Source organism: Litchfieldia alkalitelluris, from assembly GCF_002153425.1.
Classification (GTDB): Bacteria; Bacillota; Bacilli; order Bacillales; family Salisediminibacteriaceae; genus Evansella; species Evansella alkalicola.
On sequence record NZ_KZ119600.1, the window covers coordinates 4,417,384 to 4,474,756 of the forward strand.

Sequence of the window (57,373 nt, forward strand, 5' to 3'; positions counted from 1 at the left end):
CCCAGTTTCCAATGACCCTCCACGGTTGAGCCGTGGGCTTTCACATCAGACTTAAGAGACCGCCTGCGCGCGCTTTACGCCCAATAATTCCGGACAACGCTTGCCCCCTACGTATTACCGCGGCTGCTGGCACGTAGTTAGCCGGGGCTTTCTGGTTAGGTACCGTCAAGGTGCCAACCTATTCGAATGGCACTTGTTCTTCCCTAACAACAGAACTTTACAATCCGAAGACCTTCATCGTTCACGCGGCGTTGCACCGTCAGGCTTTCGCCCATTGCGGATGATTCCCTACTGCTGCCTCCCGTAGGAGTCTGGACCGTGTCTCAGTTCCAGTGTGGCCGATCACCCTCTCAGGTCGGCTACGCATCGTTGCCTTGGTGAGCCGTTACCTCACCAACTAGCTAATGCGCCGCGGGCCCATCTCACAGTGTTAGGATAAATCCCAACTTTTACAATTGAACCATGCGGTTCATTTGATCATCCGGTATTAGCTTCGGTTTCCCGAAGTTATCCCAGTCTGTAAGGCAGGTTGCCCACGTGTTACTCACCCGTCCGCCGCTAACTTCTCTAAAGCAAGCTTTAAAGAAGTCCGCTCGACTTGCATGTATTAGGCACGCCGCCAGCGTTCGTCCTGAGCCAGGATCAAACTCTCCAATAAAGTGTTTGATGTCTAGCTGCAGATTTTCATCTGGCTAATTTTGTAATTCATTGACGGGATATTCTTCATTACTTCATATAATATGAAATAACTTCTTATCCCACTTCGCTTGGCTTTTTGTTTAGTTTTCAAAGGTCAATTTTCTTATAGTGTCGTTTGATGGCGACTTGATTATCATACCATAAACCCACAATCAATGTCAACACTTTTTTAAATTTGTTTTTTCGTCACTCGTTTCAGCGACAAATATTAATTTAACATATCTCCCATCTCAATGCAAGAACTTTTTTTAAATATAATTTTGCTTATTTGAGATGCACCGTTTATTTAGCGGCGAGATCTAATATACCATAATACAATCTAACGATCAAGCAAGTTTTTAAAAAAAGATATATCTTAGTTAATAGTAATAATGAGTTTCTATTAAAATCAATTAATCATTTGAATCGCTACACATATTCTACACATATCCACGATTGCTATTATAGCTGGTAAATTCACCAGGTATAAATTCACTACAGAATTCCATTATGTTTTTAAAAGCCTAAAGAAACTTAAAATCTCTATTCGAGTTGTATATATAATCACAACAATAAAAGTTTCTTCACCGCGAATGCTGCAAGTTGTCTCGACGTACGTGTATTCTCATAGGAAGAGACAGTTACCTCGCTTGCTCCGTTCTTATCAACAAATCTACTCAAATATTAGAGTACTATACTGAGCAACAGGGATAATCATTTACTTAAAAAAGAAATTGAATCACTAAATAAGCAGACAAACTACTCCCTCCTAACACACCACTAATGAAAAACATACTTAACTTCACTCTTCAATTTACATACACACCATAATAGAAAATTCACACCTATTATCCCATTCCACAACAAAACACAACAAAAGGAATGGAGTAGTCCCCATTCCTCAATCATCACTTATAATAACCACAGTGCCAAGATATATATATTTTTCAAACACGCGACCAATATACTATATACTCTATATATGTAGAAACTGTAATTCTGCTAGAGTTTTTTACAGCCAATATCAGTAATAGATGTTTTAACTCAACCTTCTACTCAATATTCTGTCTGTCCATTTCAGTATCAGCGAAAATCAAATCATACACATAGTACCATGTCTCTTTATCTAAAATACTACGAGGATCGCCGTCTCCACCAAGACCAAAGCCTACCATTGCACCAACAACTAAACTACCCGCAAGGAGTGACACAACAACAATCACTTTAAGCCAGACTGGTATCAGGCGTATCCTTCCCCTTGGTTTTCGGCTTCTCTTGCTTCTCTTTTCACTTTTTTGTGTTGCTTCCGCTTCCTGCTCTTTTTCAAGACGAAGTTTCCGCCTACTACGCGTTTCACTCATGTTGTCCGTTTCCTCTTCCTCAGCCACTACTGTTTCCTCCACCAAATCAGACCCGTCAGACCTGTTTGATCGGCTAGGAGTAATTTCCGCTTCCTGTTTATCATCTATAAAAACCATCGAATCCGTATCTATAGAAGCATCTGAATGATCAACTTCAGTTTCATTAGTTTCATTTGGGGTTCTTTCAGTTTGGTTAGATTCACCCATTATAGTCGCCCCATCTTCTTCTGCACCTAGTTCTCCTTCAGTAACTACAGCTTCTTCAACATCTTCACCATTTTCCGGATGACTCACTGACTCATCTATTATAGTTGTATCCTTGTCAGGTTCATGAGCAAAGTCAGATACAGACGCAGAATCAGTTTCAAGTGCAGTATCAGATTTAGAACCTTGAGCATAGTCAGATACAAATGCAGAGCCAGCTCCTGTGGAGGAATCACCCTCAGTTGAGGTAGAATCTGCAACGTTAGCTTGTCCAATGTTTGAATCATGATTCTCTTTTTCATCAAAGGCATGAGCTGTGCCTACCTCATCACTAGCCAAATTTGTTGGCGTATGATCCTCACCTTCTTGAACATCTGCATCAGCAAAGTCCTCAGATTTAGAGGTATTACCTGAATTTTCAAACTCACCAGATACAAACCCGTTGCCCGATGATTCAAACTCACCAGATACAGGGGCGCTGTCAGATGAATTAACCCCCTCACTAGACTCAACACTATTTTTTACAGGATCGTCGTTAGCATGGTTTGGTCGTTGACTCGCTTCACCAGTTTGCTCATCAAGCTGGTCAGTATTCCGCCCCTCACTGCCACGCCCCTTACTATTTTGTTGTTCGTTCAGATCCAATTCATTATCTTTACTCATGATAACCCCTCGTTTATCTGGCTTACCTCACAACATTACATTACATCACATTCATCACAGTACGCACAATTACATCACGGCACATCGACGCACATCGACGCACATCGCATTAAATCCACGGCACATCGCAGCACAAATTTATTTCACGTAATCGCAATAAAATTGAAATACGAATTCATTTCATTAACGTAGATTATTAACAAGTCCCATCATCTGATCTGTTATGGAGATAGCTTGGGAATTAAACTGATAATTCCTTTGAGCTAAGAGCATTTCTGTCATTTCACGGCCCATGTCTACGTTTGACATTTCAAGAGCACGCTGTTGAATGACTTCAGCTCCAGCTGCACCTACACCTTCGACTAGCACATCAGCAAAACCTAGCTCAAGCTCCTCTAGGTTAGGAAAAATAAAGTTATTTTCACCAGAAGCTAGCATTAATTGCGGCTTTGTCACTTGTACAATTTGCAGTTGTGAAACTTGTTCTGTATTTCCGTTTTGGTCAGTCACTAATATCGTACCTGATTCTGTGATTGTAATGTCTTGGTAGCCAGCAGGTAAAGTTATCGGTGTTCCTGCTTGAGATAACACATAGTCACCATTTTGATTGACAAGATGATTCTCGCCCTCTACATCAGGGTTCGGACTCAAGTAAAAAGCCCCGTCCCTTGTAAAACGACGTGTCCCATCTTCAGAGGGAGCGATTTCAAAGAAAAACCCACGTTCTGTTAAGGCAAGGTCAAGTGGACGATCTGTGTTTTGTATAGCACCTTGCTCAAGGCGCATTGCCGTCTGAGCTACTGCCGCACCTGAACCAACACGAATGCCATTTGGCGTCGTTCGGCCAACTTCATGAGCTGCTACTGTTTGATTGTTTACTTGCTGAAAAAGCAGGTCAGCAAACGTTACTTCACGACGTTTGTATCCTGTTGTGTTCATATTCGCAAGGTTGTTACTCGTTACGTCTAATTTATTCTGAAGCTGCCCCATCGTTGTGGCAGAGGTTATCATCGACTGGATCATACTGTCACCTACTTCCATATATATAACCAAAAATCAACTTACTGATAAAACAGGAGCCTTCTGAGGATCACGCTACCTGTTAGTCATACTGTCACGTGAGTTTTCCCAGAGCTATTGTTTATCCTATACGGCCGATATCGTTCACGGTCCGCTCCAGGCTTCGATCATATGCTTGCAGGACCCGTTGGTTTGCTTCGAAGTTCCGCAATGCTGTCATCATCTGGGTCACGGTCTGGGCTGCGTCCACATTAGAGCGCTCCAGGAATCCCTGCTGCAACTGAAATGTCACGCCTCCGTTACCGATCGCTGTCTGGATTTCTCCATCGCCATCATACCGAAGGAACCCATTCCCTACCTTCACAAGCTGGTCTGGATCCATCACAAGGGCCACGTTAATTTGACCTACCGGCTGTTCGGTCAAGGCATTCACAACTTGTCCATCTGCCGTCACAGTAAAGTTCTCGGACCCTACGTTCAAGCGCTCACCCGCTGCATCAAGGACATAATTCCCTTGTGCTGTTGTGAGGAATCCCGCTCCGTCCACTGTGAAATTCCCGTTTCGCGTATAGCGAACTTCCCCGTCGCCGTTTTCAACAGTGTAAAACAGCATGCCTTCCTGGCCGTTATCTCCAGCAGGCACCACACCTTGCAGCAACGCTAAGTCCGTCGTATTGAACGTTTCATAAATATCACCTTGGCGGAAATTAGGCGTACGCTCTTGCATGTATACACCAGTGGACAACTCACCCACGTGAGTCGTCCCATGTCTTTGGAGATGGTCCGTACCCATTGCCCTGATCAACTGATTCGGAAACGCCCTCATCGACGCCTGGTCCGCCTTGTATCCTGGCGTGTTCGCATTAGCCATATTGTCCGTAAGCATTTCCTGTCTGCGCTGCTGAGTAATCATCCCAGCACCCGCCGTGTACAATCCGCGAATCATCGTCTTCACCCCTACAACCCTTTTGGGAAAAATCTCGTAATCTTATAACCAATCACGCCCTGTTTTCGACAGTGAGGTACGTGATGGTTGGAATTAGTCAACTATGCATGTCCTACGAATAAATCGAGTGACATCTGTTAAATAAAACTAGTTCAGTGCTGTAACCATTATGGAAGTTACGTCTACATTTATACGGTTACGGCACTGAATATAAGTTCTAGTTTTAGCTCTCGACCCGCACAAAAGTTGACCCCTTTATTTTATATATCTTCAAATCATTTTCTCTCTATGTAGTGTACCTAAATTTTGCCCTACACTTCTATATTTCGGCACGACAAAACAAACTATTTACACACTATATAAAAAACATATAGGAAACCTTCCATTTTTGCAATATGAAACCTTTGGGAATCTTCTTTATCTGATTTCCAACTATATAATTGTAACTTTTGCTGTAGCGCGTTTGTTATTGATTATTTTGATTACCTTTTCCTCACGGTAACCTTATCTTTAGTTTGGTGCTGTCTTTCATAACGTGTTTTAAAGTTTGATGCTATTTCTCATAGCGTGTTTTAAAGTTTGATGCTATTTCTCATAGCGCGATCCAAGTTTTCCAGCATGATGCCTGTCCCAATCGCTACACAGTTCATCGGCTCTTCCGCCACAAGTACTGGAACTTTGAGTTCTTCTGAAAGGAGGGCTTCAATCCCGTGCAAGTACGCTCCACCACCAGTAATGATAATGCCACGATCAATAATATCGGCAGAAAGCTCTGGAGGAGTTTTCTCTAAAACATTTTTTGCGGCCTGTACTATATGGAAGATTGATTCTTCTAAAGCTTCACGAACTTCTTCAGAATGTACTGTAATTGTGCGAGGCAATCCACTCACCATATCGCGACCACGAATATCCATTTCTTCACTGCGGGAACCAGGAAAAACAGTTCCTACTGACTTTTTAATATCTTCTGCCGTACGTTCACCAATTAACAGCTTGTACTTTTTCTTTATATATTGAAGGATGTCACTATCGAATCGGTCACCAGCAACTTTGATCGAAGAGGCGGTGACAATGTCTCCCATGGAGAGTACGGCTACATCCGTCGTCCCACCGCCTATATCTACGACCATATTACCACTTGGCTGATAAATGTCCATCCCTGCACCTACAGCAGCTACTTTCGGCTCTTCTTCAAGATAAATATTTTTGCCACCACTTTTTTCAGCAGCCTCTTTAATGGCTTTCTGTTCCACAGAGGTGATATTCGTCGGACAACAAATTAATATTCTTGGTTTAGAGAACATGCCTTTCACACGTATTTTTTGCAAAAAGTGTTTGAGCATTGCTTCCGTTGTATCAAAATCTGCAATTACACCATCCCTCAATGGGCGGATGGCCACAATATTCCCAGGAGTTCGACCTACCATACGAAAAGCCTCATCCCCAACTGCAAGAACGCGGTTAGAACTAGTGTCAATCGCAACGACAGAAGGCTCATCTAGTACGATGCCTTTTCCTTTCACGTGTATCAACACATTTGCAGTACCTAAATCAATTCCTATGTCCCTTCCAAACATCCCATTTTCCTCCCTGATCCATTATGATATGTGGCATTTACCATTCACCGATGTTGGCAGTGGTAGTCATCGAATTCCTCATTTTATGGGCGAATTTACGATAACTCATTTATTTTTCCACTACCATAGTCCGTTTCTACTTCTAGTAATGTGTCCATTGTATCATTTTATCATAATTTGTAGGAAAAAGTGGGAGGATTATGCAATATTTTTTAGTCTTAAGTTTTCACTACTGGGGCTTCTTCCTCAGAATCGTTTTTACGATACTTAACTTTTGTCGCTTCCCCTCCTCGCAAATGTCGAATTGACTTATGATAATCAAGTATTTCCTTAACCTCATTTGCCAGTTCCGGATTAATATCCGGCAGTCTTTCGGTCAAATCCTTGTGTACTGTACTTTTGGAAACGCCAAACTCCTTTGCAATTGTTCGAACTGTTTTTCTCGTCTCTACGATGTACCTTCCAATCTTGATTGTTCTCTCCTTGATGTAATCGTGCACATCTCTCGCCTCCCTAGAGTGTTTCTGGAGTTCAAAAAGACGAAGAAAAGCAGTACCCCCTAGCGTGATGATCTTGATGTCTGAGCTGCGTCCCCCGGTGGAAGCAGGTAGTCTGCCAATGATCCTCCATACTTTCTGAACGACCTATCATTTGTGGTAAGGTTTGTTAAATTTTATTAGAGTAGGCCCTGATATATGCATAAAATAACGGAAGAGTGTTTATCCGACGAAAAACAGCAAAAAAAGTGCGGGACCAGGTCCCGCACTTTTTTGTGAACTTTTTGGAAAATGTCGGGGACCAGGTCCCCGACATTTTTAAGAATTGACTTGATTTTCAGGTGGATGTGCGCTTTTCTTCTCACGAATTGATTCTTTTGATTTCAATACTTTACAAAACATTGACTTCGACAATAGTTTTTTCAGAGAATGTTAATCTTGAAGCATCAAGTAGATTCACAGATGAATGTTGAATCCTCTCTGAACTTACAATTCTCACATAGCTTTTTCACAACACTGTTTTCTCAAACCTGTTAGCAAGCTATGCTTCACAATCACCTTCACACCTTAACATATAGAAGAATTTAACTTGTTTTTTCAAATGTAGATTTATTGTTAAATTATGATTCTTCCATTTGTACGTCTTCAGGCGCTTCTTCTGGCCCTCTTGACTCTGGTGCTTCTTCAGGATCCGTTGTTGGTAAAGCAGACATTGGCTGATCCATGTAGTTCATTGGATTTACTGGATGGCCATCTTTTCTAATCTCAAAGTGAACGTGTACACCAGCTTCACTGTTGTAGAGATTTCTTCCTGCTTGTCCAAGTAAGTCTCCTTGTTTTACAGTTTGACCAACTTCAACTTTCAAATCTTCTAACGCTTGATAGATTGTTACTACATCTTCATCGTGCTCAATGTGTACAACGTGTCCAAACAGTGCATCTTCTTCCGCTTTTGTAACTGTACCGCTCATGGCAGCACTTACGTCAAAGCTCTCTCCATCTTCATTTGAGATATCGATACCTGTGTTTTGGTGGTACGAATTGTTATAGCGAATTAACGCATTTGCACGATCTTCTTCAGAAGATTCATAGTCAAAGAATGTCCCTACTACTGCTACTTCATTTTCATCAAGCACTGGCAGTTGGAAAACTTCATTTGTTGACGTTACAGGAACGGCATCTTCATCAGTGTCACCCATTGGTTCTTCAAGATCCCCAGAATATTCTATATCAAACTCTGAGTCTCTTTCTTCCGCAAGGTCCTCACCTGAACCTGCTAGCCAAATAAATGTAGTTATTACAACTGCAGCTAATCCTAGATACAATGCAGGCACTGCCCAACGTTTTTTCATTAGGCGCTTTAATTTAGCTTGCATTGGCTCCCTTTTGGAAGCTTGTTTCTCCTCATGATTACTCATTTGATCATCACCTCAGCAATCATTTTGATCAAATTGTCTAGACTTTATACATTATTAAGAAAATTTTTTGTTAAATGGTAACTTTGCACGAGGGCAACATTCAAAAAACGTTGATTTCAAGGCGTTTACGAGGTTTTGCAAGAGGAGTAGAGTGTGAGTTACCTGGTAACTTAAAAGGTAGCGAAAATGCGTAAAAATAGTGGATTACTAGAAAAAAATGCTATATAATGAGATTAACAACCAGAATATACGTTCTATTTCCGTAGTTAGAGTTTACTAAAGGAGGACTAAACAATTGGGTAAAAGACGGGTTTGGATCCCACTTAACTATCATCATGTTTCCAATCGTGGAAATAGGCGCGAAGCAATTTTTCAATCCGCTGCTGATTACATCTATTTTCTCAATCTCATTGAAAACGCGCACGAAAAGTTTTCCATCAAGCTTTGCTCCTACTGCCTCATGACTAACCACTATCATCTGCAACTTCTATCAACCGACACACCCATTTCCAAAGTTATGTTTTACATCAACAAGAAATACGCGAATTATTACAATAGGAAATACAAGTACACTGGTCATTTGTTTGAAAAGCCGTTTTTCTCGCGGCCTGTTTATGACGATTATGACATCTTGGCCTTAAGCCGCTACATACATTTAAACCCAGTAAAGGCCACCATGGTGCATCTTCCTGAGGAATATCGCTGGAGTAGTTACTCTTATTTTTTGTCTTCTGAGGCTGCACAACCACCTTCCTTCTTCACCTTCGACCCCATTCTTTCTCAGTTTTCAGGTAACACTCAAGATAAGAAAAAGAAGTATTTGAAGTGGATGATGAAAGCTCACAGTTATGAGGAAAGCATGGATTATTTAGAGAAATTTGTGATGATGGATACTGATATGAAGCAGTTAGCTGCGGAAAAAAAGAGTGATTACTGATGTTCGATGAAAGTGGAAGTAAGTAAATGATTTAACGAGTTAGCGTGAAGTTTGTGCATATATGTGCGTTCGTTAAATGAGTCGGTTACCTGGTAACTAGAATGAAAAGAAGCCCAACTTTCAAAAGTTGGGCTTCTTTTCTTGTTCGATATAATGTTATGTTACCAGTTAAAGAGAGGGTTAACCGGAGGCCATCAATGAACGCATCACTTGGTTAGCCTCTGTAATTTCTACACCTTGATAATAATGGTGAATAATATCGCGGAAGTCGTGACCTTCTTGTGCCATACCATTGGCACCAAATTGGCTCATTCCTACACCATGACCCCAGCCTCGTGTTTCGATATGAATCGTGTCACCACGGCGCTCCCACGTAAAGTCACTTGAAGCAATTATATCCCTTCCAAGCTTTTCTTCACGTACTTGACGACCAGTATACTCCACATCACCAAATGCAACCTTAGCCACATTCCCACCTGTTGTCCTTCCAACAATTTCACCTAAACCTGTTTCCGCTACGTTAATTCCGAGTTTTTCCTCAAACTCTGCCACTGACATTGTTACTTCATTGTAATATCGTGGACTCTCCAGATCCCATGGACTTTCTACACTACGTAAGTATGGGAATTCATATGAGTAGTACTCTTCTGAGTTTTCCGTGTACCCATTGCTCGTCGAGAAATAAAGGGCATCTATAGGTGCTCCATCATAGGTAATAATCATTCCCTCTGTAGCCTTTACCGCTTCCTGAATACGTGCAATTCTCCACTCATAATCTGATCCCCACTCTTCTTGTAGTTCCTCTGCACTTGCATATACCTGATGACTCTCTGTATCGGTTATGTCAGCTCCATGTGGAATTTCTAAATTTCCCATAGTCATTAATTGTATTAAATACGTTCGAGCTGTCAAGGCCTGTGCCTTTAATGCTTCTAACTCATAGCTTGCTGGCATTTCCCTTGCCACTACACCCACAATATACTCCTCAAACGGAACGTGCTCTACCGCTTCTGCTTCTGTTCTAAAAACCGCTACCGTCTCTTGATTCTCCACAACAGTCTCATCAATCCACACTTCTTCAACATCTGGATCGGACTCGTTGGGGCTCTCCATATCAATTTGAGACGCTTCCTCCTTGTTGAATCCTAAAACTAGTATAGTAGGTAGTACTAGAATTAATCCCATAAGTACTAATCCAATTATCATTAACTGCTTCATAAACCCCAGTCTCCTCTCCATCATCACTTCTATTTTTCTATATTGCATATCTATGAAATCATATTACTAGTTAGAACAACTTTAATAGAAAATATACTAGATTCCTTTAGGTTACCAGTTAACCGACTCATATATAGAACACCCTATCCGCCTTAGAACCACGCTAAATTTGGGGGATTTCGTTATTTTTACTAGTAAAAAAGCAGTTAGTTAGTAGGCAACAAATGGGTTAGTTTAACTCTATATCGAACGAACTTAAACTAGTACTAGCTCTATCACTATCACCATCACCTTCACGCTGTGTCATTATATGTTAAGCTATTGTAAAAATGCTAATTAACGTTACCTTAACGTTACCAGCTAACCGACCCATATATAGAACGGACTTTTTCACTTTTCACTGCAACATTTTCGCCTTTTTTGCGTTGTAATCAGTGATTATGGTGATTGGAAATAAAAAGAGGTAGATGGTGGGCTGAGTGTTGCTGTTAAAACGAACGAGTTACCAGGTAACTTTGAGAGAGATGTTGAGGATACTTTGAAGTGCCCAGAGCATAGAGAGAGACATAGATGAGCTGAGATTGCACTGGATCGAATGAGGCACTAGAGAAGGAAAAGGTAGTAGATCATTTCGGAGAGGGGTGAGGGGCAGTTGGGACGGGGGCATGATGAGGTGAAGGAACGAATTAATAATTTGTATCACGAGCACAGTGATGATATTTATCAATACATTTTTTTCATGATAAGGGATCATGGGCAGGCAAAGGATCTCATGCAGGATACGTTTCTTAGGGCGTACGATAACTTTCATCGTTTTGATGGGGATAATCCTCGGGGTTGGTTGTTTCGGATTGCAAGGAACATCACGATTGATTATATCCGTCGTAAGAAGCCAATCACTTATTTTTTTGACATCGGCTCCATCAACACACAGCACGAAGTATCTGCTGAGCATGTGGCAACGTTAAATGAATCTGAGAGAGAATTGTATGAAGCTATCGGTAATTTGAAGGTATCGTACCGTGATGTCATCTTACTACGGCGCATTGAAGGGTTTTCCACGGAAGAAACGGCTGACATTCTTGAATGGGATGAAAGTAAGGTGCGCGTCACTTTATCCCGAGCTATGAAGGCTTTGAAGAAACAACTTGGTAAGGAGGACTCAAATCATGAAGCGATTTGATGAAAATGGTCCGTTGGATAATAATTCTACTGAGTATGACCAGTTTGAGAAGGAGCAACCCGAGAAAAATCAGTTTGGCAATGACTCGGTTGAGAACGGGCAACTCGAAAAGGACCAATTTGAAAAAGACTTTCAGGCCTTGAAAAACAAAGTTACCCCTTTGGAAAAAGAGAAGTATGATATTTTTCACCAAATGAACTCGAAAATGGAGGAACGAGTCCATGCTAGAGAGCTTCGTCCATCAGAGGAGTCAGAGAGTCAGCAAACTCCATGGAAATATTATGCCTCACTCGGAATCGCAGCTGTCATCGTGTTGCTATTGTTTATTCCAGGTTTGTTCCCGTTTTCTGATGAAGGGGGCTTCGTGACTTCTGATGATAGGGGTGACGGTACTGAACAAAACTCGGAGGATGACACCACGCAGCTTGGGTCAGATGAAGAGGACAAGGTCGAAGGCGAAACCTATTTATTAAAGGAAATCATCGATCTTGAAGATATATCATGGTTAGAAATGAGAACAAAAAGCGAGGATGAATCACTATATTTTTACACTGATACAACTGACAACGCCACAGATAAATTGCTACAAGATCTGAGCCAATTACAAGTTGAGGAAACATTTACCGGCACTTTTGGTTTGGAGGATGAGTGTGATTTTTGGATCAAAGTATCCAAGGATGGGGGCATATATAATACAACTAATGTATATATCATGAGTGAGGCTGGGATATATATTCAAACTTCAGGTAACGGTTTATATGTGGTTAGCAGTGATGTTTCTGGCGAGTTTTCCAATAGGCTTCAGTCCATGTTTTCTGAAAATGTTGAAGTTAATTCTATGCTCGGTGGAGTTTGCGGGTATGAAGAGAGTTCAAGCAGGTCCTATCGGTTCCGTTTTGATCTGAGGAACGGGGAAGCCATTCATCCAATACCATGCATTCAGCCTATTTTTAATGAAGACACATATATTTATGCAGGAAGTTCACCTATGAATCCGAGTGCACTGAACGCATGGGAAAACCTCGGTTTCTCTTATTGGGAATCTGTCATTGACCACGAGTACCAAGATGTCTCAATTATGTTAATTGATAATGATATAGATACTACAGATGGAACACCTGAGAAATTAATAAAGGCCGGAGATAACTATTCCATTTATGTAGAGAATCGATACAAGGGAGCGCACGGTGAGATTACTACTTATTTGGCAGATGGTGTGTTTAATGATGAAATGACTTTTTATATTACCATTAACGACAAGGGTGAGTGGTTTACAGAAGCAGAAGCTATCGCTTTGATTGAAGAGCAACTTATTCCTGATATACTTGGTGAATAAAAAAATGGAGTCAAATTTTGAAATTGAATGGGAATGGTTTTGGTGGGGGATCGCTCGGTAGCTTTCTCTTTTTTACGAATACCATATTAAACATGTAGGGATCGCTATCGGCTCTTTCCTCATTTCTAGGGTAATGCGTGCGGACTGGATTTCATGCTTCATTGGATTCCTGGCCGCATTTTCGCGTTTTGCGGACTAGATTTCATGTTCCACTGGATTTCTGGCCGCATTTCCTCGATTACAACCATTACCTTCACTATTACTAGTTATCTTTGCACTTCCCTTTCCTTATTAAAAGAATTACCAATTCTCTCTACATTAAAATAACCTTAAAAATATTTCATTCTTGTTAAATCTACATAATCTTGTTATGTAACACATATTTTGTACAGAATTGGATAAAGTAGTGAGATGAAAAGGACAATATTTCTTTTTACATTTTGCTTAGTAAATGTATATACGCTAATCAGAAATGCTGTGCCATAATAGCATCAAAAACCATGTGAAGTATAGTTAATGTTAAGTGCACACTAAACATAGTAAAAACGTGCTATACACCAGGCGGGAGTACAGCACGTTAATGGAATTATCTTGATTTAAATCAACTAAGTGTGAAGCTCAAAAATTTACTTTACTGCGAAGTTGGAGTTTGGTTCCATCTTCAATGGTGCAGGTGCTTCTAAGTTTTCGAGCTCACTTTCGTTCGGTTCGTAAACTCGCTCAATGTCAGCGCCTATCTGCTTTAGTTTTCCAGCAAGGTCTACATAACCACGGTCGATGTGCTTTAATTCCGTGACACGTGTTTGACCTTCTGCTACAAGGCCTGCTAAAACGAGGGCAGCGCCAGCACGTAAGTCCGTTGAGGCAACCTCTGCACCTTGTAGTTTGTTAGGACCAGTAACAATAGCTGAGCGTCCTTCAATCTTAATGTCACCATTCATGCGACGGAATTCTTCCACATGCATGAAGCGGTTCTCAAATACTGTTTCAGTAATTACGCCAGTTCCTTCAGAACAAAGAAGCAGCGTCATCATTTGAGCTTGCATATCTGTTGGAAAACCAGGGTGCGGCATTGTTTTAATATCGACTGCCTGAAGCTTTTCTGGTCCAATTACACGTAGACCATTGCTTTCTTCGATGATAATAACGCCCATTTCATTCATTTTAGCGATGAGTGGACGAAGGTGTTCAGATAAGACGTTCTCAATGAGTACATTTCCACCTGAAATAGCAGCAGCCACCATAAACGTTCCTGCTTCAATTCGATCAGGAATAATAGTATGGTCTGCACCTGTTAATTCATCTACACCTTGAATGCGAATGGTACCTGTTCCAGCACCGCGAACTTTAGCGCCCATGGCGTTTAAATAGTTCGCTAAGCAGACGATTTCAGGCTCTTCTGCAGCGTTCTCGATAATCGTTGTTCCCTTTGCCATTGTTGCTGCCATCATAATATTTTCTGTGGCTCCAACGCTTGGGAAGTCTAAATAAATTTTGTCACCAATAAGTTGATCTTCCACTTTTGCTTCGATAAATCCATTACCAATTTCAACTGTTGCTCCCATTGCTTCAAAACCTTTGAGGTGTTGATCAATTGGTCGTGAACCAATTGCACATCCTCCTGGTAATGCAATGCGTGCATGCCCAACACGAGCTAATAACGGGCCCATTACTAAGAAAGAAGCTCTCATTTTTCGCACATACTCAAATGGTGCTTCCGTCCCTAATGTTCCTTCCGCATTAACTGTGATGTGTCCATCTTCGTAACTGACATCTGCATTTAGGTTCCTTAACACTTCATTAATCGTGTATACATCAGCAAGCGCTGGTACATCATAAATGTTGCTCTTGCCTTTGCTGGCCAAAATGGATGCAGCGATGACCGGCAAAACGGCGTTCTTCGCTCCTTCGACTCGGACAGTGCCGTTTAAGCTCCTGCCACCGCGGACGATAATTTTTTCCAACGTATTCCCCTCCGCGTCCAGATTTCTATATTATTAATATTCAGTAGTTATAAGTGGTGTGCCAATTGTAACGGTTGTTTTTCCGCCCAATCCTTCATTGTAATCTAATTGTCGTACTGCAGCCTGTAAGTTCATTTCCTGGCCGTTAGTGATTAGCTTATTGTTCCAATGAGGCGTGAGTGCTGATAAGGATACGAAATTATCTTCCTGTACTTCTTCAACTACTTGAGCTGAAAAAGTATCCATCAACTTTTGCCCCATCTGTTGAACATTTAATGCATCATTTTCAGAAACTGTTCCTTCTATCCGTAAAAAAATATCTGCTGGATCATAATTGTTGAGCAAGGCATTCTTGCTAAACAGATGAAACGCGGTATCCTTCGTGGATATGGGAAGGAAAGATGCCTCATAAATGGTGTAAACTTCATATTGATCTTTGCTAGAAGTCATAGGTTGAATGAAAATTGATGTCTTCTTAGTATATGACGATTTTTGCTCAGAAAAAGTTCCGTTCCATTTTTTGCTGCTGTTTACTTTGTTTCTGATTGTGTTCATGTCATCATCTGTCAAGTTCCAGTTTTCCAGATATTTCATCATTTCATCATATGATTCAAAACCCGTTTGGTGACTTCGTGCATAAATGTGAGCACGGTTTGTCATTACACCAATATCTGAGAGTTTTTTATCCATTAATGTTATTATATGCTGTGGTGATTGCTGCGATTTAACAGTTGAATGACTTAAACTTCCTTCTGCTTCCTTAAACCCCGACAACAATGTTGTAATCATAAATATAACAGTACAAGCTACTGCTAGACTTTGCCAATTTCTCCCCATGTAAATCCTCTCCCGTAACCCGTTCAATTGAACGATTTCTCCTTACTAGCATTGTTGCCTAGTGAGAGAAAGACATACATGGAATTATCCGCTAAATCCCGACATAACTTGCCTTAGCCACACTTTCGATTTTATACATTTTGTCGATTTCCCTTAGAATAAAAACCGAAGCATCGTTGACCAGTTCAAATAACTCAAAATAAAGCTGCTCACCATCTCGGTTAAACCTAAAGTGATCAGGATCATTAACACCTTCGCTTTGATCCCATCTGGATTTTTCAAAAACAAATCAAATTTAAATGATTGCAATGACCACCAGACGAACACCAGAACTGTTAGATATATTAAAATATTTAATAATGCCTGTTGTCCCAAGGGCTCCGGCATAATATCCCTCCACCTTAAACCTTCTAATTCTAACTAATTATACTCTCGTCCGCCTATAAAAATTTAGCTTAAATTCTTGCAAATAGACGGTCACAATGATAATAATAACTGGTTTCAATGTAAAATGCTATGCTTATTTTTTCCTTTTTGACAAATTTTTCGTTGTAAACGTTTTTAGTAATTAAAAGTGACTTAAGGGGAGTTTTATTTAAGAAGTTAAGTAATTTTAATTTGAAATATCCCTTCACCTCTGAGTGATTGCTATTATTATGAAATATTATTGTCATTGATGAGATCTGCATGAACTTTCTACGAGCGAGCAAATGCCAATAATAAATTTTTCTAAGCAAAGGGGTTTCTATAATTTAATTAATAAGTATTTAATATCCGTTTCTAAAATATATAAACTACATTTCTTACGTCCACTTATACTTTTTTATAGTCATTAAATTTCCTGACAGCCGTTACCTACTTTTTAGAATTTGCAACCCATAATTCCTAAAAAAAATCCCCCTTCGACTGCAGTACTATTTTGTACGTTGAAGGGGGACTCTTTTTGACCGTTGCGCCTGTTTAAAAAACTGTTTTTAAACTGTAAAGCTGCTTTACACATTAGATACAGTGCAAATGAAATTTACCTCTTTGTTATTTTTTATTCAAAATTATGTACGTTTATGCTAATGATTTTTTGATTAGGTATTGGACTGTAACGCTCACCATACATCTACAAAAGGGGGACGCCACAATAAACAATAAATATTGTTCCGTCGGTGCATTTTAAGTAAAATACCACCCGTCTGCAATGTCCACCACAATCAAACTCCCTTTCCAGTGGAAGCCTCATAAAAAAAGTGCCTTAACAGCTATGTTTTAACAGCTGTCAAAGCACTCTTTAAACATTTTCATCATGAGCTGAGACGCGACACTCTTTGAACCTGATCGTATTACAAAGAATACATGATCCAGGTTTTATAAGTGATGAATAAACTTAAAAGAACCAGTTAAAGCTGTTGAAGTAGCTTGTTATGATACCTGGAATGACTCCAAGTATGACCGTAGCCGCTACAGCAACTGTAACTATTGTTGTAATACCAAGTGGCGCTTTAAGTTCTCCATCATTTGGATTAGGCTCAGACATGAACATCTGTCTGATAATCCCAAAATAATAGTAAAAGCTTACGATACTTGTTGCAAACATGATGATAGCAAGCCATAGCATTTCGCCTACGATAGCACCAATGAAGATATATGCCTTTCCGACGAATCCAGCAGTTCCAGGTAAACCTGCTAGACCTAATAGGAACACAGCCATCACAATTGCCATATACGGGTTTCGGTAAAATAAGCCTTTGAAAGAGGTTAGGTCCTCTTTTCCAGAGCTCTCCGTTACCCAAGTGATTATGGCAAAGGCACCTAAAGTCATAAATACATATGCCACACCATAGAAAGCAATTATACTCATTGTAGCATTTTCATGTACCGTTGCGGCAAGTGGAACAAGAAGATAACCTGCTTGCGCGATACCAGAATAAGCCATAAGACGCTTCACATTTTTTTGCGTAAGGGCAATGAAGTTACCGACGATCATCGTCACTGCAGCAAACGCCGCAAGAATAAATGCCCACTCATTGAATGTGCTGTGGAAAGCAACGATGAATACTCGTAACACAAGACCAAACGCAGCGAGCTTTGAAACAACGGATAAGAAGGCTGTAACCGGTGTTGGTGCCCCTTCATAAACATCTGGTGCCCACATATGGAATGGTACGATGGAAATCTTAAATCCGAAACCAACAAGCATGAACAACAAGCTCATCATGATGATGTAAGGATAGTCCACATAAAGCTGTGGAAGTTCTCTACCGATCGTAATAATCCCAGTTGTTCCTGTTAAACCATATAGGAACGACATTCCATAAAGGATAAAGGCAGAAGCTACTCCACCGAGAACAACATACTTGATGGCTGCCTCAGACGACTTTTTACTTTTCCTTTTAAATCCAGCTAAACAGTAAGATGAGATACTCAGTAGCTCAAGACCAACAAACAGTGTAATGAGGTCTACTGATGAAACCATGATCATTGCACCTAAAGTCGCAAAGAGGATGAGTGAATAAAACTCCCCTTGATAGACATCTGGATTTTTCTCCAGATAGTGCATGCTTATGGTTATCACAAGAGCTACACCGACTAATATAATCAGTTTAAAAATCATGGCGAATTTATCTACAACAAATATCTCTCCAATAAATCCGCTCGAATTATTTGTAAAGACAACAAGCACGGCCGTGATTAACAAGGAAACGACGCTCAAACGTCCAAGGAATGGCTTGCTCCCTTTTATCCCAGTCATGAAGTCAATGGTGAAGATCAACAGAGCTAGGACTAATAATACGATTTCCGGAGTCATTAAAGACCAGTTGGCATCAAAAGCTGACAGCATGTCTTTAACCCCCTATCTTCGACAAGATGTCGATTACTGTAATGTTGATTACGTCGCTTAGGATGTTCGGATATACACCGATGAGAATACTAAATCCTAATAGACCAATCATCGGGATATATTCCATTGGACGGGCATCCGGTAACCCGCTATATTTTTCATCCATCGGTCCGAAAGTAGTGCGCTGTAGTGCCCAAAGGAGGTAGGCAGCTGTTAAAATAATTCCAAGACCTGCAATAACACCAATTGTTTTCGCAGCTGGAAGGATCTCTGCTGATGCTCCGAACACACCAATAAAGGCAAGCAATTCACTAACGAAACCTGATAGACCAGGCAGTCCTACAGAAGCCATCGCAGCAGCTATTGTAAAACCGGCTAATATTGGAACTGTCTTGGATAGACCACCAAGCTCGGAAATCGTTCTTGTCTTCGTCCGTTCATAAATGGCTCCAACCATAAAGAACAGAAGGGCTGAGATGAAACCGTGAGACACTAGTTGGAAGATTGCTCCTTGCATACCTGAAGCAGTAAAGGAAGCAATACCAATGAGAACGATACCCATATGACTGATACTTGAATAAGCAACAAGTCGCTTTAAGTCTGTTTGTACGAGTGCCAGTAACGCACCATAAATGATGTTTACAAGGCCAAGAATTGCAATGAGCAGGGCAAATCTCTGTGCTTGGTCAGGGAAAATCCCAATACCTACACGGATTAAACCATAACCACCCATTTTTAACAGAACACCAGCAAGGATCATACTAGCTGCAGTCGGCGCTTCCACGTGTGCGTTAGGAAGCCACGTATGGAATGGAAAAATTGGTAGCTTTACTGCAAATGCAATAAACAGTGCTAAAAATAATCCTGCCCGTAAGCCTGAGGTTAAGATTTCAGGGTTTGCTGGGTTCGCAAAGATTTGAGCAAGTTCTATAATGCTAAAAGTTAGTTGCGTCTGACCTGAAGCAAGGAACCCTTGGTAGAAAATGGTGATGAACGTTAAGAACATGACCGCACTACCTAGTCCTGTATAAATCAGAAACTTAAACGATGCATAAATCTTTTCCTTTCCTCCCCAGATCCCAATGATGAAAAACATTGGAATGAGAGTTAATTCAAAGAAAAGGAAGAACAGGAACATATCTAGTGCTACGAATACACCGAGCATTCCCGTAAGCAATACCATCGTCCATACGTAAAATTCTTTCACACGCGTTTGAATGGTAAAGGATGCGAAGATCGCTAACGTCGTTACTACAGTTGTTAAAACGAGTAACGGCATGGATAAACCATCAATTCCTATTTCATAATTAATTTGTAGAAAGAAAAGCTCGATCCAAGGAACGGTTTGAGCAAACTGTAATCCTGAAGCTCCCCTGTCAAACATTCCCCATATAACAAGAGATATGAGTAATGCTACGATTGCTGTTGCAGTTGCAATCGATCGAATGACGTTCTTGTGCTCCTTTGGAATTGTTAAGATTAACAACGCCCCGGCTAATGGTAAGAAGACGAGTACCGATAGAATATTTGACATCATCCGAAATACCCCCTTACCACGAAGGCTAATGCGATGACGGCAAGTCCTCCGATAATTGTTACGAGACCGTAAGTCTGCAATTGGCCGTCATGGCGTTTCGCAAACGTACGTCCTGATGAGCGCGTTGCACGTCCGATAAAGTTGACGATACCGTCCACAACTCCTTTGTCCACTTCCCAGAAGAATTTCCCAATAGCAACTGTTGGGCGGACAAAAACAGCTTGGTATAACTCATCAATATAATATTTGTTTAACAGGAGTTTATGTACTCCTGATACATTACTTGTATCCGTAGCTGGAACTGTACCTTTTTTACCATACATGAAGTATGCAAGCCCAATCCCACCTAGTGCGATGACGATAGAAAGTCCCGCAAGCCATAATTCACCATGCGCTTGAGCACCAAGAGTTAGGCCTTGTAGCAGGAAATCTTCCAGCCAGAATCCAAATGGTGTGTTCACAAAGCCTGCAGCTATTGCAAACACTGCTAAAACAACAAGAGGTATAGTCATCCACTTTTTGTTTTCACCATGTGGTTCATGGTCTCCCCTAAATTCTCCAGTGAAGGCTGTAAAGAAGAGGCGGAACATATAGAATGCGGTCATGAAAGCCGTAATGACAGCTAGAATGAATAAGAAAATGTCTCCACCTTCCCAAACCGCAGCTAGAATTCCTTCCTTACTCCAGAACCCTGCTAACGGAGGAACCCCTGCAATGGCAAGTGCACCAATCATGAAGGTAATGGAAGTAATTCTCATGCGACTCCATAGACCACCCATCTTGCGGATATCTTGGCGGTGATGTAATGCGAAAATGACACTACCAGCACCTAAGAAGAGTAGGGCTTTGAAGAAAGCATGTGTTGTCAGGTGGAATAAACCTGCAACATAGCCACCAGTCCCTAATGCTAGGATCATAAATCCGAGCTGACTGACAGTGGAATAGGCTAAGATTCGTTTAATATCCGTATTCACAAGGGCTATTGACCCTGCGAAAAATGCAGTGATTGCACCTACATAAGCAACGATAGTCATTGCTGTCGACGATGCTACGAATAATGGATACATCACACCAACTAAGTACACACCTGCTGCAACCATCGTAGCGGCGTGGATTAAAGCTGAAACTGGTGTTGGACCTTCCATCGCATCTGGTAACCACACATGAAGCGGGAATTGAGCGGATTTACCCACTGCTCCAAGGAAGATGGCGATCGCGATAATCGTAATCATCGTATCATTCACAAGTCCTGCTTCAACATGGGCAAATACTTCAGCATATTCAAAGCTGCCTGTAGCGTTGAATAGAAGAATGATACCGATTAAAAGCCCGACGTCCCCAATTCTAGTAGTTAAAAATGCTTTTTTCGCCGCAGCAGCTGCTTCTGGCTTGAAATACCAGAATCCAACTAGCAAGAACGAACAAAGTCCTACTAACTCCCAGAATATAAATAACTGCAACACGTTCGGCGCGAGGACTAAGCCGAGCATGGAAAATGAAAATAGTCCTAAGTATGAGTAGAATACATTAATTCGTTTGTCTTCGTGCATGTATTCTCTGGAGAAAATGTGTACGAGTAAGCTGACGAGTGTAACAACGATAAGCATTATCGCATTTAACGGTGTCACTTCGTAACCCATGGTGATCGTACTGTCTCCAAATGTGATCCAATTTACTGTAAATGAATAGGTTTCTCCACCAATCCGTTCAAATAGTACGATGACTGATAAGATGAACGACAGGGCCATTGCTGTTATTCCTACGTAGGAGGACTTCTCCTTCAGGGTGTTTCCTAAGAATAACAGGATGATGAAGGCGATAAGCGGAAAAACCGGGATTAACCAGGCATTTTGTATCATACCATCACCTTTTCCTCAATTAATCTCTTACTCTTGCGATTTCTTCGCATGTCTTTACGGGTAGTTTCAGTTTCATAGAAAAGGTCTCACTGTATTGAGTCAATTCCCTTTTCATAATCTAACTACCAACGTAGTAAGTCTTGTTTGATAGCGTCAATAGATTCTCGGTTACGGTAAAGAGCGATTAAGATCGCCAGCCCTACAGCAGCTTCAGCTGCAGCGAGAGTAATGACGAATAATGTGAAAACTTGGCCTGTTATATTGGCAAATGGCCCGATACTAGAGAAAGCGACTAAATTGATGTTGACTGAGTTCAACATTAATTCAATACAGACAAGGACGATCACAAGGTGTCTTCTTGTCAAAACTCCGTATAGTCCGATGCAAAACAAAATGGCTCCGAGGGCTAAAACTAACTCAATAGGGACCATATTATTCCGCCTCCTTCCGCGCTAGTACGATAGCTCCAATGAGTGCAGCCAATAGAAGGATACCAGCGGCTTGGAGTGCGATAACATAATTCCCGTACAGTTCTACACCAATCGCTTCTGCGGAACCAATGAATTGTTCATTGTTTGAAGGGAGATTCATTCCCATTATTCCGTAAAGCATGAATCCAAGAAGTGTTCCAACACCAATAAATGCTAGGAACTTATGCACTTTTTTCCGTTCAGGGCCGAAGCCAACATTCTTGTGGTCGGTCATCATCATACCGAAGACGAACAAGATCGATAGTGCTCCAACGTAAACCATGATTTGAATGATCCCTATAAATTCCGCTCGCAGTAGGAAATATAGTCCTGCTACGGCGAAGAAACAGAATGCCATCGATAAAACTCGATGAGAAATTTTTTTCAAGGCGAGTACAAGCACTGCACAAACAATGGCTATCACAGCCAATATGAGAAAAAAGACTATGTGGGTGTTTATGTTCACTTCACTTCACCCCTGCTTCCTGCCTCTGGGCCTGCTTCTGACTCTTCGTAATACCCATATGCATGGTTGTTCGTTAACCATTCCATATCTTTGAAATGCGTTGAGCGATTGTATGAACTCAAGTTTTCAAAGCGGGCCGTCATTACGATTGCGTCTGTGGGACAAACCTCTGTACAAAAGTCACAGAGAATACATCCCTGGAAATCAATATTATAAGTATCTATTATTTTTTTCTTTGGATTTTCTTCACTTTTCTTACCAGTAAGAGTGATAACATCTGTCGGACATACTTTTACACATAGGTCACAGACGATACACTTGTCTGGAAAAAATCGGTGAATACCGCGAAAACGTTCCGGCATTGCTACCTTTTCTTCAGGGTATTGGATGGTGACCTTTCTTTTCCTGAAGTAATTCAGAGTTATACCGAAGCCTTTAAGTAATCGAAACATTTTATCACCCCATCCACACTTTAATGATCGCTGTTATTACAATGTTCAATAATGCTAACGGGATGAGCACTTTCCATCCGAAGCCCATCAAATGGTCCACACGGGCACGCGGTAATGTTGCGCGCAGCCAGAACCAGAAGAACATGAAAAAGCACATCTTAAGCAGGAACCACAAGATTCCAGGTAAGAAGGCTGGTCCTAACCAACCACCGAGGAATAAAGTTGTTGCCAATGCTGAAATGGCGATGGCATACACGTATTCCGCCAGCATGAAGAACGCGAAACGGAAGCCTGAATATTCCGTATGATAACCGGATACGAGCTCCGATTCTGCCTCAGGTAAGTCAAACGGAGAACGGTTCAATTCCGCAATTGCTGAAATCATGTAAACTATGAAAGCTAAGAACTGTGGAATGATTAACCACATGCCAATGCTTTCTTGATAAAGTACAATTTCTCTGAAATTGAGGGAGCCTACAAGAATAACTACCCCAATGATAGAAAGAACAAGTGGAATTTCATAGCTGATAACTTGTGCTACTCCACGAATTGCTCCTAATAATGAATACTTGTTATTTGAACTCCAACCACCCATTAATACACCAAGCGTTGTGATGGAGGAAATCCCAATAAAGTAGAGGACACCGATGTTCAGGTCAGCACCTACAATATTTTCACTCCAGGCAATCGTTGCAAATATAGCAAAGGAAGGAACGAATGCAAGAACTGGCGCAATGATGAAAATCTTTTTGTCTGCTGCTGTTGGAATAATATCCTCTTTCATCAGAAGCTTCATAACGTCGGCAATGGTTTGGAACAATCCCCAAGGTCCGTGTCTATTCGGACCTGGCCGAAGCTGCATGTATCCAATTACTTTTCTTTCAAAAAGTATAGCGTAGGTTACTGCACCTAGGAGTGCACCCAGAATAATGACTGCATATAGTATCATCGTGAGAAGATCCATTATGCATCAACCTCCCCGAGTACAACATCGAGACTACCGAAAATAGCAACCACATTTTGAATAGATTCACCTACGAGCATATCTTGTAAGATAGAAACATTGACAAAAGAAGGCCTTCGAAGTTTTACACGGTAAGGCTTAGTCTTCCCGTTACTTACTACATAAACTCCAATTTCGCCCTTAGATGCTTCTGCACGAGTATACGCCTCTGCTGCTGGCGGTTTAATCATCATGATTCTAGCACCTTTTTTATGGATGATATCCCCTTCAGCTGGTATCTGCTCACATGCTTGCTCAATGATATTTAACGATTGGTGCAATTCAGCGATTCTGACTTTATATCTCGCGTATGCATCCCCTTTTGTTTCTACAGGTACTTCAAAGTCAAAGCGGTCATAAATCGAATACGGTTCTGTTTTACGTATATCAATGTCTACTCCACTACCACGAGCAATTGGGCCACTCAAGCCCCAGTTGATCACTTGCTCTTTTGTAAGCGTTCCCACATTCATGGTTCTCGCTTGGAAAATTTCATTTCCTGTAACAAGTTCATCATATTCTGCTATATTTTCTCGAAGTACTTTTACAGATTCCTTCACTTTTTCAATCCAACCATCTGGTGCATCCCACTTCACGCCACCGATGCGCATGTAGTTAAACGTCATTCGAGCACCACTGATTTCATTTAAACGGTCTAATACCGTTTCACGATCACGCAATGCGTACAAGAACGGACTCAGTGCACCAATATCAAGTAAGTATGTGCCCCACCATAACTGGTGACTGGCGATTCGGTTTAATTCCATCGTAATGATACGAAGGTACTCCGCTCGCTCTGGAATCTCCCAATCTAGCAACTTCTCCACTCCAGCACAATAGATATAGTTATTTGTCATGGCGTTCATATAATCTAGTCTGTCTGTATATGGAATAAATTGCGTATAAATAAATCCTTCTGCTAGTTTTTCAGATCCACGATGTAAGTAACCCATCACTGGTTCAGCCTTTGTGATTGTTTCCCCATTCACATGGAGCTTTAAGCGGAATACCCCGTGAGTACTGGGATGTTGTGGACCCATGTTCAAAATCATTTCTTCCGTATTTATCGACATTCAAGTAGCACCCCCTTCAATCCAAGCCTATTAATCTAAGCCTAGCGCTTTCTTGTCCGTGACGTAATCTTTCCTAAGTGGGTGACCTTCCCATTCATCTTGAAGGAGAATTCTCTTCATATTCCAGTGACCTGGGAAGTCAATTCCTAGCAAATCATACACTTCACGTTCCATGTAATCTGCTGCCTTCCATAGTGGCTCTATTGAGGCAACGGACGGGTTGTCACGAGGTGTTTTGATCTTCACTCCAAGGTAGTAATCCTTTACTGTTGAGTAAAAATTGTAGATTACCTCCATGTGTTCATCATAGTCAACACCAGTCACACAAGAAAGGAAGTCAAATTGTAGCTCTTCATCATCGCGAAGCATTTTTGCAAGCTCCACAGACCATTTATCACTGTCCAGAATAATCATAGGACGCCCAAAGTTAAGATCAGCTGGCCTTTCAATCTTCGGCTCAGGCTTCTTTCTTCGCTTAGGTTTCTCATCCTCTTTCGGTTCTTCTTCTGGTTCTGGTTCAGGCTCTTCAAATGCTAATACCTCTTCTCCCAGAAAACCATGAACCTTCTCAACTACTAAGTCTAGTACCTCTTGGCTCATGCATCCGTCACCTTCTCTCCTTTTGCTTCTGCTCGAATCTTTTTACGAAGCAAATCTACACCATCAAGTAATGCCGGAGGAGTTGGCGGGCATCCTGGGACATACACGTCAACTGGTACGATTTTATCCACACCATTTAACACGCTGTATGCTTCTTTATAAGGTCCGCCACATGTTGCACAAGATCCCATGGAAATTACCCATTTTGGCTCAGGCATTTGGTCATAAAGCGTGCGTAATACAGGCGCCATCTTAGCCGTAACTGTACCTGCAACAATCATGACATCTGAATGACGCGGTGAAGCCCGGAAAATAACTCCAAAACGGTCAAAGTCATAACGTGCAGCACCAGTACCCATCATTTCAATTGCACAGCAAGCGAGACCAAAAGTAAGTGGCCACAGTGACCTTGTACGGGACCAAGCTTTTAATTGTTCTACTTTTGTAAAAAATACACTTCTGTTGATGTCCTGCATAACGCGAGGATCATACTGTTCAGATTCTTGAAAACCTTTTAGTTCCATTCTAGCACCTTCTTTTTCCAAGAATATGCAAGTCCTAACGCTAAGATCGCGATAAAGATCAATCCGCCATTAAGACCTACCCACCCCAGCTCACCTAGAGCCATGGCCCAAGGGTATAAGAAAACGGTTTCAACGTCAAAAATGACAAACTCGAGCGCAACAATGTAATACGCCGCATGAAACCTAACTTGAGCATCTCCCGTTGGTTCAATACCACTTTCATATGTAGAAAGCTTCTTGTCGTACGGGTTTTTTGGCCTAAGTAACCGACCAAATGTGAGAGCTCCAACTGGAAGTGCAACCCCTAACAAAATAAAGACGATAACGAAAATATAACTGTCAAAATACCCCAGCTCCATATGTTCACTCCCCTCCATAATAGTTAAACTATGAAACTTGTATAACATAACTTCAGTTCAAATTATAACAAAGTGGTGACAATTTTGCTATATTATTCTAAATTCTCAGATTAGTATGTTACACACTATACAAATAGTGTTTAACTAGTTTGTAACCTGTGTTTATCGCTTAGAACGTTGTTGTGAAAGCGTTTTATTGGTTGGTCTGTTGGTTGGTTAGATTATAATAATTATTATTTGATAAAAAATAAATTAAAACTAGCTAAAAATGTGTTATTGTTAAAAAAGTTTTCTGTTTTGATCGTCTGGAAGAAAAAAACATTTGTGTCTGATGAGTGGAATTAAATGTGATACAAGTAGATTCCCTCGAATTATTCATTTTCTGTTTTATTGTGTATTGCTGAATCTTCGTTCGATTGACTACAACAGTTTTTAATGCCGGACAATAACAGAGTGACTTTTTAAACAAAGTTGTTTAGTATGTTGCGGTTGTGCGGGGGTTGTGCGGGGCCTGGTCCCCGAACTATTTGTCGGGGACCAGGCCCCGCACAAATTTGTGAACCTCCTTTCTGCATTGCAAAGCACTGAAATGCACTGCAATAGCGTGCTTCGGATAGCTATCCATAGCTATCTTTGCTATCCATAGCCAACTTTTGCTTTCCTTCACACACGCTTGCTTTGCTAGGATTCGTTGCTACTTAAACGATTTTGATTAACTTGATTATCCCCTCACTATTAGTCCATTCATCGTGTCACGAAATTATTCTTGTTTTATATGATTTTATAAGAAAAGCGCAAACGACTATGATCACAAGCGTAGGGCAGTGGAGGAATGACAACAACTAGAGGACGAAAATCACTGCCTCTTCCTTTAATAGCTTAGCTCTGTTGGTTATATGTCGAGGCAACTTATAGCAGATTCATGAAGAACAGCTCGTTGTTGTCATTTCGAAGTGCCTTGTAGGAAGTAGGCGCTGAAGCTAGACATGAATTCGAAGAGACGTAAAAATTCTTATCTTTAATCAAAAAGTCCCGATTACAATTAATCGGAACTCTCCTTTATCATTAGTAACTATTAAACTAAAACTTTACTATTTTCAAACTATCACTATATTCTTCTCCCAGTCACTCAACCTCATATAATTACAACCGACTACCCAGCTATCTACTTTGCTTCCTAACCTTTCCCTGATTGATTTTGATAGTTTCGAATCATCATCCCAGTGGCTTTAATCATGCTTTGTTTTTCATAATAAGGTTGTAACTCCTCGTCACACAATAAGTCCACCATATACAATCCATCTAATTTCTGAAGCATCTGTTTTACTAGTTCATTACCAATCCCCTGACCTTGGAATTCTGGCACCACTTCCAACAATGGAATATAGGCCGACAACACCCCGTCACTAATGGCAGTAATAAATCCAACCACTTGCCCTGACTCTTCCTCCACTGCCAAAACAATATGACTGCTATTTTCCAACAGCTTCATATGTGTCTCTGGAGAAGGTGGGTTTGGCCACCCCACAAAAAATCCAGTAAGCTTATCTTTAGTTACACTATCTAATTTGTCTGTGTATCTCATGTCATTCTCCCCCTTTCAGTGTTTGTTCGATATAACAGTCGGTTACCTGGTAACGTTAATCACATCCACAATTTCCTCCATTAATTCATCGTCCAATTCTCCAGATATCATAATTTCTTCTGTTTGAATTGACATATTTACCTTAGGAGCGGTGATCATTTCCCCTTTAAAATAAAACGGTACTGTTTCCCCGATGTGGTTACTCGTAAAGGCATAAACAAAACCATTTTGCACAAAACGAAACGTGACTACCGCCCCAGTTTCCTGCTCCCTTATCTGTGCAGATCCCGGTTCAATGTCCGACAAATCTGCGATCAATCTGCCATCTTCACTGCGAATCTCCAGCACCTCCGCTCCATCAACCGTTTCCGCCTCGTCTTTGTACTCAAACGCAACCTCATCAATTGCAGAATCATCATTGTGCCAACTAGTTTCCTTATCCCTTTCCTCCAAAACGATTCCTTTCATCTTCTCGAAAAAATCAACCTTCCCCTCACTCCGATAAATATCCGCGGGTCCATCCATTGTGGCGTGCTCAAAAATATGCACGGTGCCTTCCTCATTAACAGTAACTGCTGTTGAAATATTCATCGCTTCATCGTGAACCATATTCACTAAATAACTGTCTGGCCTAGCAAAGTCTGGCTCATATTCTTCCGTTTTCATCTGCTCAACATCCATAGTCCGGATCTCACTCACTAATTCCTTCAGCCTTTCATCATCAGGTGCTAGCTGAGAACTGCCACTAGAAACATTCGGCTCATCATACCAGTTAAAAAAAGCAAACTCGAAATCTTCCAGATCATTTATATCACCAAACAGAAGCGTATCTCCAGTTTGTTCGCCACCTATCCCAGATCCCGAACCACTCTGTCCGAAATCGGTCAATACTGGCACCAACAACAGTAGCATTATAACCGCTGCTCCCGCTACCGCCGCGTAATATTTCCACGGACTCTTCCCCTTCATTAAACTCACATCCTTTTCATTGTTCTCCAACTTTCGTGCCTCTAGTTTATCCGAAAACTGACGGTCCACATCTGCCTGCTCTCCGTCTGTTAACTCTAGCTTTATTTCAAGACCTGCAAAATCCTGGTCCAACACACGCTTCTCCTCAAATCGTTTCATGCTGGTATCCCTCCTTTTCCAGCTGCAACTTTAGTGCCTTCATTCCTCTAAACAATGTACTTTTCACTTTACCCTCCGACCAGTCAAGAACTTCAGACACTTCCTTTATGGAAAAACCCTTTAGTTTTCTCAGCACAATAACATCACGATATGTTCTCTTCAATTTGCCTAGTGCATGATACAATTCCCTTTCAGTCTCATTTAGCGTAACAATTTTTTCTGGCGATCCAACATTGTCCACTGCCTTTGGTAATCGATCGAACAAATAGGCCACTGGTTTTTCCTTCCGAATCGTATCAATCGTGATATTACGAGCAATACGAAATAACCACCCTTTCACAGTACCCCCATCAAAAGACGAAAAATTATCATAGGCACGAAGGAACGTTTCCTGCATCAAATCCTTTGCTTTTTCATGATCCCCACACAAAAAGAGTACATATTGATAAATATCTCTATTATATTCGTTGTACCATTTCTTCACTTTCTGTTTGTTTTCATTCTCCAAAGTCCCCGGTCCCTTCTCCTCTAGAGTTATCTTCTCTCATCAACAAATCATTTTACTAAAATGATCTCTATCAAGCTCTTACACTATCAACGGATTTTTATCTATAAAGTTTCGAAAATGATTCATTTTCTTGGTGCATTATTTTTATAAACTGCTGCGTTCTCTATATAAGTCGATTACCAGCTAACATAATAGCTCTTTATATAAGTCGGTTACCAGCTAACATAATATTGCTCCTCGCCTACTATACATGTGGAGACAACTTATATTAGAGGTGAGTAAATGATAAATACAACTAGTGGTCGGAATGACCGATATACTAGCACTAACAATACGTACAATTCTAAAGCAACTGCTACTCTCGTACTTGGCGTTTTGTCGCTCCTGTTATCGATCTTCGCATTTCTTGGATTCCCACTTGCTGTCATCGGCCTTGTCGTTGGGGTGGTCAGCCTTTTAGAAATAAAAAAAGAACCGCAGCCCGGAAAAGGTTTTGCTCTATTAGGTATTCTACTTTGCTGCCTTGCATTCCTTTACCCTATTATTCTGCTTATCCTAACCTATCCACTTTTTACAACATTAAGCATTGCATGAGACTGCCACTGTCTTTTTCGTTAAAATCCTGAATGGTAGCTAGAACTAGAGCAAGCGTCCATAGGGAAGGGAATCGCCCGATGTGAAAATCAACTTCAAACGAAAACAGTCCCAACAAAAAACACCTCCATAACCTAAGTTTTAGGCCATAGAGGTGTTTTCACTTCTTATTGCTGCTCTTGTAAACTGTCTATAGACACGCTCTGCTTACTATTCGGCTCGTCTACTGGATGAATCGTCGCCATCCCGTTTGACTGATCTACATGTTCAATGTAAACCTGCTGCCCATTATACATGACATTCGCCATCGTTTGCGAGTTTGAAATTTCTTGTGCTCGTTGTGCATCCATTATGTAGCACCTCCTCTTGAAAAGTAAGCCGCATATGCTGAAAGGGAGCATGATAGCGACTTACAATATCCTTCATGCAATGAAAGTTAAATCATTGCGCCAGTTATACTATTTGTAAAATAATCCATTACTATACATTTTTAATCAATTTTTTACAAAAGAGAACTACTATAACGGAAGAAGAGATAGGCGCTACAGAGCTTCTATTCCTGTGGAAAATGAATAGCCTGCAGCTAACACCAGCACAATATTTGAATTTTGCCTACTTGGATATTTTAATTTAATGCCGAATCTACCAAAGCTTTTTTATACATACGCCGAAGTAACAAGTAAATGAGTAGATATACCACTAAATAACCAAACAAATACAGCGTGGAAAAAGTAGATATACCACTAAATCGAATGATATGAAGAATGTATGACCCAAGGGGGAGTACAAGCAGAATTAACATAAAAACCTTTGTATAACGTAGAACCTTATATCTTAATGGATCAAACTTGAACCAAAAAAAACCGACAATGACAGCGCCCGCAATAAGGAATTTTACTAGATTTGAAATCATTAGGGTTGCTATGTTTTCCGCAACCTCACCATAATAAATCGGTAAACTCATCAGGGAAAGAGCTCCAAGTAAAAACCCCAGTGCAAGCTGAAAACCAACGTTTCCCCCTTTATAGTTCAAGTCAAATTCTCTGTTATATTGGTCAACGATCTGCTTCCCAAGCTCCTGCGATGGTAGAAAGGACGCCACAGCCTGCCGCTCCGCCTCTTCCTTACTACAACTTTCCTGCTCCATCAATTCTTCTGCCGTCGAAACGAGATCATCTTTTACTTCATTTATATGTCCTATCCTTTGTTTTTCGGGCAAAAACCTGAGTTTTACCTCAAGCTGAGCAAGATAATCCTTCAGCGGTTCACTCATCCGTATCACCTTCCTTTAGGGACACAAGAAAACCGTTCAGTCTTTGAAAATAATCGTAACGCTCCTTCAAAACCTGGTCGCCCTCCTTCGTTGAATGATAATACTTCCTACTCCTTCCTTCATGTTCTTCCTGGTAAAACTTGATCCAGCCGTTGTTCGTTAGCCGTCTTAAAATGGGGTAAATGGATCCGCTCGCTAGATTAACAACGCCACCCTGTTGTAGCTCCTTCGTAATTTCATACCCATACATTGGCTTCTTACTAACTAAAAGTAAAATTGCCAATTCAAACATTCCCTTTGACAACTGATTATTCCAATCTAAATTTTTACTATTCATACTACACAATATATCTTACACAACTATATGTGTCAATCAACTATATAGTTGTTATACACCTATTCTATATAAGAAAAAGAGGCTGGTTGTCCTCATCAAGGTGGAATGAACACTGCACTGTATTAACTCCCAGAAATTTGGTTGCGTGTGTTATTATTAGAATATTACATAATTTTGGAGGCTACATTCATGAATGATCCTATGTTAGTAACACTGATTATTATTTTAGTCGTCTATTTATTTACAGATCTTTTACTGCGTAAAAAGAAAGGTCATAAGCTCAGCAAATCGTTTATCAAGAATGTTTTTCATAATCGAAACAAACTCTTCATTGCAATTGATATCTTATTAGTTATTGCATTTTTAGGTGTTGCAGCTTATGCCTCTACCAGATTTCCTCCAACATATTCTCCCCTTTTACTATTTACTTTTCTAGCATTTATCAATTTTTTGCGTGGCTTAGAGGAGTGGTTATACAAGCGAGAGGAAAAGGAGTATCAGCATAGCTGGTTAGCAGTGGGGTTTCTTTTAGTCTTTCTCACAGTTGGTTTTGTGTACATTCCTTAGACATTTTTAGTGCTCCTCCTTTGAGATAAACAAAAACGGAAAGAACCTGCTGTGGGACAAAGTCACCACGAACAGGTTCTAGCTCCGTTCAATAATATTAGCTATGTTTTCCCAAAAGGGAAGTAAATGTTTAAGCTTTGTTCCAGTCGAAACCCACTGTTTTCAAGAATGCGCGTGTAATTGTCATATGGCCAGCAGCGCTTGGGTGTACGCGATCCCACGCCAATGTTGCTGGATAGAGCTCTTTCAGCTGCTCGTTGAATGCGGCTTGGGTATCGACAATCTGGCAATTGTATTTTTCTGCGATTTCCTTCACAGCTCGTCCGTACTCGTCCATCGTCTTCCGCATAGCATCTGCCTCATTCGTTTCAAGATAGAATGGTGTCATAAGGACAAGGCCACCGTTAAGTTTCGGTTTCGTCACTGTCACGAGCTCCTCTAATGTCTCCTTGTATTCTTTCAGTTGGACGTGCTTCTCTGGTTGAGTCGGCAGGTCGTACTGGCGCCAAACATCGTTAATTCCAATCATGATCACTAGCCAATCTGGACTTGGTTTTATGACGTCCGTCTCCCATCTTGCCTTTAGATTGCGCACGGTATGGCCGTTAATTCCTTTGTTCACCACACGAATGCCAAGCTCTGGATAGACTGATTGGAGGAGTGCATCCACTTGGGAAACATATCCTGTTCCAAGTGCTCCAAAATTCCCTTCTCCTTCTGGCTTTGCGCGATCACAATCTGTAATGGAGTCTCCGATAAAAAGTAGTTTTTGTCCTTTTTCAAGCTTCATCGTTGGTTCCGCCTTTCCATTATGTAAAGTGTTTAGGTCGTTGTGGTTGCCAATTTAAGTAGTTCACTGACAGTTACGAGTTCGTACCCTTCTTCGGTAAGCTCCTTGACTAGCATTTTAACGGCCTCAATCGTTTGTGATCTGTCGTTATAGCCGTCGTGAAAAAGGAGGACGCTTCCGTTAACTAAGCTTTCTTTCGTTTTCGTATAAATGTGATCCACGCCAGGCATCTCCCAGTCGAGTGCTTCCGGGTTCCCTGCACCAATCATTTTGTAGTTAAATTCTTGGGTGATTGCAACCGTTTCTTCATTAAAATCAAAGTATGGTGCCCTGAATGTAGTCGGTGCCTGACCAGTTATCTCTGTTATTGTTTCATGTGCTTTATCAATTTCTTGGCGATGGTCTGCTGTGGAGTTTGATTTTGTCAACATCGGATGGGTGTAGGTATGATTCCCAATTTCGTGTCCCTCTTCTACCACTTTTTTTGCTAGCTCAGGATATTGCGTCATATGTTCTCCTATCATGTAGAACGTTGCTTTGCCTCCAGCTTGGCGAAATATATCCAGCACTTGTGGTGTATAGATTGGATTCGGCCCATCGTCGAAAGTGAATGCAACCGCTTTCCGATCTCCTTTTATATGTACTGCATGAATGTTTGGGTCATTTGCATTTGCTGCTGTCATGAGAATTTACCTCTCCTTTTATTTGAAGTATATGATAAATTATCTCATTACTTTTTGAATTGCGCTATATTTTTACTTGCATTAATTTTGATAGTCAAGGCGTGGTTGTGGGCGTGGATTTTGGCGTTTCTCGCAGTTTCATCTTAACGGTGCTGTTCTATTATTTTTCATGTGAAAAATCCCGACTGTGGCGATGACATATTTCTAACCTCATTTTTATGCAATTTAGTTTTAGATATCATCAATAACATAGCTTGATTGAATATTGTCGACACTAAATCTATTAATCTGCATAACAAGTGAGGTTCCCCTTACAGAGCTTTATTACAATCTTTGTATTTTCAATCTGTTACTGTTACCTCTGTTTTGAAGGCGATTTCCTTACCTTCTAGTGTGAAAACTTCGTGGTTATGACCATTTAATGAGATTTTAATTTCGTATGTACCAGGTGCTAGACTTGGTAAAGTTATTTTCTGTTCAAAAATCGATCCTATTTTTTCCCCATTAATGTATAAGTGAGCATGTCCTTCATCTAGCCTTTGCTCAACTCCAGTTAAACCTGCCTTCTCAGGAGTGAATGTGAAATTTGATGTTTTTAAGGTAACTTGCCACACTCCATCACGTCGTTCATGAATCACTCCTTCAATGGTTGGCGCGTCTTCAGCTTGCTCCTCAGGGATATCAATAGATCCAAGGCCATGTGCCATGACATCTTGAGTATGAGGGTGATCGTGTGGGTTCGGGTTTGGGTGCGAATGATGATGACGGCTTTCCTGATAAAAATAAAGAGTGGTTGCAACAAAGGAAAATATAACAAAGAAGCTGATTATCCTATACATTATGCTCTACCTCCTTTTTCCAATTATCCCGTGATTGTAGTAGGTGTCGTTCTTCTACCTCGTTTTATCAGCAAACCTACAACAATCAAAATAACCCCTGAAGCCAAAAATGCTAAGTCATACATTAATGGATTAGCAGCGTCAGGCCTCACTCTATGTATCTCTAAAATGTGATGGTTGATGATGCCTTCAATGAGGTTAAAAGTTCCACCACCAATCATGAAATATCCTACAAGCAATCGCACACCTTTGGACAAGTCAGTCGGATTTCCTGCGAGCCACAAAATCACACCTCCAGCTACAAGTGTTATCGTTGTGGCAAAATGAAAGATTCCATCGCTCATAATTTGTCCCGTTCGATCCGTATCCATGACTACACTATGCCATTGTAAAATCTGATGAAACATGATTCCGTCCATGGCGCCTAAAAAACCAAACCCTAATATAAAGCTACCAATTACAATTAGTTTCCTTTTCGTTTTTACGCTCAATTTTTTCCCTCCTAAATGGATTATCAGTTATTGGACTATTCTTTGTTTAACGCGAACTTTGTGTGTTGCACGACACTTTGTAAATCTCGTGGAGTTTTTATTGGATATGGATCTTTTTATTTACCACGAAATTTTGTCTATTTTGCGAACTTATTACTGCTTTGTCGAGTCTTCGGCTACGAGATTGTCAATTTATTGACTCTAGCATCGGCAAAATTTAATAGATTTATACAATAATGGATTGATAGATAGGGAAATTAGAGTGTTATTGTTCAGCTCTCCGATTCTCATGTCGAAAGTATTCAAATTTCCAGGGAAATATTTGTTTTTTTTTGACAACCGTTGTATATTTAAGATGCTCCTCAAAAAAAATAGAATGGAAGTGTGCTATGGCTACTATTCTCAAACCTCGAAGCCCCTCTCTAGAACTTCTCATCATGAATTCCTTGAGTTTAAGAATGAAATTCACAAAGGAACTTGAACAACGATTGTATGCAATTAATAGTGGATATGAAGGTGAGGTGAAATTTGATACGTTTTACGAAAATTGTCCTGATAATTGGGTAATTTTGAATGACATTTGGCTCAAGATTGATAACTTTACATTCCAGATAGACAGTTTGTTAATCACTACTGGAACTAACTATTTGTTTGATGTAAAAAACTTTTTGAATGAATATGAATATAGGAATGGTCGTTTTTATAGGAAGGACCAGGAAACAAGAAGTAATCCTCTAAAACAATTAGAACGTTGCGACACCTCATATCGCTACCTCTTGAAGCAACTAGGTCTAAATTTCCCAGTCGTATCTAACTTAGCATTTGTTAATGAAAAATTTACATTGTTTGGTGCAACCCGTGATTTGCCTATCATTTTGCCAACTCAAATGGAACAATTTTTTCAACAGCTTAAAACAACCGAAGCAAAGACGAGTAAACGCTCCGAACAGCCTTCTCAACATCAAATGCACTTAGCAAATCAAATCTTATCTTTACATGTTAACCAATCACCATACAAAGACTTGCCAGACTATTCATTTGAGATTCTTGAAAAGGGGCTAGTTTGTGGGAAGTGTGGTACTTTTTTTGCACCGCCTGGGAAGTTGCAAAGGACATTGCTTTGTCATAAATGCGGGTGTGAAGAATCAGTTGAAAATGCTATTTTAAGGTGTATTGAGGAGTACAGACTGCTCTTTCCAAATGACAGAATAACCACTAAAAGGATTCAGGAATGGTGTAGGGTTATTACGTGTGAAAGAAGGATTAGAAGATCTCTAAACAAATATTTCCAAAGAATCGGACACAGTACTTCTTCTTATTTTGTCGAACGGAGTGCCCAAAGTATTTAGTTATTCTTGGACGCTTACCTTCCATGTAGTACTACTAAATCAACGCTTTTGTTGGTATCTGTTGGCTCAGAGCTCAGTCTCAGGCTCGGAATCTTAATCGTAATCGGGATCAGGATCGAGCTACTTAATTAATCACTATATGAATTCGTTATTTATGTCGTTAGAGCCTACTAATATAGGCGATGGCGACATATTTTTTATCCTTTTGCGGACATTTTTTTCTTGTTTCTTGATGGTTTTGTCCGCTGACCCTTCGTCTGCGGACATTTCATACCTTCTTCTTGTTTATTTTGTCCGCTGCGTCATCAGCTGCGGACATTTCACACCTGCTTCTTGTTTGTTTTGTCCGCTGCGTCTTCGTCTGCGGACATTTCACACCTTCTTCTTGTTTGTTTTGTCCGCTGCGTCTTCGTCTGCGGACATTTCACACCTTCTTCTTGTTTGTTTTGTCCGCTGCGTCTTCGTCTGCGGACATTTCACACCTTCTTCTTGTTTGTTTTGTCCGCTGCGTCTTCGTCTGCGGACATTTCACACCTTCTTCTTGTTTGTTTTGTCCGCTGCGTCTTCGTCTGCGGACATTTCACACCTTCTTCTTGTTTGTTTTGTCCGCTGCGTCTTCGTCTGCGGACATTTCACACCTTCTTCTTGTTTGTTTTGTCCGCTGCGTCTTCGTCTGCGGACATTTCACACCTTCTTCTTGTTTGTTTTGTCCGCTGCGTCTTCGTCTGCGGACATTTCACACCTTCTTCTTGTTTGTTTTGTCCGCTGCGTCTTCGTCTGCGGACATTTCACACCTTCTTCTTGTTTGTTTTGTCCGCTGCGTCTTCGTCTGCGGACATTTCACACCTTCTTCTTGTTTGTTTTGTCCGCTGCGTCTTCGTCTGCGGACATTTCACACCTTCTTCTTGTTTGTTTTGTCCGCTGCGTCTTCGTCTGCGGACATTTCACACCTTCTTCTTGTTTGTTTTGTCCGCTGCGTCTTCGTCTGCGGACATTTCACACCTTCTTCTTGTTTGTTTTGTCCGCTGCGTCTTCGTCTGCGGACATTTCACACCTTCTTCTTGTTTGTTTTGTCCGCTGCGTCTTCGTCTGCGGACATTTCACACCTTCTTCTTGTTTGTTTTGTCCGCTGCGTCTTCGTCTGCGGACATTTCACACCTTCTTCTTGTTTGTTTTGTCCGCTGCGTCTTCGTCTGCGGACATTTCACACCTTCTTCTTGTTTGTTTTGTCCGCTGCGTCTTCGTCTGCGGACATTTCACACCTTCTTCTTGTTTGTTTTGTCCGCTGCGTCTTCGTCTGCGGACATTTCACACCTTCTTCTTGTTTGTTTTGTCCGCTGCGTCTTCGTCTGCGGACATTTCACACCTTCTTCTTGTTTGTTTTGTCCGCTGCGTCTTCGTCTGCGGACATTTCACACCTTCTTCTTGTTTGTTTTGTCCGCTGCGTCTTCGTCTGCGGACATTTCACACCTTCTTCTTGTTTGTTTTGTCCGCTGCGTCTTCGTCTGCGGACATTTCACACCTTCTTCTTGTTTGTTTTGTCCGCTGCGTCTTCGTCTGCGGACATTTCACACCTTCTTCTTGTTTGTTTTGTCCGCTGCGTCTTCGTCTGCGGACATTTCACACCTTCTTCTTGTTTGTTTTGTCCGCTGCGCCTTCGTCTGCGGACATTTCATCCTTTCTTCTTGTTTGTTTTGTCCGCTGACCCTTCAGCTGCGGACATTTCATCCTTTCTTCTTGTTTGTTTTGTCCGCTGCGCCTTCTTCTGCGGACATTTCACACCTGCTTCTTGTTTGTTTTGTCCGCTGCGTCTTCGTCTGCGGACATTTCATACCTTCTTCCTGTGTGTTTTGTCCGCTGACCCTTCAGCTGCGGACATTTCTTACCTTCTTCTTGGGGATTTTGTCCACTGCGTCTTCGTCTGCGAACATTTCACACCTTATTATTGTTTGTTTTGTCCGCCGACCCTTCTTCTGCGGACATTTCAACCTTTCTTCACGTCAGTTTTGTCCGCAGCACTTTATTTTGCTTCTATCACAATAAAATAAAAAAAACGCCCAGGTTCCCTCACCTCGCATCTTCCCCCAACCAAGGGAGAAGAAATCAAAGTGATTCACCTGAACGTTCACGTTCCCATTCCTCATAAATAAATGAAACATTTTTCAAACTTATTAACTGCCAGCTACTTCAAGACGGTTTATAGCTCGTTTTAAAGCAAGCTCGGCACGTTTGAAATCAATATGTTCTTTTTTCGCTCGCTCAAGACGGCGTTCAGCACGTTCCTTCGCTGCCCGTGCCCTCGCTACGTCAATGTCTGACGGTAACTCAGCTGATTCAGCTAAAATACTTACTTCGTCTGGGCGAACTTCCATAAAACCGCCACTGACAGCGACGAGCTGAATATTTGAATCATTTTTAAGGCGAACGATACCGATAGTTAGTGGTGCAACTAGCGGTAAGTGCCCCGCCATGATACCTAGGGAGCCTTCCGTTGTTTTCACCGTAACCATTTCGATCTGTCCTTCAAATACGCTGCCATCAGGAGTGACGACATTGGCCTGCATCGTCTTCACGGTTCACCCTCCTTTTCGAAGCCATCCCATTTTCTTCAAAAACCTTAATTAGTTTTTTATAGAAAAACCATCTGATTACCTTAAAACCTTAATTAGTTTTTTTCAGAAAAACCATCTGTTTATCTCAAATACATCAAGTAGATTTGAGAAAATCCGTGTCACTATCTTAAAAACCCTAATAAGTTTTTTCAGAAAAACCTCAGTGAGTACGTCCTAAGTTTCATTTAGAAACAAACTTGAACTCAAATGAGATTTTTCCACAGAAAATGGGCTAGTGCTTCTTATTGCATTTGCTTCGCTTTCTCCATAACTTCTTCAATACGACCTACGAGACGGAAAGCATCCTCTGGAACATCATCATGTTTACCATCAAGAATCTCACGGAAACCACGGATCGTCTCCTTAACTGGCACATAAGAACCAGGTTGTCCCGTAAACTGCTCCGCCACGTGGAAGTTTTGAGAAAGGAAGAACTGAATGCGACGGGCGCGGTGTACAGTAAGCTTATCCTCTTCCGATAACTCATCCATACCAAGGATGGCGATGATATCTTGTAACTCTTTGTATTTCTGTAATGTTTGCTGAACTTGACGAGCCACTTCATAGTGTTCGTCACCAACGATTTCTGGAGATAAGGCGCGTGATGTGGATGCAAGTGGATCCACCGCAGGGTAAATACCCATCTCAGAAAGCTTACGCTCAAGGTTTGTTGTTGCATCTAAGTGAGCGAAAGTTGTTGCTGGTGCAGGGTCAGTATAGTCATCGGCAGGTACATAGATAGCCTGGATCGATGTAACAGAACCCTTTTTCGTTGAAGTGATACGCTCTTGTAATTGACCCATTTCCGTTGCAAGTGTTGGTTGGTAACCTACGGCAGAAGGCATACGACCTAATAGTGCAGATACCTCACCACCTGCTTGCGTGAAACGGAAGATGTTGTCGATGAAAAGAAGTACGTCTGCACCTTTTTCATCACGGAAATGTTCAGCCATTGTTAAACCAGTTAGGGCAACGCGCATACGTGCTCCAGGTGGTTCGTTCATCTGACCGAATACCATTGCTGTTTTATTAATAACCCCAGAGTCCTTCATCTCGAAGTAAAGGTCGTTCCCTTCACGAGTACGCTCCCCTACCCCTGCGAATACGGAAATACCACCGTGCTCTTGGGCGATGTTGTTAATTAGCTCTTGAATTAATACCGTTTTACCTACACCGGCACCTCCGAAGAGACCGATTTTACCACCTTTTATGTACGGTGCTAATAAGTCAACGACCTTAATTCCAGTTTCTAAGATTTCTGTTTTTGTAGAAAGCTCTTCGTAAACAGGTGCTTGACGGTGAATTGGATCTCGGCGAACAGAAGCATCGATTGGCTCATCCAAGTCAATGTTTTCACCTAGCACGTTAAATACTCGACCTAACGTATCATCACCAACAGGAACAGTGATAGCTTTACCTGTGTCTAAAACGTCCATTCCACGGACAAGTCCATCTGTGGAAGACATGGCAACAGTACGAACTGTATCATCACCTAGATGAAGTGCCACTTCCAACGTAAGATCTACGTCTACTTCCCCAGAAGACTGGGCTTGGCGTTCCACTTTTAATGCGTTATATATCTCAGGTAACTGGCCACGGTCAAACTGAACGTCAACTACTGGACCCATTACCTTTGTGACGCGTCCTTTATTCATCTGCTTTCCTCCTTACTTCCATACTACTTCCATACTTCGTGCCAGCATTACTACTTCCTTACTTCATGCCAGCATTACTACTTCCTTACTACTTCTTACTTGCCACACTACTTGATTTTTCAAAAAAACTGTTGGATTTACTGTGCCTGTTGAGGCTGTAAAATCCATCAACCACTAGCCTTCGGATTAATCTAGGGCAGAAGCTCCCCCTACAATCTCGTTAATCTCCTGCGTGATCGCCGCTTGACGGGCACGGTTATATACTAACGTCAGCTCATCAATTCGATCCGTTGCATTATTTGTTGCAGATTGCATTGCCGTCATACGAGCTCCGAACTCACTTGCTTTCGCATCGAGAAGGGCGCCATAGATAAGGCTTTCCGCATAGTGCGGTAGAAGCTGCTCCAAAATAATTTCAGGATTTGGCTCATAAATATATTCAAGGTTTGTGCTACTGCTGTCTTCCGTTACTTCTTCCCCGTCAGCGTCACCGCCAAATTCATTGAGTGGAAGAAGCTTTGATTCCGTAACTTTTTGACTAATTACACTCACGAAATGGTTGTAGTGGATGTAAATCTCATCAAAGATTCCATCTGTAAACATCTGCACCGTAGTGGAGGCGATATTTTTGATCTCCTGATACTCAGGCTGATCTTGAAGTCCCACGATTTCTTGATAAATCGGTAAACCTCTCTTTTTGAAAAAATCACGTCCCACTCGCCCAACTACGATAAGACCATACTCTTCAGGAGAGGCATGTCTTTCGTTCAAGATTCTAAGGGTATTTCTTAACAAGCTACTGTTATACGCTCCACATAGTCCTCGGTCCGATGTAATGACAATATAAGCTGTCTTTTTCACTTCTTCACGAGCCTCTAGCATTGGGTGAGAGATGCCTTTCTCTTCTTCATTTCCAGATGCGATGCTGGAAACCACTTCTCTAATTTTTTCCGTATATGGTAAAAAGGAAGTTGATTTAGATTGGGCACGGTTTAACTTTGCTGCAGAAACCATTTCCATTGCTTTCGTAATCTGCTTCGTTTTTTTCGTCGAGGTAATCCTCGATTTTATATCTCTTAATGAAGCCAACGTTCTTCACCACCTTTACTTACGAACTAGTTCATCGTTTCATTAAGATGCGCTAAAAGTGTTTTTGAAGTCTTCAATCGCTTTCTTCAGATCCGTTTCTTCTGGTAGCGTTCCAGTTGTTTTAATATGATCCAAAAGATCTTTATTGTTATGTTCTAAGAACGTAAACAACTCAGCTTCAAAGCGTTGAATATCTTCTACTTCCACATCATCTAAATGACCTTTCGTTAAGGCGAATAGAATCACAACTTGTTTTTCAACCGCAAGAGGTTGGTGAAGTCCTTGCTTCAATACTTCTACTGTACGGGCACCACGGTTAAGCTTCGCCTGTGTAGACTTATCAAGGTCAGAACCGAACTGTGCGAACGCCTCTAACTCACGATAAGAAGCCAAGTCAAGACGCAGTGTACCTGCTACCTTCTTCATCGCTTTGATTTGGGCAGAACCACCTACACGTGATACGGAAAGACCTGCATCAACCGCTGGACGGATACCAGAGAAGAACAAGTTAGATTGTAGGAAAATTTGTCCATCTGTAATGGAAATAACGTTAGTTGGAATATATGCTGAAATATCACCAGCTTGTGTTTCGATAAATGGAAGAGCCGTTAAAGAACCTGCACCCTTCGCATCACTTAACTTCGCTGCACGCTCCAATAAACGGGAGTGAAGATAGAATACGTCCCCTGGATACGCTTCACGGCCTGGAGGACGACGAAGTAACAAGGAAAGCTCACGATAAGCGGACGCTTGCTTCGTTAAGTCATCATAGATCACAAGAACGTGTTTTCCGTTATACATAAATTCCTCACCCATTGTTACCCCTGCGTATGGTGCTAAGAACAATAATGGGGCTGGCTGAGAAGCACTTGCAGTTACGACAATTGTATAATCTAACGCTCCGTGTTCACGAAGGGTATCAACAACGCCAGCAACTGTAGATTCTTTTTGACCAATAGCTACATAAATACAGATCATATCTTGATCTTTTTGGTTAATAATTGTATCCATTGCGATTGCAGTTTTACCAGTTTGACGGTCACCAATGATTAACTCACGTTGACCACGACCAATTGGAATTAATGCATCGATAGATTTAATCCCTGTTTGTAATGGCTCATGTACAGACTTACGATCCATTACTCCAGGTGCTGGACTTTCGATTGGACGTGTTTTCGTTGTTTCAATAGGACCTTGACCATCTACAGGTTGACCTAATGGATTAACAACACGACCTAGAAGCTCCTCACCAACTGGAACCTCCATGATTCGTCCAGTACGACGCACTTCGTCACCTTCACGAATTTCAGTATATGGCCCTAGGATAATGATACCTACTGTATCTTCCTCAAGGTTCTGAGCCATACCCATTACGCCATTAGAAAACTCTAAAAGCTCACCGGCCATTGCGCTTTCAAGACCGTGAGCAACGGCAATCCCGTCCCCTACGCGGATAACGGTACCAACATCATTCACTTCTATTTCAGATTGATAGCCTTCAATCTGCTTTTTAATAATAGAGCTGATCTCATCGGCTCTGATGCTCATTACGTTCACCCCTATCTACTAACGTTACCGTGCATCATGCTCTGTTGAATGCGTGCAAGCTTCGTTGCTACACTTCCATCATATACACGATCGCCGACTCTTACTTTTAAACCACCGATTAATTCTTTATCCACGATGTTATCTATTAATAGCTTTTGTTTACCTGCTTTCGCTGCGAAAACCGAAGCTACTGCTTCTTTTTCCTCATCTGTTAAGGCCTTTGCAGAATATACTTGCGCTTCCGCAACTCCTTCTGCCTCGTTAAACAAACTATTATAGTCATCCACGATTGCTAGGAAAACATCTTCCCGTTTTTTATCAATCAAGATAAACAGTAAATTTACTACTGCTTCACTCACTTTTCCTGAAAAACTAGAAGAAACGATCTTCTTCTTTTCTTCTGGAGTCATTTTTGCGTGTCTAAACACTTCGTCAAGAAGGTTCGTTTCCCGCATAACTTGTGACACGAGCTCTAGTTCCTGTTTGACCTCTGAGAGTAAGTTTTTTTCTTGTGCATATTCAAACATCGCACTTGCATAGCGAAATCCTACTGGATGTTTTTTCATAGTTCTTCGCCAACTTCTTTAAGAGTTTCTTGAATGAGCTTTTCTTGTTCTTGCTCATCTAATTCTCTCTCAATTACTTTTGAGGCCACAAGAATGGACAAGGTAGAAACTTGCTCACGAAGCGCGGAGATCGCTTGTTCTTTTTCTTGATTAATTTGGGCAATGGCAGCTTCGATTCTACGGTCTGCCTCACGTTTAGCTTCGGCTTTTAATTCTTCCGCTTGCTGCTCGCTCATTCTTCTCGTGTTTTCCACGATTTCTTTTGCTTCTAAACGGGCCTGTTGGATCGCTTCCCGTTGTTCTTCTAAATATTTTTCAGCATCTTGACGATTTTTCTCAGCTGAGGAAATTTGCTCGGCAATGTGGTTTTCCCGTTTTTCCATCATATCCATTACAGGACCAAGGGCATAGCGCTTTAATAGCCACATTAGCACTAGGAATCCTAAGATCTGAAATATAGCATCACCGAAAGTAAATGTTTCACCAAACAGTGCTTCCAACTTATTCGCCTCCTTCACTTCCAAGTCCTATCATAAGGAATGGCGAAGACTAGCATTCTCCGCCATTTAGATTGTTGTTACAAGAAGATGTGGATGCAATTTTAGGATATTAGATCACGAAGTGACTGACGTTCTAAAATTTATGTAACATCCTTTTCTTGTGTAAGACTTAAAAACTATTCTTACAGTGATCCGTATAGCATGAAGGCAATAACGATAGCAAGGATTGGAATCGCCTCTACTAGTGGTGCACCAATGAATAGAAGTAATTGAATTGGTCCACGCATTTCTGGCTGACGGCTAATCCCTTGAACTACACTTCGTACTACGATTGCTACACCAAACGCACCTGCTAGTGCAGCGATACTTGCAACTAATGCTACTGAAAAGAATTCCATGATAAATATCCTCCTTTAAATTATAAGACAATAATTTTATTTTTATTTTGTAACGCCCTAAAAAGAAAGAGCATAATTACTACTTTTAGTGATCTTCACTAACTTTGTGAGACATATACACCATTGTTAACATACAGAAAATAAATGCTTGTAGTGCCCCGATAAATGTACCGAAAACTTGCCATACTACCATCGGTACGAACGCTCCTATCCCCCATAAAACAGAAGTTGTCCCTAAACCAACTAACATAACCATCAACACTTCTTTCGCATAAACGTTACCGTAAAGACGCATTCCAAGTGTGATTGTATTAGAGAAGTCCTCAATTATTTTAAATGGGAATAAGAAAAACACAGGTCTGAAATAATCCTTACCATATTCTTTCGGGCCCTTTAGTTTTAGACCATAGTAATGTGTCATAAGAATGACCATCGCAGCTAAAGAAAGGGTTAACATTGGGTCAGCTGTCGGTGATTTCCACCAAACAATTTTCCCTTCATCTGTCCATTGCGCAAACTCAAATGGAATCCCTGCCATATTCGATACAAACACATATAATATAATAGTTACACCGAGTACAACAAAGTGTTGTCCCTGTTTCCAATCCATCGCACTACTGATAATGTTTTTAATAAATTGGATTAAATACTCTAACGCGTTTTGTGCTCCACTAGGATACATCTTGATCGTTCTTGACATGAAAAACAATACGAAGAAAACGATGGTTAATGAAACAGTTACCATAAAAATATTGGCTAAATTAAATGCTAACCATTCAATTCCAAACAGGTATACGACGGGGTCTGTATAATAATCACCCAAAAGCTCTCACCTCTTTTCTGTAATCTGGTGTTGACATCATTTGGTTTTCAAATGATGTCTCATGTAAATGATAGGTTCTATTAATATTAAAACATAGGTAACCATTAAACCTATGATAACCCCCATTAAGTCAAAGTACTCAGGGAACCTCATTGCAATAATCACAGCTAACACTGCGTAAATCACCCGCGCTAAACTTCCAAAAGACCACTTAGCAGTGCCCCCATCAAGTATATTTCCAATAGCCTTAACTTGTTTATACATACTTAATAAGTTAAATAAACTAAATACTGCTCCAAGTGTTAAGCCGAGGAAAAATTGGGTGTTAGTGAAAAATAGAGCAATGACCATAAAAATTATTATAAGTATTACCGTATACATTATGTATCGTTTCGCAACAACATGAAAATCATTCACGGGAACTGCCTCCTAAAAAGCGCCTTATTGCAATAATTATCCCCGTCACTGCTACTCCGAGACCAAGCAGTAAGCCTGTTACGAGAAATGCTACTTCCGTATGAAACTGCTTGTCTAACCATCGTCCAATAAAGATCCCCAGCAAAACAGACCCTACAAAGTATGAGCTGATCGTTGTCATCAAAGCGAAAGCCTTCAAGAATCCTTGGAATTTCGATGGTTCTGCTGACATTTGCCCCACCCTAATCTTCATATATGTACTTTAGAAAACGCTTAAGGTAACAGGTGTTCTATCTAACTACAAATCAGCATTTTAGCGATGTTTAAATACCCCTTGTAATCGTACAATAGAGGGATTCTTACTGTCAAACATATGTAGTGAGAATTGAAAAACACAAAAAAAATTTCAAAAAATCTGAAGCGCTTCCAATGTGGCTGATATGCTTTTTCACTAAATTGTCACAATTACTATTATACATAAAATATTCACAACTGTCTTTGATATTATTTAAGAAAAATAATGTTTGAATTTTCAATTTATTCTACGGGAAATGATATTGTTTATTCCTTATATTTGTGGAGAGCGAATTAACTTGTTATTCGTTCTAGTCAGTTTTAACAAGCACTAATAATAATAACATCATTATTACCTTATTTATACTATTTTCTTCAAGTTATTTTAAAGAAATTTTCAATCTATATTGGGGTGGCGAAGAGAGCACACCATTTATAGAAAAACTACAGTGTTGTTGTTTTTTTGGGGGAAGGGCCTCGCCTCGGAGCGAGTAGGTAGTCGGTGATTGGTGGGTACTGGTGGTGGTAAGTCGTGAGGCTAGTCTACTATTAAAAAAATTATCTTACAGCTTTGCTTGATAAGAAAAAGAGAAGAGGAAGAAAGCAATTTAGCTTCCTTCCTCCCAAGTACCAATAAATAATTCTCTTTCTATGACATCTTCGTGACCTTGTTTTTTCGCAAAAATGATCGCTTTATAAACACCTGGCTCAAGGCCTTGAATTTCAATGTCCTGTTCAAACATCCCGCGCTCTAAATTTGATTGTACATCAATATAGTCTATAAAACGGAAGGTGTCAGGATCATATAAGGCAATCCCGAATTTATCGGCACCACCAGGTAAGTAAACTTCATAGTGATATTCTTCTGGATTCGATTTTTGTTCAAACATAAAAGCCATCAGTCGAGGATACTCAGGTTCTTCCACGAAAAACAGGAATGGAACTGTAATCGTCTCACTACCACTTCTCACTACTATCTCATCATGGAATATACCTTCTTGGAAAACAGCAGGAAAGACGTCCATAGTAACTGGGACCGTTTTCTTTTCACCAGGAGATAAGTACATTGAAAAAGGCACTTTCCATTGTATACCGTCCGGAACACTAAACGGTGGCTCTACCGTATATCGCTTTCTTTCATCAGATAAATTTTCGATAGTCAGCTCTACTGTTTTTTCTAAGCGACTGTCCGTACGAAGCCACTTCCCGAAGGAAACAGATCCTGGATAAACAAGCGTTTCCGTATTAAGGGCTTCATTTAATTGAATTCTACCTGTCCCTTGTACGTGAGGAGGATAAATCTCTCCTTCCTTATCTACAATTGGTTTAGCAGTATTCATTAATGCGGCTTTTATCTGGTCAGGTGTCCAGTCTGGATGCTTTTGCTTTATTAAAGCTGCAGCACCTGCAACGTGTGGAGCTGCCATGCTAGTTCCATTCAGGTCTAAATACCCTCTTGGAACAGTACTATCAATTGCTACACCAGGAGCCACTAAATCAGGTTTAATATCCCAAGTGTGTGTCACAGGGCCTCTTGAACTAAAAGGTGCCATGAGATCTTCTTCGTGTCTATAAACCGTTCGAATATATACTGACTCTTTCATGATTTGCTCCTTTAAAGCTTCACCTGCCTCTTTTGATATTCCAATTACTGGTATATCGACAGGTTGTTCGAGCATTCCAGTAAATTCACCATCTGTATGATTATAGACGATGAGTCCTTCTGCTCCTGCTTGCTGTGCAAGATTAGCTTTTATTGTAAAACTAATTTGTCCCCTTTCAGCTAAAACAATTTTCCCACGAACATCTTGTTGGTAATAATTCTCTTCACTTCCCAAGCCTACATATTGGAGAGGATATTCCTTTTTCAAATCCCATTCCAAGGAGTTTTTCATAGGCTGGATTGAAATTTCCTCATCTTCATCTCCATATATATCTGCTGTAATGTAAGGTATTTTCATCGGAGGCGTAGAAGCACCAACAGATATTGCTCTTGACGAAGTACCCGGAGATCCAACTGTCCACAAGTTAGGCCCACTATTTCCATTTGAAGTAACTGCAACAACACCTTGTTCTACAGCTTTATCCAGCGCAACGCTAGTAGGCCAGTCTGGTCCATTTACTGTATTACCAAGGGATAGGTTAATGATATCAACCTCATCTTCCACGGCTTTTTCAATCGCCTCAATCACTTGCTCTGTTGTCCCCATGCCAGTTGGGCCAAGTGTCCTATAGCCATATATTTCAGCTTCTGGCGCTACCCCTTGCAATCGACCGTTTGCTGCAATAATTCCAGCAACATGGGTTCCATGAAGGGTCGGCATTCCTTCTTCTTTACGGGTTTCCATCGGATCGTCATCGTTATCTACTACATCGTATCCACCTTTGAAATTATCTTTTAGATCAGGGTGGTTATAATCTATCCCCGTATCAATCACTGCAACTTTTACACCTTTTCCAGTGAGTTTTTCTCCATTTGCATCTAATACATTTCGTATTTCGTCCCCTCCAATGAAGGGTACACTCACATCTAAGGAAGGTTCGTAGTATGCAATTTCGTCAACACGCTTTATGCCGTCTACCTCATGCAGCTTTGTTATACTTTTTCTAACTGTTTCTATTGAAAAACCATTATAAAGCTTTGTAAAAACTTTTCTAATTTCCACAGACGGGATTATTTCCTTGACTCGCTTTACTGTTTCTTCAGGGTGATCATTCGATTCAATTATAAAAATCGCTGATTCATCACCATTGTTCGGGAATTCTGGACGTTCCGGGTAAAAAACATCTTTGATTGAAATAGCTATTTCATCATCTTGTTTTTTCGAATTGTTTTGCATAATGGATATTCCGTCACTGCTATTATCGCTGTTATTACTGCTATTGCTGCTATTATCCACGGCATGCCCCACTGTTGTTGGGACCATAAAGCAGAGTAGAATGATCCATATGACGACTTTTTGTAGCCTAAACATTTTCGTCATCCTGTTCAACCCGACTCCCTCCAGTATAGACTTAAAAAACATGGACTGATTTTCCTTTATCATTCCAAGGAGGTAGCTATTTCATGCAAAGGGATTGAAGAGAATGAAGAAAAACTATCTAGTTGGTTTTTGATGGAGAGCGTTGGGTGGGTTGGTGATGCGGGATTTGTGCGAGGTTTGTGGAAAAAGCTAATTGTGAGTTTTTATGCGGGTTGTGGAAGAACTAATACCGAGATTTTCTTGCGGGTGTGGAGTTGTTCTTTATTCGGGTTGCGGATTATTCGGGTTGCTGAAGTGCAAGAACTAATAGTGGCTTTTTATGGTGAGTATGTAGTGGGTTGGTGGAATTACGTCTTGTCTTGTGGGTTTGTGGATTTACGGTTAGTGGGTTTTTGAAATAATCTATAGTGGACATGGACATCTGTATCAACCTCTATTAGGCTTAGTGATTTCTAATTTTTCTGTTTTTTATTAGAGGGTTGGCGCAGGATCACTATAGGGGTAAAAAACTTGGTTTATTTGACTGAAGCAATGGGACAGTTTCTGTAAAAGGTAATTAAACCTGATTTGTTTTACCGAAGACTTGGTGTTACCTCCCTTTCGGGGAATTAAAACTGATTTATTTTACCGAAGGCTTGGCGCTGAATTCCTTTCGGGGAATTAAACTTGATTTATTTTACCGAAGGCTTGGTGCTACCTCCCTTTCGGGGAATTAAAACTGATTTATTTTACCGAAGGCTTGGTGCCTTGCTTCGGGCACTATCAACGACTCTTAGTGCCCCAAACACGATTCCACCCCTCGCTTCGGGCACTATCCACTCTTCTTAGTGCCCCAAACACGATTCCAACCCTCGCTTCGGGCACTATCCACTCTTCTTAGTGCCCCAAACACGATTCCAACCCTCGCTCCGGGCACTATCAACGACTCTTAGTGCCCCAAACACGAGTGCAACCCTTGCTTCGAGCACTATCCACTCTTCTTAGTGCCCCAAACACGATTCCAACCCTCGCTCCGGGCACTATCTACTCTTCTTAGTGCCCCAAACACAAATCCAAGCCTTGCTTCAGGCACTATCAACGACTCTTAGTGCCCCAAACACGATTCCAACCCTCGCTTCGGGCACTATCAACGACTCTTAGTGCCCCAAACACGATTCCAACTCGTGCTTCGGGCACTATCCACGACTCTTAGTGCCCCAAACACAAATCCAACTCTCGCTTCGGGCACTATCAACGACTCTTAGTGCCCCAAACACGATTCCAACCCTCGCTTCGGGCACTATCCACGACTCTTAGTGCCCCAAACACAAATCCAACTCTCGCTTCGGGCACTATCAACGACTCTTAGTGCCCCAAACACGATTCCAACCCTCGCTCCGGGCACTATCAACGACTCTTAGTGCCCCAAACACGATTCCAACCCTCGCTTCGGGCACTATCCACGACTCTTAGTGCCCCAAACACGTGTGCAGCCCTTGCTTCGGGCACTATCTACTCTTCTTAGTGCCCCAAACACGAGTCCAACTCTTGCTTCGGGCACTATCTACTCTTCTTAGTGCCCCAAACACGAGTCCAACTCTTGCTTCGGGCACTATCCACGACTCTTAGTGCCCTGAACACAAATCCAACTCTTGCTTCGGGCACTATCAACGACTCTTAGTGCCCCAAACACGATTCCACCCCTCGCTTCGGGCACTATCCACGACTCTTAGTGCCCCAAACACAAATCCAAGCCTTGCTTCGGGCACTATCAACGACTCTTAGTGCCCCAAACACGATTCCACCCCTCGCTTCGGGCACTATCCACGACTCTTAGTGCCCCAAACACAAATCCAAGCCTTGCTTCGGGCACTATCAACGACTCTTAGTGCCCCAAACACGATTCCACCCCTCGCTTCGGGCACTATCCACGACTCTTAGTGCCCCAAACACAATAGCAACTCGTGCTTCGGGCACTATCCATATCCACTCTTCTCTGAATGTCCCACGGCTACGGCTATTAACACAACCTCTATAATAGGATTAATAAAGGAGCAGCGCGCATCCCAAGGAACTTAAAAAGAGTGCACCCCAAAAGTTATTACTTTTGAGACGCACTCCATAACACTCCATAAATGATGTTTTTGCTAAAAAAGAAATTTAGTAAGCCCGCTAAATAAATGCTTAAATTTACTTTGTTCCGTACAAGCGGTCACCAGCGTCTCCAAGACCCGGAACAATGTAGCCTTTAGAATTAAGCTTTTCATCCATTGCCGCTAAGTAGATATCCACTTCTGGGTGATACTTTTGAACTTCTTCTACGCCTTCAGGAGCAGCAACTAAACACATTAGCTTGATGTTCTTTGCCCCACGTTTTTTTACAGAGTTAATTGCTTCTACAGCAGATCCACCTGTTGCTAACATTGGGTCAATGACAATGAATTCGCGTACTTCCACATCAGAAGGTAACTTGATGTAGTACTCGACTGGCTTTAGTGTTTCTGGATCACGATATAAACCAACATGTCCAACTTTAGCCGCTGGAATTAACTTTAGAATTCCATCAACCATGCCTAATCCTGCACGGAGAATAGGGACTAAACCTAATTTTTTACCAGCAATTACTTTACTATTGGCTGTAGCAACAGGAGTTTCCACTTGTACATCTTGAAGTGGTAAATCTCGTGTAATTTCAAAAGCCATCAAACTCGCTACTTCGTCAATCAACTCTCTGAATTCTTTTGTTCCAGTATTTTTATCGCGAATGTACGTTAACTTATGTTGAATGAGGGGGTGATCAAATACATAAACTTTACCCATGGTTCCGCTCCTTTATAGTAAGTATCTACTTAATTTAATTGAACTCCTTTGAAAATTCTACATAAAAAGACACGCCGATTCAAGAACTATTAAAACTTTTCATTAAAATTACATGAAGTTGTCGTAAATAGCACCCATTAAGAGACTCATGATATACTCAGGACAATTATCCTAGAAGCAGGTGTCATAATGTCTGTATTATTATATTTTCTGGTGTATATATTACCTATTTCCCTTTCGACTGCAATTGGGTACTATTCGAGTGACAATCGCCAGGAAGAGCTTATTATCCCTAAATTAATCGGTTTTTATTTTCTCGGTACACTCATTTTTTGGTATGGCATAATTCCACTTCCCTTTGGTTTTGGTGTAGGGTACGGACTGATACATTATTGGTCAAAAGAAAAGAAATTCGTTAATGCCCCTGGAAAAAAACGTGTGTTAATTGCTGGACTGATCGTTAGTTTCATTAGTCATATACTTTTTTAAAGGCTACCGTCGAAATGATTTGTTGGAAAAAACTGCGGTTTACTCCCTTTCCGTGGAGAAGCCGGCAAGCCGCTTCATGAGCAGCTTAGCTCTGCAGGGGCTTGTCCTGCCTTCCTTTTCCGCGGGTGTCTGGGTCGGCTACTCACTTTCATATAAAAAGAAAGAGGTTCTCCCTTCCGTATTCACTATGAAGTGACATTCTGGGACAACCTCTTATGACTATTTATCCTAAGTCTTCGTACAACGGAACCTTAGATGTTAGTGTTTCTACCTCTTTTTTCGCCTCAGCTAATACGCTCTCGTCATCTACTGCTTTCAATACTTTCGCAATGATCTTTCCAGTTTCCTTCATGTCCTCTTCTCCAAAACCACGGCTAGTAACTGCAGCAGTACCAATACGAAGACCACTTGTTACAAATGGGCTTTCTGGATCATAAGGAATCGTGTTTTTATTTGTTGTTATTCCAACACTATCCAATGCCTCTTCCGCTACTTTCCCAGTTATGCCAAGACCTCGCAAGTCAAGTAAAACGAGGTGATTATCCGTTCCACCAGAAACAAGATCAATTCCTTCGTCCAACAATGTAGCGGCTAAAACTACAGCGTTTTTCTTCACCTGTTCAGAATAAGCTTTGAATTCTTCCCCTAATGCCTCACCAAGAGCAACTGCTTTTGCGGAGATGACATGCATTAATGGACCACCTTGTAATCCTGGAAAAATTGCTTTATCAATTTTTTTCGCAAATTCTTCTTTACAAAGAATCATTCCCCCACGTGGACCACGTAGAGTCTTATGCGTTGTTGTCGTTACAAAGTCTGCAAAAGGAACTGGAGACGGATGGTGACCTGTCGCAACAAGTCCTGCGATGTGAGCCATATCCACCATTAAGTAAGCTCCCACTTCATCAGCTATCTCACGAAATACTTTGAAATCAATTTCCCTTGGGTATGCACTGGCACCTGCTACAATTAGCTTAGGTTTATGCTCTTGTGCCTTCGCACGGACATCTTCATAATCTAGAATTCCAGTTTTTTCATCAACACCGTATTCAACGAAGTTATATTGTTTTCCACTAAAATTAACTGGGCTACCATGTGTTAAGTGGCCACCATGTGATAAATTCATACCGAGAACTGTATCGCCATGCTCAAGGATCGTGAAGTAAACAGCCATATTAGCCTGAGCACCGGAGTGTGGCTGAACATTAACGTGCTCTGCACCAAATAGTTCTTTTGCACGGTTTCTCGCAATGTCTTCTACTACGTCTACATGCTCACAACCGCCATAATACCGTTTATTCGGGTAACCCTCTGCGTATTTATTCGTTAGAACTGAGCCTTGCGCTTCCATTACAGCATTTGAAACAAAGTTTTCTGAAGCAATTAATTCAATGTTTGAACGTTGTCTCCCAAGCTCTGCTTCCATTGCCTTAAAAACTTCCTCGTCTTGAATCCTTACGTTTGCTAATGTGTCTGTCCCCATTGTCGTCATCTCCATAAACCTCCTAATAATAACCCAGTTATTTTATTTTTTTGCTAATCACATGTCTCATCCCTATGTACAACTTTGTAGACCGCTCGTTCTCCACCAATTAGCTTTGGTCGAGTTCTAGCCATCGTTACATGTGCTTCCCCTACTGATTTCACCGTGCTACGGACTGGTACTGCTACTTTTTTTAAATGCATTCCTATCAGTGTATCTCCAATATCAATACCTGCATCAGCTTTCACTTCTTCTACCATCACAGCACCCTTCATTTTTTTAAAAGCCAGTGCTGCCATTGCTCCCCCAGCACTCCCCACTGGTACAACAGATACTTGCTCTAGCTGTTGAACAAAACTGTAGTCACTTTCTACAACTAGGGCTCTATTTAAATGTTCACAGCACTGGAATGCATAGGAAATATCTGTTTTTTGTTGAAAGTTGTAAAGTACCTCCCAAAGTGCTTCTGCTACCTCTTTCGTTCCTGCACTCCCAATATGCTTCCCTGCCACTTCACTAGTGCTAGCCCCTACCACAACAAGTTGCTTCGGTTTTAAGTCAGCAGCTTGATTCAAGTCGTCCAATGCTGTTGCCAACGCTTGCTGTATAGCCTTTAAGTCTAACGCCATACTAGAATCACCCTTAATTAAATTAATTAAGACCCCTCATACTCCGTAATTTTTCCTACTCTTGTCGCATGACGACCACCCTCGAATTCCGTTGATAACCAAACTCGAGCTATTTCTGTTGCCAATCCAGGCCCAATAACTCTTTCACCCATCGCTAAAATATTTGTGTCATTATGTTCCCTTGTTACTTTTGCTGTAAAAAGGTCATGGACTAGGGCACAACGAATTCCCTTCACTTTGTTTGCTGCAATAGACATACCAATGCCAGTGCCACAAATTAGGATTCCCCTATCTACTTCACCGTTAGCTACCTTTTCTGCAACAGGAATCCCATAATCTGGGTAGTCAACAGAGTCTGTACAGTCACAACCAACATCCTCATATTCAATTCCCATTTCTTGTAATAAGTTAGTGATTTCACGCTTTAAATTTAAACCACCATGATCTGAACCAATTGCTACTTTCATTTCAAACTGCCGCCTTTCTCATTTCCTTTAATATATGGCTAGTTAATCATCTACCAGCTGAAAGGGAGTACCTGTAACAAAAATTTAGCCTCAAGGTTTAACATAGCCAATTATAAAAATCGAAGTCCCTGTTCGTATTTTAACAAGGTAATGCCATTTCAAACAGTAGCTTTTGACAAAAAACTCAAATTATTTTTTAAAATGTCAAATGAAAAGGTTTACATTGTCCATAACCTAACCTTTTACTGTTCTTCAAACTTTTTTAAAAGTTTTTTCACTGATTCCTCGAGCTCTTTAAACGTTTGATCATACACTTCCACACTAGCCATGTATGGATCTGCTATGTCGAAGGATGGCAGTTCGGCCATTAACTTTGCGATTGCTTCCTGCTCCGGTTGAAGCTCTTTAAGCAGTGCTTGCTCAAGCTCCTGTTGTTTAGAAATATCTTTCGTTTTATTATATCTTTCCACTTGATCTTGATTGTTTGCTAAAAAGCTAGCTCGTTTTAATTCCAACTGAGCCATATGGTGCTTCAGTTTATCGATCTTTTCTATCGTTTCAGGGTCGTCCAGAATATATTCTTTCAATGTATATATTTTCTCATGGTTTTCAGGATATAGTTCTATCACTGAGCGTCTATGATTTTCTGTCATCGTTAACACTACATCAGCCCAATCAATGAGATCTCTACTCAGAACTGATGACTTATGATTATCTATCATATTCCTATTTGATAAAACGGTTTGTGCTCCTTCAGACATGGGCATACCTTCTATCGCATGAATCCCAGCAGATTTCACTTCGAATTTACCACTTTGTTCTTTCAAAAAGATAGCTTCTGCCATGGGGCTTCTACATGTATTTCCTGTACATACAAATAATATATTTTTCATTAAGCCACATCCCTTCTACCTTCCAATTTCCCTTGTTCCTATTATTTTATGCTTCAATTATTTTCCAAAAGTTGCTTTCGTTATGTCGGAGTTCATTATTATATTTTATCACATAAGCACCACTCAAGTGTTGCTTGGGGATTTTATGGGAGGGGGGGAGGGTGTGGGATAGGGGGTGGTTTGAGTTTGGGGGCGGGGGTTGGATGGTGGGTTGGGGTCCGAGATGCTTTATTTAATCATTCTCATACCTGGTAACATTGCTATATTGACAGATTTAGGTTCGATTACATCAAATCTGCCTTTATTACCTTGTTTTATCGACAGATTTGATGCTGATATATTCAAATCTGTCGGTATTACCTTGTTTTATCGGCAGTTTTGCTTCTAAAAGATTCAAATCTGCCGGTATTACCTTCTCTTATCGACAGTTTTGCTGCTAATAAATTCAAATCTGTCGGTATTACCTTGTCTTATCGACAGTTTTGATGCTAATAAATTCAAATCTGTCGGTATTACCTTCTCTTATCGACAATTTTGCTGCTAATAAATTCAAATCTGTCGGTATTACCTT

56 protein-coding genes and 1 other annotated feature are annotated in these 57,373 nt (G+C 41.0%); of the genes, 9 read left to right on the forward strand and 47 right to left on the reverse strand.

Features of this window, described 5'->3' with window-relative positions; all coding sequences use genetic code 11:
• Positions 1 to 91: 91 nt before the first annotated feature.
• Positions 92 to 650, reverse strand: a sequence feature (16S ribosomal RNA rRNA prediction is too short).
• 1,080 nt (positions 651 to 1,730) lie between these two features.
• The 6 genes from BW724_RS20930 to BW724_RS20955 all read right to left on the reverse strand — a co-directional run bounded on the left by BW724_RS20930 (position 1,731) and on the right by BW724_RS20955 (position 8,364).
• Positions 1,731 to 2,906 carry a DNA-directed RNA polymerase subunit beta gene (locus BW724_RS20930; RefSeq protein WP_088077022.1) on the reverse strand — a complete coding sequence of 392 codons (1,176 nt, stop codon included), beginning with the start codon at positions 2,904 to 2,906 and terminating at the stop codon, positions 1,731 to 1,733.
• A gap of 183 nt (positions 2,907 to 3,089) precedes the next feature.
• A complete protein-coding gene (locus BW724_RS20935; protein ID WP_088077023.1) occupies positions 3,090 to 3,929 on the reverse strand; it encodes a flagellar hook-basal body protein in 840 nt (279 codons plus the stop codon).
• A 118-nt stretch (positions 3,930 to 4,047) separates the two neighbouring features.
• On the reverse strand, positions 4,048 to 4,872 hold the full coding sequence (locus BW724_RS20940; protein ID WP_088077024.1) for a flagellar hook-basal body protein: 825 nt from the start codon (positions 4,870 to 4,872) through the stop codon (positions 4,048 to 4,050).
• Between the two features lie 572 nt (positions 4,873 to 5,444).
• Positions 5,445 to 6,449, reverse strand: a complete 1,005-nt coding sequence (locus BW724_RS20945; protein ID WP_088077025.1) for a rod shape-determining protein — start codon at positions 6,447 to 6,449, stop codon at positions 5,445 to 5,447.
• Positions 6,450 to 6,667: 218 nt separating this feature from the next.
• Positions 6,668 to 6,949, reverse strand: coding sequence for a sporulation transcriptional regulator SpoIIID (spoIIID, locus tag BW724_RS20950; protein WP_088077026.1), 282 nt, complete (start codon positions 6,947 to 6,949; stop codon positions 6,668 to 6,670).
• A 617-nt stretch (positions 6,950 to 7,566) separates the two neighbouring features.
• Entirely contained in the window at positions 7,567 to 8,364 is a 798-nt protein-coding gene (locus BW724_RS20955; protein ID WP_088077027.1) for a stage II sporulation protein SpoIIQ, read from the reverse strand.
• Positions 8,365 to 8,659: 295 nt separating this feature from the next.
• Between BW724_RS20955 and BW724_RS20960 the strand changes: the two genes are divergently transcribed.
• Positions 8,660 to 9,301: a transposase gene (locus tag BW724_RS20960; RefSeq protein WP_235849036.1), complete on the forward strand. Its 642-nt coding sequence runs from the start codon at positions 8,660 to 8,662 to the stop codon at positions 9,299 to 9,301.
• Between the two features lie 180 nt (positions 9,302 to 9,481).
• Here the strand turns inward: BW724_RS20960 and spoIID are convergent, their stop codons facing one another.
• On the reverse strand, positions 9,482 to 10,519 hold the full coding sequence (gene spoIID / locus BW724_RS20965; protein WP_176371513.1) for a stage II sporulation protein D: 1,038 nt from the start codon (positions 10,517 to 10,519) through the stop codon (positions 9,482 to 9,484).
• Positions 10,520 to 11,171: 652 nt separating this feature from the next.
• On the opposite strand from spoIID, the gene BW724_RS20970 reads away from it, so the two are divergent.
• Positions 11,172 to 11,702, forward strand: a complete 531-nt coding sequence (locus BW724_RS20970) for an RNA polymerase sigma factor (RefSeq protein ID WP_235849037.1) — start codon at positions 11,172 to 11,174, stop codon at positions 11,700 to 11,702.
• The gene (locus BW724_RS20975; protein ID WP_088077028.1) at positions 11,689 to 13,038 is read left to right on the forward strand and encodes a hypothetical protein; all 1,350 of its coding nucleotides are present in this window, start codon (positions 11,689 to 11,691) and stop codon (positions 13,036 to 13,038) included. Before BW724_RS20970 ends, BW724_RS20975 begins: the two co-directional genes overlap by 14 nt.
• A 626-nt stretch (positions 13,039 to 13,664) precedes the next feature.
• On the opposite strand, the gene murA is transcribed toward BW724_RS20975, so the two are convergent.
• The 17 genes from murA to BW724_RS21060 all read right to left on the reverse strand — a co-directional run bounded on the left by murA (position 13,665) and on the right by BW724_RS21060 (position 30,233).
• On the reverse strand, positions 13,665 to 15,002 hold the full coding sequence (gene murA, locus BW724_RS20980; RefSeq protein ID WP_088077029.1) for a UDP-N-acetylglucosamine 1-carboxyvinyltransferase: 1,338 nt from the start codon (positions 15,000 to 15,002) through the stop codon (positions 13,665 to 13,667).
• Between the two features lie 33 nt (positions 15,003 to 15,035).
• Positions 15,036 to 15,839, reverse strand: a complete 804-nt coding sequence (locus BW724_RS20985) for a YwmB family TATA-box binding protein (protein WP_088077030.1) — start codon at positions 15,837 to 15,839, stop codon at positions 15,036 to 15,038.
• A gap of 153 nt (positions 15,840 to 15,992) precedes the next feature.
• A complete protein-coding gene (locus tag BW724_RS20990) occupies positions 15,993 to 16,226 on the reverse strand; it encodes a DUF1146 domain-containing protein (RefSeq protein ID WP_088077031.1) in 234 nt (77 codons plus the stop codon).
• A gap of 988 nt (positions 16,227 to 17,214) precedes the next feature.
• Positions 17,215 to 18,669 (reverse strand): NADH-quinone oxidoreductase subunit N, encoded by a 1,455-nt coding sequence (locus tag BW724_RS20995; protein WP_235849038.1) that lies wholly within the window; start codon positions 18,667 to 18,669, stop codon positions 17,215 to 17,217.
• 4 nt (positions 18,670 to 18,673) lie between these two features.
• Positions 18,674 to 20,203, reverse strand: coding sequence for a complex I subunit 4 family protein (locus BW724_RS21000; RefSeq protein WP_088078115.1), 1,530 nt, complete (start codon positions 20,201 to 20,203; stop codon positions 18,674 to 18,676).
• Complete coding sequence (gene nuoL, locus BW724_RS21005; RefSeq protein WP_088077032.1) at positions 20,203 to 22,065, reverse strand: NADH-quinone oxidoreductase subunit L; 1,863 nt, start codon at positions 22,063 to 22,065, stop codon at positions 20,203 to 20,205. Before nuoL ends, BW724_RS21000 begins: the two co-directional genes overlap by 1 nt.
• Positions 22,066 to 22,187: 122 nt before the next feature.
• Positions 22,188 to 22,496, reverse strand: coding sequence for an NADH-quinone oxidoreductase subunit NuoK (nuoK, locus tag BW724_RS21010; RefSeq protein WP_088077033.1), 309 nt, complete (start codon positions 22,494 to 22,496; stop codon positions 22,188 to 22,190).
• Position 22,497: 1 nt separating this feature from the next.
• Positions 22,498 to 23,001, reverse strand: coding sequence for an NADH-quinone oxidoreductase subunit J family protein (locus tag BW724_RS21015; RefSeq protein ID WP_235849039.1), 504 nt, complete (start codon positions 22,999 to 23,001; stop codon positions 22,498 to 22,500).
• A complete protein-coding gene (locus tag BW724_RS21020; protein ID WP_088077034.1) occupies positions 22,998 to 23,453 on the reverse strand; it encodes a NuoI/complex I 23 kDa subunit family protein in 456 nt (151 codons plus the stop codon). Before BW724_RS21020 ends, BW724_RS21015 begins: the two co-directional genes overlap by 4 nt.
• A gap of 4 nt (positions 23,454 to 23,457) precedes the next feature.
• Positions 23,458 to 24,417: an NADH-quinone oxidoreductase subunit NuoH gene (gene nuoH, locus BW724_RS21025; protein WP_088077035.1), complete on the reverse strand. Its 960-nt coding sequence runs from the start codon at positions 24,415 to 24,417 to the stop codon at positions 23,458 to 23,460.
• Positions 24,417 to 25,529 (reverse strand): NADH-quinone oxidoreductase subunit D, encoded by a 1,113-nt coding sequence (locus tag BW724_RS21030; protein WP_088077036.1) that lies wholly within the window; start codon positions 25,527 to 25,529, stop codon positions 24,417 to 24,419. Before BW724_RS21030 ends, nuoH begins: the two co-directional genes overlap by 1 nt.
• A 30-nt stretch (positions 25,530 to 25,559) precedes the next feature.
• Positions 25,560 to 26,129: an NADH-quinone oxidoreductase subunit C gene (locus tag BW724_RS21035; protein WP_088077037.1), complete on the reverse strand. Its 570-nt coding sequence runs from the start codon at positions 26,127 to 26,129 to the stop codon at positions 25,560 to 25,562.
• Positions 26,126 to 26,605: a NuoB/complex I 20 kDa subunit family protein gene (locus BW724_RS21040; RefSeq protein WP_417891462.1), complete on the reverse strand. Its 480-nt coding sequence runs from the start codon at positions 26,603 to 26,605 to the stop codon at positions 26,126 to 26,128. Before BW724_RS21040 ends, BW724_RS21035 begins: the two co-directional genes overlap by 4 nt.
• Before the next feature lie 38 nt (positions 26,606 to 26,643).
• Positions 26,644 to 27,012: an NADH-quinone oxidoreductase subunit A gene (locus tag BW724_RS21045; RefSeq protein WP_088077039.1), complete on the reverse strand. Its 369-nt coding sequence runs from the start codon at positions 27,010 to 27,012 to the stop codon at positions 26,644 to 26,646.
• Positions 27,013 to 28,189: 1,177 nt separating this feature from the next.
• Entirely contained in the window at positions 28,190 to 28,597 is a 408-nt protein-coding gene (locus BW724_RS21050; RefSeq protein WP_088077040.1) for a GNAT family N-acetyltransferase, read from the reverse strand.
• Positions 28,598 to 28,639: 42 nt separating this feature from the next.
• Positions 28,640 to 29,725 (reverse strand): hypothetical protein, encoded by a 1,086-nt coding sequence (locus BW724_RS21055; RefSeq protein WP_088077041.1) that lies wholly within the window; start codon positions 29,723 to 29,725, stop codon positions 28,640 to 28,642.
• Positions 29,712 to 30,233: an RNA polymerase sigma factor gene (locus BW724_RS21060; RefSeq protein WP_235849040.1), complete on the reverse strand. Its 522-nt coding sequence runs from the start codon at positions 30,231 to 30,233 to the stop codon at positions 29,712 to 29,714. The genes BW724_RS21055 and BW724_RS21060 overlap by 14 nt, the downstream gene beginning before the upstream one ends.
• A gap of 282 nt (positions 30,234 to 30,515) precedes the next feature.
• Here BW724_RS21060 and BW724_RS21065 point away from each other — a divergent pair, with 282 nt between their 5' ends.
• Positions 30,516 to 30,827 carry a DUF4190 domain-containing protein gene (locus BW724_RS21065; RefSeq protein ID WP_088077042.1) on the forward strand — a complete coding sequence of 104 codons (312 nt, stop codon included), beginning with the start codon at positions 30,516 to 30,518 and terminating at the stop codon, positions 30,825 to 30,827.
• Between the two features lie 167 nt (positions 30,828 to 30,994).
• Here the strand turns inward: BW724_RS21065 and BW724_RS21070 are convergent, their stop codons facing one another.
• The 3 genes from BW724_RS21070 to BW724_RS21080 form a co-directional block, all read right to left on the reverse strand.
• Positions 30,995 to 31,177, reverse strand: coding sequence for a small acid-soluble spore protein H (locus BW724_RS21070; RefSeq protein WP_088077043.1), 183 nt, complete (start codon positions 31,175 to 31,177; stop codon positions 30,995 to 30,997).
• Between the two features lie 275 nt (positions 31,178 to 31,452).
• Positions 31,453 to 32,100, reverse strand: a complete 648-nt coding sequence (locus BW724_RS21075; protein WP_088077044.1) for a hypothetical protein — start codon at positions 32,098 to 32,100, stop codon at positions 31,453 to 31,455.
• Complete coding sequence (locus BW724_RS21080; RefSeq protein ID WP_088077045.1) at positions 32,093 to 32,437, reverse strand: PadR family transcriptional regulator; 345 nt, start codon at positions 32,435 to 32,437, stop codon at positions 32,093 to 32,095. The genes BW724_RS21075 and BW724_RS21080 overlap by 8 nt, the downstream gene beginning before the upstream one ends.
• A 189-nt stretch (positions 32,438 to 32,626) precedes the next feature.
• Between BW724_RS21080 and BW724_RS21085 the strand changes: the two genes are divergently transcribed.
• The gene (locus tag BW724_RS21085; protein ID WP_088077046.1) at positions 32,627 to 33,004 is read left to right on the forward strand and encodes a DUF4181 domain-containing protein; all 378 of its coding nucleotides are present in this window, start codon (positions 32,627 to 32,629) and stop codon (positions 33,002 to 33,004) included.
• A 130-nt stretch (positions 33,005 to 33,134) separates the two neighbouring features.
• Here the strand turns inward: BW724_RS21085 and BW724_RS21090 are convergent, their stop codons facing one another.
• From BW724_RS21090 to BW724_RS21105, 4 genes are all read right to left on the reverse strand, one after another.
• Positions 33,135 to 33,794: an SGNH/GDSL hydrolase family protein gene (locus BW724_RS21090; protein WP_088077047.1), complete on the reverse strand. Its 660-nt coding sequence runs from the start codon at positions 33,792 to 33,794 to the stop codon at positions 33,135 to 33,137.
• Between the two features lie 32 nt (positions 33,795 to 33,826).
• Positions 33,827 to 34,477 (reverse strand): polysaccharide deacetylase family protein, encoded by a 651-nt coding sequence (locus BW724_RS21095; RefSeq protein ID WP_088077048.1) that lies wholly within the window; start codon positions 34,475 to 34,477, stop codon positions 33,827 to 33,829.
• 341 nt (positions 34,478 to 34,818) lie between these two features.
• Positions 34,819 to 35,316, reverse strand: coding sequence for a hypothetical protein (locus BW724_RS21100; RefSeq protein ID WP_088077049.1), 498 nt, complete (start codon positions 35,314 to 35,316; stop codon positions 34,819 to 34,821).
• 23 nt (positions 35,317 to 35,339) lie between these two features.
• Positions 35,340 to 35,807 carry a DUF2243 domain-containing protein gene (locus tag BW724_RS21105; protein ID WP_088077050.1) on the reverse strand — a complete coding sequence of 156 codons (468 nt, stop codon included), beginning with the start codon at positions 35,805 to 35,807 and terminating at the stop codon, positions 35,340 to 35,342.
• Positions 35,808 to 36,265: 458 nt separating this feature from the next.
• Between BW724_RS21105 and BW724_RS21110 the strand changes: the two genes are divergently transcribed.
• Positions 36,266 to 37,156 carry a nuclease-related domain-containing protein gene (locus tag BW724_RS21110; RefSeq protein WP_176371515.1) on the forward strand — a complete coding sequence of 297 codons (891 nt, stop codon included), beginning with the start codon at positions 36,266 to 36,268 and terminating at the stop codon, positions 37,154 to 37,156.
• Between the two features lie 290 nt (positions 37,157 to 37,446).
• Positions 37,447 to 39,204 carry a hypothetical protein gene (locus tag BW724_RS23365; protein WP_140355043.1) on the forward strand — a complete coding sequence of 586 codons (1,758 nt, stop codon included), beginning with the start codon at positions 37,447 to 37,449 and terminating at the stop codon, positions 39,202 to 39,204.
• Positions 39,205 to 39,327: 123 nt separating this feature from the next.
• On the opposite strand, the gene BW724_RS21115 is transcribed toward BW724_RS23365, so the two are convergent.
• The 12 genes from BW724_RS21115 to upp all read right to left on the reverse strand — a co-directional run bounded on the left by BW724_RS21115 (position 39,328) and on the right by upp (position 52,841).
• Positions 39,328 to 39,729 carry a F0F1 ATP synthase subunit epsilon gene (locus BW724_RS21115; RefSeq protein ID WP_088077052.1) on the reverse strand — a complete coding sequence of 134 codons (402 nt, stop codon included), beginning with the start codon at positions 39,727 to 39,729 and terminating at the stop codon, positions 39,328 to 39,330.
• Positions 39,730 to 40,010: 281 nt separating this feature from the next.
• Positions 40,011 to 41,423, reverse strand: coding sequence for a F0F1 ATP synthase subunit beta (atpD, locus tag BW724_RS21120; protein WP_088077053.1), 1,413 nt, complete (start codon positions 41,421 to 41,423; stop codon positions 40,011 to 40,013).
• A gap of 186 nt (positions 41,424 to 41,609) precedes the next feature.
• Positions 41,610 to 42,512, reverse strand: a complete 903-nt coding sequence (gene atpG, locus BW724_RS21125; RefSeq protein WP_088077054.1) for an ATP synthase F1 subunit gamma — start codon at positions 42,510 to 42,512, stop codon at positions 41,610 to 41,612.
• 42 nt (positions 42,513 to 42,554) lie between these two features.
• Positions 42,555 to 44,060, reverse strand: coding sequence for a F0F1 ATP synthase subunit alpha (gene atpA, locus BW724_RS21130; protein WP_088077055.1), 1,506 nt, complete (start codon positions 44,058 to 44,060; stop codon positions 42,555 to 42,557).
• An 11-nt stretch (positions 44,061 to 44,071) separates the two neighbouring features.
• Entirely contained in the window at positions 44,072 to 44,626 is a 555-nt protein-coding gene (locus BW724_RS21135; protein ID WP_088077056.1) for a F0F1 ATP synthase subunit delta, read from the reverse strand.
• On the reverse strand, positions 44,623 to 45,126 hold the full coding sequence (atpF, locus tag BW724_RS21140; RefSeq protein ID WP_268876164.1) for a F0F1 ATP synthase subunit B: 504 nt from the start codon (positions 45,124 to 45,126) through the stop codon (positions 44,623 to 44,625). Before atpF ends, BW724_RS21135 begins: the two co-directional genes overlap by 4 nt.
• A 182-nt stretch (positions 45,127 to 45,308) precedes the next feature.
• Positions 45,309 to 45,524 carry an ATP synthase F0 subunit C gene (gene atpE, locus BW724_RS21145; RefSeq protein ID WP_088077057.1) on the reverse strand — a complete coding sequence of 72 codons (216 nt, stop codon included), beginning with the start codon at positions 45,522 to 45,524 and terminating at the stop codon, positions 45,309 to 45,311.
• 85 nt (positions 45,525 to 45,609) lie between these two features.
• Positions 45,610 to 46,347, reverse strand: coding sequence for a F0F1 ATP synthase subunit A (atpB, locus tag BW724_RS21150; protein ID WP_088077058.1), 738 nt, complete (start codon positions 46,345 to 46,347; stop codon positions 45,610 to 45,612).
• A gap of 36 nt (positions 46,348 to 46,383) precedes the next feature.
• Positions 46,384 to 46,764, reverse strand: a complete 381-nt coding sequence (locus tag BW724_RS21155) for an ATP synthase subunit I (RefSeq protein ID WP_088077059.1) — start codon at positions 46,762 to 46,764, stop codon at positions 46,384 to 46,386.
• Entirely contained in the window at positions 46,757 to 46,996 is a 240-nt protein-coding gene (locus BW724_RS21160) for an AtpZ/AtpI family protein (RefSeq protein ID WP_088077060.1), read from the reverse strand. Before BW724_RS21160 ends, BW724_RS21155 begins: the two co-directional genes overlap by 8 nt.
• Positions 46,997 to 47,666: 670 nt before the next feature.
• Positions 47,667 to 50,033 carry a S8 family serine peptidase gene (locus BW724_RS24185; protein WP_088078123.1) on the reverse strand — a complete coding sequence of 789 codons (2,367 nt, stop codon included), beginning with the start codon at positions 50,031 to 50,033 and terminating at the stop codon, positions 47,667 to 47,669.
• A 2,178-nt stretch (positions 50,034 to 52,211) separates the two neighbouring features.
• Positions 52,212 to 52,841, reverse strand: a complete 630-nt coding sequence (upp, locus tag BW724_RS21175; RefSeq protein WP_088077062.1) for a uracil phosphoribosyltransferase — start codon at positions 52,839 to 52,841, stop codon at positions 52,212 to 52,214.
• A 189-nt stretch (positions 52,842 to 53,030) separates the two neighbouring features.
• Between upp and BW724_RS21180 the strand changes: the two genes are divergently transcribed.
• Positions 53,031 to 53,330 carry a hypothetical protein gene (locus BW724_RS21180; RefSeq protein WP_088077063.1) on the forward strand — a complete coding sequence of 100 codons (300 nt, stop codon included), beginning with the start codon at positions 53,031 to 53,033 and terminating at the stop codon, positions 53,328 to 53,330.
• A 223-nt stretch (positions 53,331 to 53,553) separates the two neighbouring features.
• Here the strand turns inward: BW724_RS21180 and glyA are convergent, their stop codons facing one another.
• From glyA to BW724_RS21200, 4 genes are all read right to left on the reverse strand, one after another.
• Positions 53,554 to 54,813, reverse strand: coding sequence for a serine hydroxymethyltransferase (gene glyA / locus BW724_RS21185; protein ID WP_088078124.1), 1,260 nt, complete (start codon positions 54,811 to 54,813; stop codon positions 53,554 to 53,556).
• Positions 54,814 to 54,866: 53 nt separating this feature from the next.
• The gene (locus tag BW724_RS21190) at positions 54,867 to 55,442 is read right to left on the reverse strand and encodes a TIGR01440 family protein (RefSeq protein WP_088077064.1); all 576 of its coding nucleotides are present in this window, start codon (positions 55,440 to 55,442) and stop codon (positions 54,867 to 54,869) included.
• A gap of 26 nt (positions 55,443 to 55,468) precedes the next feature.
• Positions 55,469 to 55,909, reverse strand: a complete 441-nt coding sequence (gene rpiB / locus BW724_RS21195) for a ribose 5-phosphate isomerase B (RefSeq protein WP_088077065.1) — start codon at positions 55,907 to 55,909, stop codon at positions 55,469 to 55,471.
• Positions 55,910 to 56,151: 242 nt separating this feature from the next.
• Positions 56,152 to 56,802: a low molecular weight protein arginine phosphatase gene (locus tag BW724_RS21200; protein ID WP_088077066.1), complete on the reverse strand. Its 651-nt coding sequence runs from the start codon at positions 56,800 to 56,802 to the stop codon at positions 56,152 to 56,154.
• Positions 56,803 to 57,001: 199 nt separating this feature from the next.
• On the opposite strand from BW724_RS21200, the gene BW724_RS23370 reads away from it, so the two are divergent.
• Positions 57,002 to 57,190 carry a hypothetical protein gene (locus BW724_RS23370; protein ID WP_140355045.1) on the forward strand — a complete coding sequence of 63 codons (189 nt, stop codon included), beginning with the start codon at positions 57,002 to 57,004 and terminating at the stop codon, positions 57,188 to 57,190.
• The last annotated feature ends 183 nt before the right edge of the window (positions 57,191 to 57,373 follow it).

Bases quoted from the DNA above. Each gene is read 5' to 3' on its own strand.
- BW724_RS21055 (WP_088077041.1), bottom strand. From the start codon at position 29,725: ATGAAACGATTTGAGGAGAAGCGTGTGTTGGACCAGGATTTTGCAGGT.
- BW724_RS21100 (WP_088077049.1), bottom strand. From the start codon at position 35,316: ATGTATAGGATAATCAGCTTCTTTGTTATATTTTCCTTTGTTGCAACC.
- BW724_RS21095 (WP_088077048.1), bottom strand. From the start codon at position 34,477: ATGACAGCAGCAAATGCAAATGACCCAAACATTCATGCAGTACATATA.
- BW724_RS21075 (WP_088077044.1), bottom strand. From the start codon at position 32,100: ATGAGTGAACCGCTGAAGGATTATCTTGCTCAGCTTGAGGTAAAACTC.
- nuoH (WP_088077035.1), bottom strand. From the start codon at position 24,417: ATGGATCTTCTCACGATGATACTATATGCAGTCATTATTCTGGGTGCA.
- spoIID (WP_176371513.1), bottom strand. From the start codon at position 10,519: ATGAAGCAGTTAATGATAATTGGATTAGTACTTATGGGATTAATTCTA.
- BW724_RS21030 (WP_088077036.1), bottom strand. From the start codon at position 25,529: ATGTCGATAAATACGGAAGAAATGATTTTGAACATGGGTCCACAACAT.
- BW724_RS21135 (WP_088077056.1), bottom strand. From the start codon at position 44,626: ATGAAAAAACATCCAGTAGGATTTCGCTATGCAAGTGCGATGTTTGAA.
- BW724_RS20930 (WP_088077022.1), bottom strand. From the start codon at position 2,906: ATGAGTAAAGATAATGAATTGGATCTGAACGAACAACAAAATAGTAAG.
- BW724_RS20945 (WP_088077025.1), bottom strand. From the start codon at position 6,449: ATGTTTGGAAGGGACATAGGAATTGATTTAGGTACTGCAAATGTGTTG.
- atpD (WP_088077053.1), bottom strand. From the start codon at position 41,423: ATGAATAAAGGACGCGTCACAAAGGTAATGGGTCCAGTAGTTGACGTT.
- atpE (WP_088077057.1), bottom strand. From the start codon at position 45,524: ATGGAATTCTTTTCAGTAGCATTAGTTGCAAGTATCGCTGCACTAGCA.
- nuoL (WP_088077032.1), bottom strand. From the start codon at position 22,065: ATGATACAAAATGCCTGGTTAATCCCGGTTTTTCCGCTTATCGCCTTC.
- BW724_RS21020 (WP_088077034.1), bottom strand. From the start codon at position 23,453: ATGTTTCGATTACTTAAAGGCTTCGGTATAACTCTGAATTACTTCAGG.
- atpA (WP_088077055.1), bottom strand. From the start codon at position 44,060: ATGAGCATCAGAGCCGATGAGATCAGCTCTATTATTAAAAAGCAGATT.
- BW724_RS21070 (WP_088077043.1), bottom strand. From the start codon at position 31,177: ATGGATGCACAACGAGCACAAGAAATTTCAAACTCGCAAACGATGGCG.
- upp (WP_088077062.1), bottom strand. From the start codon at position 52,841: ATGGGTAAAGTTTATGTATTTGATCACCCCCTCATTCAACATAAGTTA.
- BW724_RS21065 (WP_088077042.1), top strand. From the start codon at position 30,516: ATGATAAATACAACTAGTGGTCGGAATGACCGATATACTAGCACTAAC.
- BW724_RS20995 (WP_235849038.1), bottom strand. From the start codon at position 18,669: ATGCTGTCAGCTTTTGATGCCAACTGGTCTTTAATGACTCCGGAAATC.
- BW724_RS21040 (WP_417891462.1), bottom strand. From the start codon at position 26,605: ATGCAGGACATCAACAGAAGTGTATTTTTTACAAAAGTAGAACAATTA.
- BW724_RS20985 (WP_088077030.1), bottom strand. From the start codon at position 15,839: ATGGGGAGAAATTGGCAAAGTCTAGCAGTAGCTTGTACTGTTATATTT.
- BW724_RS21160 (WP_088077060.1), bottom strand. From the start codon at position 46,996: ATGTCAGCAGAACCATCGAAATTCCAAGGATTCTTGAAGGCTTTCGCT.
- BW724_RS20935 (WP_088077023.1), bottom strand. From the start codon at position 3,929: ATGATCCAGTCGATGATAACCTCTGCCACAACGATGGGGCAGCTTCAG.
- BW724_RS21110 (WP_176371515.1), top strand. From the start codon at position 36,266: ATGAAATTCACAAAGGAACTTGAACAACGATTGTATGCAATTAATAGT.
- BW724_RS20955 (WP_088077027.1), bottom strand. From the start codon at position 8,364: ATGAGTAATCATGAGGAGAAACAAGCTTCCAAAAGGGAGCCAATGCAA.
- BW724_RS21090 (WP_088077047.1), bottom strand. From the start codon at position 33,794: ATGAAGCTTGAAAAAGGACAAAAACTACTTTTTATCGGAGACTCCATT.
- rpiB (WP_088077065.1), bottom strand. From the start codon at position 55,909: ATGAAAGTAGCAATTGGTTCAGATCATGGTGGTTTAAATTTAAAGCGT.
- BW724_RS21000 (WP_088078115.1), bottom strand. From the start codon at position 20,203: ATGTCAAATATTCTATCGGTACTCGTCTTCTTACCATTAGCCGGGGCG.
- nuoK (WP_088077033.1), bottom strand. From the start codon at position 22,496: ATGGTCCCTATTGAGTTAGTTTTAGCCCTCGGAGCCATTTTGTTTTGC.
- BW724_RS24185 (WP_088078123.1), bottom strand. From the start codon at position 50,033: ATGTTTAGGCTACAAAAAGTCGTCATATGGATCATTCTACTCTGCTTT.
- BW724_RS21045 (WP_088077039.1), bottom strand. From the start codon at position 27,012: ATGGAGCTGGGGTATTTTGACAGTTATATTTTCGTTATCGTCTTTATT.
- BW724_RS21085 (WP_088077046.1), top strand. From the start codon at position 32,627: ATGAATGATCCTATGTTAGTAACACTGATTATTATTTTAGTCGTCTAT.
- BW724_RS21080 (WP_088077045.1), bottom strand. From the start codon at position 32,437: ATGAATAGTAAAAATTTAGATTGGAATAATCAGTTGTCAAAGGGAATG.
- BW724_RS20975 (WP_088077028.1), top strand. From the start codon at position 11,689: ATGAAGCGATTTGATGAAAATGGTCCGTTGGATAATAATTCTACTGAG.
- BW724_RS21190 (WP_088077064.1), bottom strand. From the start codon at position 55,442: ATGGCGTTAGACTTAAAGGCTATACAGCAAGCGTTGGCAACAGCATTG.
- BW724_RS21050 (WP_088077040.1), bottom strand. From the start codon at position 28,597: ATGAGATACACAGACAAATTAGATAGTGTAACTAAAGATAAGCTTACT.
- BW724_RS21200 (WP_088077066.1), bottom strand. From the start codon at position 56,802: ATGAAAAATATATTATTTGTATGTACAGGAAATACATGTAGAAGCCCC.
- glyA (WP_088078124.1), bottom strand. From the start codon at position 54,813: ATGGGGACAGACACATTAGCAAACGTAAGGATTCAAGACGAGGAAGTT.
- BW724_RS21035 (WP_088077037.1), bottom strand. From the start codon at position 26,129: ATGAGCCAAGAGGTACTAGACTTAGTAGTTGAGAAGGTTCATGGTTTT.
- BW724_RS21180 (WP_088077063.1), top strand. From the start codon at position 53,031: ATGTCTGTATTATTATATTTTCTGGTGTATATATTACCTATTTCCCTT.
- BW724_RS20990 (WP_088077031.1), bottom strand. From the start codon at position 16,226: ATGCCGGAGCCCTTGGGACAACAGGCATTATTAAATATTTTAATATAT.
- BW724_RS20940 (WP_088077024.1), bottom strand. From the start codon at position 4,872: ATGATTCGCGGATTGTACACGGCGGGTGCTGGGATGATTACTCAGCAG.